Raw genomic sequence first — 55351 nt, forward strand, 5'->3', positions numbered from 1 at the left:
GCCCGCGCGGTGCCGATGGCGCCGGCGCCGTGCAGGGTTATCGGCGCCTGAGCGGGCATGACGGACCTCGGTTGGTCACGTGCGGTGCCGCGCGGGGGCGCGGCACCGCAGCCGGGAACGGCTTACTGGACCGTCGGCACCGCCGGCGCGGCCGCGCCGCCCTGCGCCTGCTGGGCGAGGTGCTGGGCGTACAGCGCGTCGAAGTTGATCGGCTGCAGCATCACCGGCGGGTAGCCGGTCCGGCCGATCAGGTTGGCGATCGCTTCGCGGGCGAACGGCAGGATCACGCTCGGGCAGTAGGCGGCAAGCACGTGCTGCAGCTCGTTCTGGTCAGCGAAGTTGGCCATCTGGAAGATGCCGGCCTGGTGCACTTCGCAGAGGAAGGCGACTTCCTCGTTGATCTTGGCGGTGACGGTCACCTGCAGGGTCACCTGGAACACGCCGCTGGCCAGCATGTCGATGCCGGTGCCGACCTGCACGTCGATCGCCGGCGGCGTCTCGACGGTCAGGATGCGCGGCGCGTTCGGCATTTCCAGCGATGCGTCCTTGAGGAACAGGCGCTGCAGGAAGACCTGGCGGGCGGGGGCGCCTTCGACGGTCGGGGCGGACGGCGGAACGGGGTTCGGAGTGCTCATTTTCGATTCGGGCTGCGGGGAGAAAAGCGGGATACGGCGTGGCGCCGGGCTTCAGGCGTCGTGCAGCAGCGGGTCGAGCTGGCCGGCGCGTTCCAGCGCGGCGAGATCGTCGAAGCCGCCGACATGGTGATCGCCCACGTAGATCTGCGGCACGGTGCGGCGGCCGGTGCGGGTCATCAGGTCGATGCGCAGCTGCTCGTTGCCGTCGATCAGAATCTCTTCGTACGGCACGCCCTTCTGGGTCAGCAGGCGCTTGGCCATCATGCAGTACGGGCAGATGCGGGTCGAATAGACGGTGACCGGCTTCATCGGAACAACCTCGCGCCTCGGGCGGCGGCTACGGTGGGAAAGGGCCTTACTTGGCGGTGACCGGCAGGCTGGCGGACATCCAGCCGTTCAGACCGCCCTTCAGCTGGTAGACCTCGGCATGGCCGAGCGCGCGCAGCTTGGCGGCGGCTTCGACCTGGCTGGCGCCGAGCGCGCAGTAGACGATCACTGGCCGCGACTTGTCCTTGCCGATCTCGGCAGCGCGCTCGCCGAACTTGGCCAGCGGAATGTTCAGGGCATTCAGCAGATGGCCCTTCTTGTAGTCGGTGGCTGGACGAACGTCGACGACCAGCGCGTCGCGATCGTTGATCAGGCGGACCGCTTCGAGCGCGCCCAGGCGTTTGCCGCCGGTCACCGAGCCGTGCACCTCGTTGGCGATCAGGGCCGCGCTGGCCAGGGCCAGTGCGATGAACAGGAACGGATGCGCCTGTACGAAAGGCAGAAGTTGGTTGATCAAGGGGAGCCGGGCGTTGAACAAGGGGGCGTCGCAATGGGATTATCGCATCCGATGACCCCCCCGGAAAGCAAGTCAGGCGTCGCGGTCGTGGCCCGACCTGCGGCGCTGCGGTCGTGGCTGTTGGCCGCCGTGCTGGGGCTGCTTGCGGCTGGCGGTGCGGCGCTGGCCGCCGGCGACACGGCCAGCAAGCTCAAGGCCGGCACCCAGGACCTGGAAGCGGTGCGGGCCCGGATCGGGGCCGCCAACCAGCGCATCGATCGCGCGCGCGCCGACCAGAGCGCGCAGCGCACGGCGGTCGAAGCCGCCGAGCGCAAGATCGCCGACGCCCAGCGCGCGCTGGCCCGGCTCAATGCCGATCTCGCCAGCGCCGAGCAGCGGGTGCGTGAGGCCAGCGCCAATCGGGCGGCGGCCGAAGCGCGGCTCGGTGCCGCGCGCCGCCGGCTGGCCGAGCAGGTGCGCTCGGCTTACATCGCCGGGCAGGGCGGCACGGCGGCGCTGGTGCTGGCCCAGCAGGAGCCGGATCGGGTGCCGCGCCTGCTGACCTATTTCGACGCCCTGAACCGAGCCAGCGCCCGGCAGATCGACGGCATCCACGCCGAAATCGCCGCCGTCGAGGCCGAACAGCAGAAGCTCGATGCCGAGCGGCTCGCGCTCAAGGACGTGCAGGCTGCGCGCCAGCGGGCGCTGGCGGGGCTGGAGACGGATCGCCAGCAGCGGCGCACGGCGGTGGCGGCGCTCGATGCCCAGATCGCCGATGAAGGCGCCAGGCTCAAGTCGCTGAAGGACAGCGAGCAGGCGCTCCAGGCGCTGCTCCAGCAGCTCCGCGAGGCGCTGGCGGCGATCCCGCCTCCGGTCCGCAAACCCGGCAAGGATGCCCCGAGCAAGCCGCAGAAGCCGTTTCCGAAGATGCGCGGCGTGCTCGCCTGGCCGCTGCGCGGCAGCCTGCTGGCCCGTTACGGCGATGCCAAGCTCGACACCCGCCTGCAATGGAAAGGGCTGTGGATCGCCGCAGCCGAAGGCGCGCCGGTGCGGGCCAGCGCCGGTGGCCGGGTGGCCTATGTCGGCTGGCTGTCCAGCTACGGGCTGATCGTGGTGCTGGAGCACGAGAAAGGCTTCTTCACGCTGTACGGCCACAACGCGGCGGTCAGCGCGACGGCGGGCGATCAGGTGAAGTCCGGCGAGGTCATCGCCAGCGCCGGCAGCACCGGCGGCTACGAACGCAGCGGCCTGTACTTCGAAGTGCGGCGCGGCACCGAACCGGTCGATCCCGAGGACTGGCTCGGCCCCTGAGGGCAGGTCGCAGTTCGCGCGGCAGCCGGCAAAAACGCCTTGCAGGACGAACGATCGCGGGCGGCGGGGGTCTGTTTCCGGTGCTGTGATACATTCGGAAAAGACCGTCATGGCGCCTGAACTCACGGCCCGATCACGCCTCCATTTCCCATCCAGACCCCGTTCACCATGTCCTCCTCGACCCGCGTTTCCCTGGCCCTGCTGGCCGGCGTCGTTTTCGGTGTCAGTGCCACGCTGACCCATGGCGTGTTCGCCGAAAAGCAGGCCCCGGCCGAGGCGCTGCCGCTGAAGGATCTGCAGACCTTCGTCGAGATCCTGAACCGGGTGAAGAGCGACTACGTCGAGCCGGTCAAGGATGAAACCCTGCTCGAGAACGCGGTGCGCGGCATGCTGGCCGGGCTGGACCCGCACTCCTCGTATCTCGACAAGGCCGAGTACAAGGATCTCAACGCTTCGACCACCGGCAAGTTCGGCGGCCTGGGCATCGAGGTGCAGCTGTCGAACGGGCTGGTGAAAGTCGTGTCGCCGATCGACGACACGCCGGCTGCCAAGGCCGGCGTCAAGGCCGGCGACCTGATCGTCAAGATCGACGACACGCCGGTGAAAGGCCTGACCCTGCAGGATGCCGTCACCAAGATGCGCGGCGACCCCGGCACCAAGATCGTGCTGACCCTGGTCCGTGAAAGCCAGCCGGCGCCGCTGGTGCTGGAACTCAAGCGCGACTACATCAAGGTGGCGTCGGTGCGCGGCCGCTCGATCGAGCCGGGCTTCGGTTACGTGCGCATTTCCCAGTTCACTGCGACCACCGGCAAGAACCTGTCCGAGGAACTGGCCAAGCTGAAGAAGGAAGGCGAACTGAAGGGACTGGTGCTGGACCTGCGCAACAACCCGGGCGGCCTGCTGACGGCGGCGGTCGACGTGTCGGATGAATTCCTGAACAAGGGCGCGATCGTCAGCATCAAGGGTCGCGACGCCGATTCGACCCGCGCCTTCGATGCCTCGGTCGGCGATGCGCTGGACGGCAAGCCGCTGGTGGTGCTGGTCAACGGCGGCTCGGCCTCGGCGGCGGAAATCGTCGCCGGTGCGCTGCAGGACCAGAAGCGCGGCGTGCTGATCGGCTCCAAGACCTTCGGCAAGGGCTCGGTGCAGACCATCCTGCCGCTCAACAACGATTCGGCGATCAAGATCACCACGGCGCGCTACTACACGCCGAGCGGCCGCTCGATCCAGGCTGAAGGCATCGTGCCGGACGTCACCATCCAGCCGCTGAAGATCTCCAAGCTCGATCCTTCCGAACTGGGCGAAGGCGTGCACGAGGCCGACCTCAAGGGTCGGCTCGACAACCCGAACGCCAAGGCCGAAGACAAGGCCGCCGAGAAGGCCAAGGACGAGAAGAAGGACGACAAGAAGGATGGCAAGCCGGAACCGATCAACGTCGCCGATCTCGCCGTCAACGATTACGAGCTGTACGAGGCGCTGAACCTGCTGAAGGGCATGAGCATCACCCAGGGGCGCTGAAGCAGTTGCTGTTGCGCACGACGCCGGCCTTGTGCCGGCGTTGTCGTTTTCAGTCGCGCACGAACTGCCACAGGCCGTAGCCGATCGCGGCAATGGCGATCGCCCCGGCCAGCCGCAGCCACAACGGCGCCCGGCGGCGCGGCGGCAGCGGTGCCAGCATCGGCGCGTAGGCCTTGCGCAGCAGTTCGAAGTTGCGTCGGTGCGACTTGAACACGGCGTCGAAGACATCGCCGATGCCGGGTAGCAGGCCGCCGGCAAAGTCGATCGCGACGTTCCGCCCCATCTTCAGCAGCAGCCCGCGCGGCACGCCGGCGCGTGCGGCGCGGGTAATGGTCAGCGCTGACACGCCCAGCGCCAGCGCATCGCCGGCCAGCGGAATCAGGCCGACGATCGCATCAAGCCCGAAGCGGAAGCGGGTGCCCGGAAGGGTCAGGCAGTCGTCGAGCCACCAGGCGGTCTTGTCGACGAAGGCCACCAGCGCCCGCACCTCGTCGACCGAGGGGCCGGGCGGCGTCAGGTCGCGGCGATCGCTCATGCGCGGCTCAGCGGAACGCCTTGAGCCAGCCCCAGCAGCCGATCGCGACGAACGCCGACGACAGCACGACCACGGCGGTCGATGGCGACGTGCCGTTCAGCGAAGCCAGCCCGTACAGCAGCGCGGCGACCACCCAGGCAGTGCCGCCGATCGCCGCGTGCAGGCTCTTGCGGGTGGCCGTGCGCAGCTCGCCGCGCAACGATTCGACGCTGGCGGCATCCATCGCATTGCTCGGCAGCGCGCCGCCCTTGGCCAGGAACTTCATCGCGTTCTGCGCCAACTCCGGCAGCGCCTCGGCCAGCTGCGGCCCCTGCTTGCGCAGCCGCGCCAGGGTGGCGCCCGGGTTGATCCGGTTCCACATCCACTGCTCCATGATCGGCTTGGCGGTCTTCCACAGATCCAGATCCGGATACAGCTGGCGGCCGAGGCCTTCGGTGGTCAGCAGCGTCTTCTGCAGCAGTACCAGCTGCGGCTGCACCTGGTAGTTGAAGCGGCGGGCGATCTCGAACAGGCGCAGCAGGAAGACGCCGAAGGAAATGTCCTTGATCGGCTTGCCGAAGATCGGCTCCGACACGGTGCGGATCGCGCTCTCGAAATCCTCGGCGCGGACATCGGCCGGAATCCAGCCGGACTCCAGATGCAGCTCGGCGATGCGCCGGTAGTCGCGGTTGAAGAAGGCCAGGAAGTTCTCGGCGAGGTAACGCAGATCGGCCGGCCCCAACTGGCCGACGATGCCGAAGTCCACCGCCAGATAGCTCGGCTTCCGCACGTCGGAGACATCGACAAAGATGTTCCCCGGGTGCATGTCGGCGTGGAAGAAGTTGTCGCGGAACACCTGCTTGAAAAAGATCTCCACGCCGCGCTCGGCCAGCACCTGGAAATTCACGCCCATCTCGCGCAGGCGGTCGATTTCGCGAAGGCTGACGCCGTGGATGCGCTCCATCACCAGCACATCGGCGCGGGTGTAATCCCAGAACACGATCGGGTGGTAGATCAGCTCCGAGCCCAGCCAGTTGCGGCGCAGCAGCGAGCAGTTCGCGCCCTCGCGCATCAGGTCCAGCTCGTCGAAGATCACCCGCTCGTATTCGGCCACCACCTCGCGCGGCCGCAGCCGCTTGCCGAGCGGATGCCAGCGCTCGGCGAATTCGGCCAGCGCGCGCAGCAGGTCGACATCCTTCTCGACCCGCGCATGCACACCCGGCCGTAGCACCTTGATGACCACCTCGAAGCCGGGATCGCCTTCATCCGAAGGCTTCAGCCGCGCGGTATGCACCTGGGCCACCGACGCTGCCGCCAGCGGCGTCTCGTCGAACTCGATGAACATCTCCTCGATGGGCTTGCCGAGCGAGCGTTCGATCAGCGCCCGCGCTTGCGCGCCCGAGAACGGCTCGACCCGGTCCTGCAGCTGTGCCAGCTCGGCGGCGACGTCGTGCGGCAGGATGTCCGGCCGGGTCGACAGCGCCTGGCCAAACTTGATGAACACCGGCCCCAGTTCCTGCAGCGCCAGCCGCAGGCGCTCGCCACGCGAGCGCGGATCGTTCGAGGGCTTGCCGTTCCAGAACTCGGACAGGTGATAGCGGCGCACCACCTGCCAGATCGCCCACAGGCGTGGCGTGGCGCGGATCATGGCGCGCTCCGCTGTTCGAGCCGCGCCAGCCGCGCTTCCAGCCGGTCCACGCCTTCCCGCAAGCCATCCACTGCGTCCATCCATTCCTCGACATCGGCCGCGCGGGCCAGGTCTTCGCTTTCTTCGGTCAGGTACTCGGCGGTGTCGCGGCTGAGCTTGTCGGCCGCCGAGCGGCCGAAGCCGAACAGGCCCTTCAGCCCGCCGACCAGCCGGTGCGCCGCGCCATCGCCGATCACCCGGGCCACCAGTTCCTCGGGATCGAAACCGACCCGGCTCAGCAGGCCGCCGAAACGGTTCAGCAGCTCGATGTCGCCGACCACCTCGATGCCGGTCGGCAGACCTTCCCGGCGCGTCAGCTGATTCAAGCCCAGCCGCGCAAGCCGCAGCGTGGGTGCGGACACCAGCACGTCCGGCTCGTCCTCGGTGACGTTCGATACCCGCACGCCGGTGGCGATCGGCTCGATCACGAACATCCAGCCCAGATCGGCGGCTTCGAGCGCGATCGACGTGCCGGCCATCGCCGCGCAATCGGCCACGACGCTGCGCTCCAGGCGCAGGTAGTGGTTCAGCGCGACTTCGACCGTCGCGCAGACCAGAGCGGGAGCGGCCATGTCAGTCCAGCCGATAGCCGCGATGCACGGCGACGATGCCGCCGGTCAGGTTGTAGACCTGCACGCGGGCGAGGCCGGCGTTTTCCATCATGCCTTTCAGCGTGTCCTGATCCGGGTGCATGCGGATCGATTCGGCGAGGTAGCGGTAGCTGTCGGCGTCGTTGGCGACCAGCTTGCCCATCAGCGGCAGCAGCTTGAACGAGTACTGGTCGTAGACCTTGCTGAGCAGTTCGGTCTGCGGCTTGGAGAATTCCAGCACCAGTAGCCGGCCGCCGGGTTTCAGCACCCGGCGCATCGAGGCCAGGGCCTTGTCCTTGTCGGTGACGTTGCGCAGGCCGAAGGCGATGGTGATGCAGTCGAACGTGCCGTCCTCGAACGGCAGGCATTCGGCGTTGGCCTGCACCAGCGGTACGTCGACCACGCCCTTGTCGGCCAGCGCGGCGCGACCCTGGTTCAGCATCGCGGCGTTGATGTCGGCCAGGGTGACGAGACCTCGGGTGCCGGCCAGCTTGCGGAACTCGCGGGCCAGATCGCCGGTGCCACCAGCCAGGTCGAGCACCTTTTCGCCGGCACGCACGCCGGCCAGGTCGATCACGAAGCGCTTCCACAGCCGGTGGATGCCGAACGACATCAGGTCGTTCATCACGTCGTACTTCGAGGCGACCGACGAGAACACGTCGCGCACGCGCCTCTGTTTTTCGGCGACCGGCACCTGCTCGAAACCGAAGTGCGTGGTGCCGCGCGGGTTGCGCTCGTCTTGCTGGGCCATGGTCGGCGGGGGAAGTCGGAAGTGGCCGGATTATCGCAGTTCGCTGCGCGGACGCGGCGCGGCCGGCGGCTTCAGTCGTCGGCCAGGTCTTCGCCGAACAGTTCCCGGGTGAAGCCGAACTGGCTCAGGTCGCGGATGCGGCGCGGGTACAGGATGCCGTCGAGATGGTCGCATTCGTGCTGCACGACGCGGGCGTGGAAACCAGCCGCCATGCGGTCGATGGCCTGGCCATGTTGATCGACGCCGACGTAGCGCAGTTGCGCATGGCGCGGCACCAGGCCGCGCATGCCGGGTACCGACAGGCAGCCTTCCCAGCCGTCTTCCATCGCCGGCCCGATCGGCGTCAGCACCGGGTTGCAGAGGATGGTGAACGGCACCGTTTCGGCATCGGGATAGCGCGGATTGGCGCCGACGCCGAAGATCACCACGCGCAGGTTGACGCCGATCTGCGGCGCGGCCAGGCCGGCGCCATTCAGCGCGGCCATGGTGTCCTGCATGTCGGTGATCAGGGCCTTGAGCGCGTCGCTTCCGAACAGCGCCGCCGGCACTGGCTCGGCGACGCGCAGCAGCCGCGCATCGCCCATCCGCAGCACGTCGCGGATCATGCCGACCCGCCGGGATTGCGGCCGGCCGGCGCCGCCGGTTTGAACTTGCCGACGCCGAGCGCGGACAGCTTCACGGTGGCGTTGTCGCGGCTCATGCCGTGCTCGGCCAGGCGCTGCTCGTAGCGCGCCCACCAGCTGGCGTGCTGGTCGGCCAGTTCGCGCAAGGTCGGCCACGAGAACAGGCCGCTGTCGTGGCCATCGTCGAACTTGAGCCTGACCGCATAGCGGCCGACCGGCTCGATGGCGCTGACATTCACCTCGCGCTTGCCGGCCACCAGCATCGGTTCGCCGCCGCCATGGCCGCGCACTTCGGCACTCGGGCTGAACACGCGCAGGTATTCCAGCGGCAGCGAATCGCTGCGATCCGCCCACACCACTTCCAGCAGGCGGGATTTGCGGTGCAGCTTGATGTCGGTGGGAATGGCGGCAGGGGCAGCAACCATCGGCGCAATCTCGGAAGGCCTGAACAGCCGCGATTATCGCCGCTGTGCAGCCTTCCGATCAGCTGTCGGCTTCGGCGACGAAGTCCGGCTTCTCGCGAACCGCGCAGTCCGGACATGGCCAGTCATCCGGCACCCGCTCCCAGCGCGTACCCGGCGCGAAGCCTTCGTGCGGATCGCCACGCTGCTCGTCATAGCAGTAGCCGCAGCCGGGACAGACGTAGCGACGGAAGGCGGCCATGTTCAGGCTCCGGCGCCTGCCTTGCTGCCCTGCCGGCCCCAGCGGGCTTCGAGCCGGGCGCGGTAGCCGGGGCGGATGTTGATGCGGTCGAAGTGACCGTCTGCCCAGGCGACGACTCTCGGATTCATCACCGCGAAGAAGATCGGCGGGAACAGCGCGATCAGGAACATCAGCGGATAGCCGCTCGGATACTCCGGCAGATCGTCGAAGTTGCGCAGGCTCTGATAGCGGCGCGTCGGATTGGCGTGGTGGTCGGAATGACGCTGCAGGTTGAACAGGATCAGGTTCGACATCACGTGGTTGGAGTTCCACGAGTGGTACGGCTGACAGGCCTCATAGCGGCCGTTGTCGCGCTTCTGCCGCAGCAGGCCGTAATGCTCGATGTAGTTGGCGCTGGTCAGCACGCCGAACCAGCCCCAGATCATCTGCAGCGCGAGGAACGGCACCATCACCCAGCCGAACGCGACGGTCAGGCCGACGTACAGCGGCACGGTGATCAGCAGCGGCTGCAGCACTTCGTTTTCCAGCGTCCACGGTCCCTTGCCGCTGCGCGCGAGGCGGGTCTTTTCCGAGGCCCAGGCACGACGTATCGCCCCCGGAATCTCGCGGCAGGCGAAGCCGTAGATGTTCTCGCCCATCCGCGAGGAGGCCGGATCGTCCGGCGTGGCCACGTCCTTGTGGTGGCCCTTGTTGTGCTCGATGAAGAAGTGGCCGTAGCCGACGACCGCCAGCACGGTCTTCGCGCACCAGCGTTCGAGGGCGGTCGTCTTGTGGCCCAGCTCGTGGCCGGTGTTGATGGCGATGCCGTTGACCAGCCCCACCGACAGCGCGAGCCCCAGGATCGAATACCAGGCGAGATCGCCGGTGCCGATGACCCAGGCGCAGTAGAACAGCGTGACGTAGTGAATCGGCACGGTCAGCATCGGCAGCAGCCGGTAGTACCTGTCTGCATCCAGCTGGGGCACGACCTCCGGCGGCGGGTTGCTGGCATCGGGCGGCAACAGGAAATCGATCACCGGCACCACGAGGTACCAGATCATCCACGTCGCCCAGTACCACACCGGCTGACCGGTCCGGGCCACGATCACGCAGGACATGACGGGCAGCAGCGGCCACATCAGCGACAGTGACCACAGCCAGCGGCGTCGGTCGGTGTAGCGGACGATCTGCCCTTCAGCGTTGGTTGCCTGGACGCTCATGAATTCGGTCTCCTCGATTGGCGCTGCCATGACGGCCAGTGGACGTTCGCAGAGCTGCGGCGCAGCATTCCAATTCATTGTTATTGCCGAATTGGTGAATTTTTGTCATGACCGAATCGTTCCGGCAGCTGCGTCACGTGCTGGCGCTGTACGAGCACCGCAACTACCGGCGGGCGGCTGAAGCAGTGCATCTGACCCAGTCGGCGCTGTCGGTCAGCATCCGCCGGATCGAGGACGAATACGGCGTGCCGCTGTTCATCCGCGATCAGGCCGGCGTGCAGCCTACCGAGTACGGCGAGGTGGTGGTGCGGTTGGCGCGGGAAACCGGATCGACCTTGGCCGAAGGCCGGCGCGAGATCGAACTGCTGCGCAATCTCGACTCCGGCAAGGTGATCGTCGGCTCCGACCCGTGGATGGCCGACATCATCGTGGCGCCCGCCTTATCGAAGCTGCTGCGCAAGCACTCGAAGCTGCGTTTCAGGCTGCGCAGCCAGGGCTGGGACGAACTCCAGGGCGAACTGCTGGCGCGGCGCATCGATGTCTACGTCGGCTCGCCGTTCGATGCGCTCGATCCGGGCATCGAGGCAACCACGTACGAACTGTCATCGCCGGTGATCCTGTGCCGGCGCGAGCATCCGCTGACCCGGTTGCCGGAAATCCGCATCCGGGACGTGCTGCCGTACCCGCTGCTGGTGCCGAAGCTGCCGCGCTGGTATCTGCTGTGGCTGGCGGAGCACTACGGCGGTGGCAGCGAATCCGAAGGGCTGCACGACCTGTTCCTGCAGACCGAGGATTTCACCGTCATCCGCCACATCGTCCACGAGACCGACGCGATCACCGCCGGCGTGGTCCGCGCGTTTCCGGCCGAGCTGTCGCCGTCGGAATTCGCGATGCTCGACATCGTCGATCTTGATCACGTCCGCGCGCCGGTGATGGTGGCGACGCTCGCCGAGCGGCCGATTCCGGCGGCCGCAGCCGCCTTCATCAGCGAGGTCACCGACGAAATCCTGCGGCTGCGCGCGGCGCTCGATGGCGTTCGTGCCCGCCGGCTGGCGGGCACGGAGCCGGGCTGAAACTCAGAGGATGAAGCGGCTCAGGTCTTCGTTGCCGGCCAGCTTTTCGAGCTTGGCATCGACATAGGCGGCATCGACGGTCAGCGTGCTGCCCGCCCTGTCCGGCGCATCGAACGCCGCCTCTTCCATCAGCCGTTCCAGCACCGTGTGCAGGCGCCGGGCGCCGATGTTCTCGGTGCGCTCGTTGACCTGCCAGGCGAATTCGGCCAGCCGCTTCAGGCCTTCCGCCGTGAATTCCAGCGTCACGCCCTCGGTGGCCAGCAGCGCCTTGTACTGCTCGGTCAGCGAATGGGTCGGCTCGCTGAGAATCCGCACGAAATCGTCGGTCTTCAGCGCGTCGAGTTCGACCCGGATCGGCAGCCGGCCCTGCAGCTCCGGCAGCATGTCGCTGGGCTTGGCCATGTGAAACGCGCCGCTGGCGATGAACAGGATGTGATCGGTCTTGATCGCACCGTGCTTGGTCGACACCGTGCTGCCTTCGACCAGCGGCAGCAGGTCGCGCTGCACGCCTTCGCGGGAGACATCGGCGCCGCCGTACTCGCCGCGCTTGCAGACCTTGTCGATCTCGTCGATGAAGACGATGCCGTTGTCCTCGGCGTTCTTCAGCGCTTCGATCTTGATCGCGTCCTCGTCGATCAGCTTCGCCGCTTCCTCGTCGACCAGCAGCTTGCGGGCATCGCGGATCTTGAGCCGGCGCGGCTTCTGCTGACCGTTGCCGAGGTTCTTGAACATCGCCTGCAGCTGGCTGGTCATTTCCTCCATGCCGGGCGGGCCCATCACCGACATCGTCGGCGGCGCGACATTCATCTTCAGCTCGATTTCGGTGTCGTCGAGCCGGCCTTCGCGCAGCTTCTTGCGAAACACCTGGCGGGCCGCACCGTTCTCGCTTTCGCGATGCGTGGAGGCTTCGCCGAAGTTCGACGGCGGCGGCAGCAGCGCATCCAGGATGCGCTCCTCGGCTGCGTCCTCGGCCTTGCCGCGCATCTTCGCGATCGCCTGCTCGCGGGTCAGCTTGACCGCGACATCGGCCAGCTCGCGGATGATCGAATCGACATCGCGGCCGACATAGCCGACCTCGGTGAACTTGGTCGCCTCGACCTTCACGAACGGCGCGTTGGCGAGCTTGGCCAGGCGACGGGCGATCTCGGTCTTGCCGACGCCGGTCGGCCCGATCATCAGGATGTTCTTCGGCGTGATCTCGGCGCGGATCGCTTCCGGCGTCTGCTGGCGCCGCCAGCGGTTGCGCAGCGCGATCGCCACCGCCTTCTTGGCGGCCGCCTGGCCGACGATGTGGCGATCGAGCTCGGACACGATTTCGCGCGGCGTCATCGCTGTGGCGCCAGTGGTGGCGGATTGCAGGGCTTCGGGGGGCGGAACGTCGTTCATGGGTCGGGCTCTCAGCGGCCGGCGTCGGCGGTCAGCGCCGGCGGCTGCTTGTCGATCGTCTCGATGGTCAGGTTGTGATTGGTGTAGATGCAGATGTCGGCGGCGATGTGCAGCGAGCGCTCGGCAATCTCGCGGGCCGACAGATCGGTGTTGGCCACCAGCGCACGGGCGGCAGCGGTCGCGAAGCTGCCGCCGGAGCCGATCGCCAGCACGCCATGCGCTTCCGGCTCCATGACGTCGCCATTGCCGGAAATCATCAGCGTGGTGTCGGCGTCGGCCACCAGCAGCAGCGCTTCGAGCCGGCGCAGGTAGCGGTCGGAGCGCCAGTCCTTGGCCATCTCTACCGCCGCGCGGGTCAGGTGGCCGGCGTGCTTTTCGAGCTTGCCCTCGAAGCGTTCGAACAGCGTGAACGCATCGGCGGTGCCGCCGGCGAAGCCGGCGATGACCTTGTCGTTGTACAGGCGGCGCACCTTGCGGGCGTTGCCCTTGACCATCGTGTTGCCCATCGACACCTGGCCGTCGCCGCAGACGCAGACCTGGCTGCCACGGCGCACGGCGAGGATCGTCGTGCCGTCAAACTGTTCCAAGAGGGGCTCTCCATCGGGCCCGCCAGCGGCGGGCGTTGCTTGCGATGGAGCAGTGTTGGGGTCCGGGAGTCGGCGATTCAAGCGCGCCCGGGCCCGGCCCGGCGGGGCGATCGAGAGGCTGTCGCCGCCCGGCCGCTCAGTCGTCGATGCCCAGTTCCTTGATCTTGCGGGTCAGGGTGTTGCGGCCCCAGCCCAGCCGGCGGGCGGCTTCCTGGCGCTGGCCCTTGCAGGCGGCCAGGGCCACTTCGATCAATGTGCGTTCGAACAGCGGCGAGGCATGGCCGAGCAGATCCTCGTCGCCGCTGGCGAAGCGGGCCTCGGCCCAGTGGCGCAGCGCCTCGTGCCAGTCGCCGCTGACCGGGATCGAGGCCGGTACCGGCAGCAGGGCCGCCGGCGGAGCGACCGGTGCCGACGGCTCGGCCGCAGCAGCCGTCGTGGCGGCCACCGGGCTGAGCAGCGCTGCCGGCACCTCGGCCACTGCCTTGGCGCCGCGCAGTTCCGGCGGCAGATCGGCCAGGTGCACGTCCTGGCCCGGGGCCATCACGGTGAGCCAGCGGCAGGTGTTTTCCAGCTGGCGGACGTTGCCGTGCCACTCGTAGCGCTTCAGCACGTCGAGCACTTCCGGCAGCAGCTGCTTCGGCTCGGTCTTCAGCTCGCGGGCGGCAGCATCGAGGAAATGCCGCAGCAGCAGCGGGATGTCCTCGCTGCGCTCGCGCAGCGGCGGAATGCGGATGCGGATGACGTTCAGGCGGTGATACAGATCTTCGCGGAAGCGGCCTTCCTGCACCGCGCGGTCGAGATCCTGGTGGGTGGCGGCGATGATCCGCACGTCGACGCTGATCGGGCTGACGCCGCCGACCCGGTAGAACTGGCCATCCTGCAGCACGCGCAGCAGGCGGGTCTGCAGATCGGCTGGCATGTCGCCGATTTCGTCGAGGAACAGCGAGCCGCCATCGGCCTGCTCGAAGCGGCCCTTGCGCTGCATCGCCGCGCCGGTGAACGAGCCGCGCTCGTGGCCAAAGAATTCGGATTCCAGCAGGTCCTTCGGGATCGCCGCGGTGTTGATGGCCAGGAACGGCTTCGAGGCGCGCGGCGAATTGACGTGCAGCGCCCGGGCGATCAGTTCCTTGCCGGTGCCGGACTCGCCGGTGATCAGCACGGTGATCTGGGACTGACTCAGGCGGCCGATGGCGCGGAAGACATCCTGCATCGCCGGGGCTTCACCGATGATCGCCGCGCGTGGCTCCATCGGCTTCAGGTCCGGCGCGGCGACGCGCTTCTGCGCCGCACGGCGGACCAGGCTGGCCACCGCATCGACATCGAACGGCTTGGGCAGGTATTCGAAGGCGCCGCCCTTGAACGAGGCTACGGCGGCGTCGAGGTCGGAATGCGCAGTGATGATGATCACCGGCAGGTCCGGCTTGGCGCTGTGCACGCGATCCATCAGCTCCAGGCCATCGAGGCCGGGCATGCGGATGTCGGAAATCATCACGTCCGGCAGCGTGTCGGCGGTGGCGTCCTGCAGCGCGTCGAGCAGTTCGGCAGCGCCGGGGAAGCTGTCGACGTGCATGCCTTCGCGGCTCAGCGATTTCTCCAGCACCCAGCGGATCGATTCGTCGTCGTCGACGATCCACACGCGGATCGCAGCGGAGTCGTGCAGCTTCATCGCGTTCATGGTGCCCATGGTTCTGCAGAGGCCCTCGGGTCCGGCGCTGGGGGCGGAACGGTGATCACGGTGGTCACGCGGGCAGCTCCAGCGGCAAGTAGATCGAGAAGATGGTGATGCCCGGTCGGGACTGGCATTCGATCAGGCCCCCGTGACTGTTGATCAGGTACTGAGCAATCGGCAGGCCAAGTCCGGTGCCTTCTGCGCGGGTCGTCACCATTGGATAGAAGATTTTCTCGATCATCGCCGGCGCGACGCCGCCGCCGTTGTCCTCGACGTCGATCTGCACCGCCAGCCGGTGGCGCACGCCGCCGATGGTGAACTGCCGCCGCATCCGCGTGCGCAGCGTGATCAGCGGCCGATCCGGACGCGGGCTGGCGGCGATCAGCGCCTGCAGCGCGTTGCGCGCCAGATTCAGCGTGGCCTGGATCAGCTGCTCGCGGTCGATGCGCAGCTCGGGAATCGACGGGTCGTAATCGCGCTGCACGCTCAGCAGCGCGCGGCCTTCGGCCTCGATCAGCTGGCGCACGTGCTCCAGCACTTCGTGGATGTTGACCATCTCCTTCTGCGGCAGCCGGTTCGGGCCGAGCAGTCGGTTGACCAGGTTCTGCAGGCGATCGGCTTCGCGGATGATGACCCGCGTGTATTCCAGGTGCTCGGAATCCGGGAATTCGCGTTCCAGCAGCTGGGCAGCGCCGCGGATGCCGCCGAGCGGGTTCTTGATTTCGTGCGCAAGGCCGCGGATCAGCTCGCGGCTGGCGCGGTGCTGGGCCAGCAGCTGCTCGTCGCGCGAAATGCGCAGGTGGCGATCCAGCGGCAGGATTTCCAGCACCAGGCTCGGCCCGGAGAACTGCGCCGGCGTGGCCGTGCAATCGACCGTCAGGCAGTCGTGCCCGGCGTCATCGCCAGGGCGGCGCAGTTTTAGCTCGCGCTCGATGAAGCCGGTGCCGGTCTCGATGGCGCGCTTCAGGCGCGGCAGCTGCTCGACCAGGTGCGGCACGGCCACGCTCAGCGCCAGCCCCTGGACATGCCGGCGGCTGACGCTGAACAGCGTCTCGGTCGCCGAATTCAGATAGGTGACGCGCAGAGCCGAATCCAGCGTGATGATCGCCGTGGTCAGGCCATCGAGGATGCCGGCCGGCTGAACGCGGTTCAGCACGGGTAATTTCATCCGCATGTGTCAGCAAAATGTGAGCCAAAGAGGTGCAGCAACAGCATCAGCGCAGCACCATCGGCGGCTTCACGTGCACCGTCACCGGCGTTGCCCTGGCCAGCTCGCGGCCCTTCTCGTCGACGATGGCCGCGCCGAGCTGATGCTCGCCGCGCTCCACGCGCTCGAACAGCCAGGCGGTCGAGGCGGTGGCGGTCCGGTTCTGCTGCACGCCGTCGAGGAAATACAGCAGGCCCTGGCCCGGCTGCAGGTTGGCGTCGACGCTCATGCTGACGCCGCCGCTGGCATCGCGAAGGGTGTCGTCCGCCGCTGGTGACACGATGCGGACCCGACTTTCGGCCGGCGTCGTCGCCTTGCTGTCGCCGCCGCTGGAGAGCGGCGCCGGCAGTCGCGTCTCGGACGGCGTGTAGGTTTGCAGCGGCGGCAGTTCCACCGGCTTCGCGCCGTCCTTCGGCGGCTTGTCGCCGTAGTGGGTGACGCCCTTCGCGTCGACCCAGCGATAGATGTCGGCCCGGGCCGGCAGCAGGTGCAGCAGCAGGGCAAGGGTCAGGAGCAGTCGCATCGCCGGACGATAGCGCCGCGCCGCGCGCTGCGGCAAACCGCAGGTGTCGAGCGGCGGCGACGCGCCGACTGCCTTCGCTTGGTATCGACTGCAGCCGCCGCGCCAGCAACGAAAATGCCCCCGTTTCCGGGGGCATTTCCAGCATCACCTTCGACCGGGGAAACCACGGAATCCCTCGGGATTCCGTGGTAGACCCACCGGGTACTACTCGCGCGGAGATTCGCTCAGAGCGAGTAGTACATGTCGAATTCGATCGGGTGCGTCGTCATGCGGAAGCGGGTCACTTCCTGCATCTTCAGCTCAATGTAGGCATCGATCAGATCGTTGGTGAACACGCCACCCTTGGTCAGGAACTCGCGATCCTGATCGAGCGCTTCCAGCGCCATGTCGAGACTGTGGCAGACGCGCGGGATCAGCTTGTCCTCTTCCGGCGGCAGGTGATAGAGATCCTTGTCCGAGGCTTCGCCCGGGTGGATCTTGTTCTGGATGCCGTCGAGGCCGGCCATCATCATCGCGGTGAACGCGAGATACGGGTTGGCCGAGGAGTCCGGGAAACGGACTTCGATGCGGCGGCCCTTCGGATTCGGCACGTACGGAATGCGGATCGAGGCCGAACGGTTGCGGGCCGAGTAGGCCAGCATCACCGGCGCTTCGAAGCCCGGCACCAGGCGCTTGTAGCTGTTGGTGCCCGGATTGGTGAACGCGTTCAGCGCCTTGGCGTGCTTCAGGATGCCGCCGATGTAGTACAGCGCGGTATCCGACAGGCCGCCGTAGCCGTCGCCGGCGAACAGGTTCTTGCCGTTCAGCGACAGCGACTGGTGCACGTGCATGCCCGAGCCGTTGTCGCCGACGATCGGCTTCGGCATGAAGGTCGCCGTCTTGCCGAACTGGTCGGCGACGTTCTGCACGACGTACTTCAGCTTCAGCACTTCGTCGGCCTTCTTCACCAGCGTGCCGAACTTGACGCCGATTTCGCACTGGCCGGCGGTGGCAACTTCATGGTGATGCACTTCGACTTCCATGCCGACCGCTTCCAGCGTCTCGCACATGGCGGAGCGGATGTCCTGCAGCTGGTCGACTGGCGGCACCGGGAAGTAGCCGCCCTTGATCGCCGGGCGGTGGCCGGTGTTGCCGTCCTCGTAGTCCTTGCCGGAGTTCCAGGCGGCGTTCTTCGCGTCGATGTAGACGTAGCAGCCCCAGGGGCCGGAGTCCGAACGGATCGAGTCGAAGATGAAGAATTCGTTTTCCGGACCGAAGTACGCCGTGTCGGCGATGCCGGTCGACTGCAGGTAAGCCATGCCGCGCTTGGCGACCGAACGCGGGTCGCGCTCGTAGCCCTGCATGGTGGCCGGCTCGATCACGTCGCAGCTCAGCACCAGCGTGGTTTCTTCGAAGAACGGGTCGATGAACGCGGTCGCCGGGTCCGGCATCAGGATCATGTCCGACTCGTTGATGCCCTTCCAGCCGGCGATCGAGGAGCCGTCGAACATCTTGCCGTCGACGAACAGCTGCTCGTCGATGGTGTGGGCCGGCACGCTGACGTGCTGTTCCTTGCCCTTGGTGTCGCAGAAGCGGAAGTCAACATACTTCACGCTCTTCTCGGTGATGATCTTGAGTACGTCTTTACCCGACATGGGGGTCTCCTGGGGTGATGTGGCGCTGTGCAGCGGCCATAAGTTAAGCAGCAAATATGCCAGTGGTGGGCAGCTGGAAGTGTCGCGCCCCGGCCGGGGCGCGATGGTGGCGGCCGATCAGCCGCCCTTGCAACCCTTGAGAAACGCGTCCAGCTGCTCGCCCTTGAAGCCCTCGCTGGCCGCGATCGACGCGCAGACCTTCGCGCGCTGTTCGGGGCTCACGGTGGCCGGCGCCGGCGTCGCCGCGTTGCCGAGACAGGCCTTGATGAAGCCTTCCTGCTGATCGACGGGAACGCGCTTCGCCTGCGCGAAGCACTGCTCCGGCGTTTCGCCCGCCGCCCACGCCGTGCATGACGCCGACAGCGCCAGCGATACCGCGATTGCGAGCTGTTTCATCCGGATCTCCTCCCCGACGATGGTGGTCATGGCGGCGTTCTTCGGCACCGAATCCGCCGGTGCCGGCCGCGCCGTTTTCGACGCGGCGGGAGCCTAGCACGGGCCCCGGAGGCCGCGCCGCCATTGGCTATACTCGCCGCCCGCTGCGCGAAAACCGCTGCAACGGCATCGAAAATCGACGCAAACACCGGATAGACATGAGGTTAAGGCAAGGCATGACGTTCCAGGACCTCATCTTCACGCTGCAGACCTTCTGGGCGGACAAGGGCTGCGTCATCGTCCAGCCGCTGGACATGGAAGTCGGCGCCGGCACCTTCCACCCGGCCACGTTCCTGCGCGCGATCGGCCCGGAAGCCTGGAACGCCGCCTATGTCCAGCCCAGCCGCCGCCCGACCGACGGCCGCTACGGCGAAAACCCCAACCGCCTGCAGCACTACTACCAGTTCCAGGTGCTGATGAAGCCGAGCCCGCCGGATATCCAGGATTTATACCTGGAATCCTTGAAAGCACTCGGATTCGACCTGCTGACCCACGATATCCGCTTCGTCGAGGACAACTGGGAATCGCCGACCTTGGGCGCCTGGGGCCTCGGCTGGGAAGTCTGGCTGAACGGCATGGAAGTCACGCAATTCACGTACTTTCAACAGGTTGGCGGCCTTGAATGCAAGCCGGTGGCTGGTGAGATCACCTACGGCCTCGAACGTCTGGCGATGTACATCCAGAAGGTCGAATCGGTCTATGACCTGGTCTGGTCGGACAAGGGCGGCAAGATCGTCACCTACGGCGACGTCTTCCACCAGAACGAGGTCGAGCAGAGCGCCTACAACTTCGAGCACGCCGACACGGCGGCGCTGTTCCGCCGCTTCGATGTCGCCGAAGAAGAATGCAAGCGGCTGATTTCCTTGCCGGAACCGCTGCCGCTGCCGGCCTATGAGCGGGTCTTGCAGGCCTCGCACAGCTTCAACCTGCTCGACGCCCGCTCGGCGATCAGCGTCACCGAACGGCAGGGCTACATCCTGCGGGTCCGCACCCTCGCGCGCCTGTGCGCCGAGGCGTACTACAACGCACGCGCGAAAATCGTCGGGTTTTCCCCGCTGGTTCGCGAAAAGGCTGCATGAACATGACTATTTCTGCCCCGCTGCTGATCGAGATCGGCTGCGAAGACTTGCCCGCGCGCTACGTGATGCCACTGGCCGATGCGCTCGCCGCCGGCGTCACCGGCGGCCTGAGCCGGCGCGGCGTCGCGCTTGGCGCGGCCCGCACTTTGGCGACGCCGCGCCGGATTGCCGTGCTGGTCGACGGCGTGGCCGTGCAGCAACCGGATCAGGCGATCGAACTGGTCGGCCCGGCCACTAGCGCTGCCCTGAAGGACGGCCAGCCGACACCCGCCGCGCTCGGTTTTGCCAAGAAGTGCGGCGTTGAATTCAGCGCGATCGGCGAGAAGAACGGCAAGCTGCATTACGCCAAGCTCGAAAAAGGCAAACCAACGGCGTCGCTGCTGGCCGATATCTTCGAGGAAACCCTGAAATCGATGGACGAACTGGTGCCCAAGCGCATGCGCTGGGGTTCTGGTGAAGAAACCTTCGTGCGCCCGGTGCAGTGGCTGCTGGCGCTGCTTGGTCCGGACGTGGTGCCGCTGCGCCGTTTCGGCCTGGAATCAGGCCGCCTGAGCTACGGCCACCGCTTCCACGCGCCGGCCGCGATCACCTTGGCCGAACCGTCCGCCTATGTCGAAAGCCTGAGAAACGCCAAGGTCTGGGCCGAAGTCGCGACCCGGAAAGCGGAAATCGAGCGGCAGATCAAGGCCGAAGCCGCGAAACTCGGCGGCACGGCAAGAATCGATGCCGGCCTGCTCGATGAGGTGACCGCGCTGGTCGAATGGCCGGTGGTCATTTCCGGGCGCATCGAGGAGCGCTTCCTCGAACTGCCGCCGGAAGTGATCGTGGCGACGGTGGAAACCAACCAGCGCTATTTCACCGTGTTCGACGCCGCCGGCAAGCTGCTGCCTGCCTTCATCACGATCGCCAACATCGAATCGAAGGACCCGGCGCAGATCGTCCAGGGCAACGAGCGCGTGGTCCGGCCGCGGCTCTCCGATGCACTGTTCTTCTGGCAGCAGGATTTGAAGCTGCCGTTTTCAGACGCTGCCCCGTACACCGAGAAGCTGGCTTCGGCGACCTTCCAGAAGGACCTCGGCACGGTGGCCGACAAGGCCGCCAGGATCCAGACGCTGTCGACCTTCGTGCTGGCTGAAAAGCTGGTCGAGCAAGGGGTGATCGGCGCCGCCGAACTCGATGGCGCAACCCGTGCCGCAGCCCGCGCGAAGCTCGATCTCGTGACCAAGATGGTCTACGAATTCCCTGAACTTCAAGGGCTTATGGGCGGTTACTACGCCGCCAAGGCCGGCGAATCGGCGGCGGTGGCGAAAGCGATTGCCGAGCACTACCTGCCGACACAGGCCGGCACCGCGATTCCGTCGAATGTGGAAGGCCGCATCGTCGCGCTTGCCGACAAGCTCGACACCTTGACCGGCATCTTCGCGATCGGCCAGAAGCCGACCGCCAGCAAGGACCCGTACGCGCTGCGCCGCGCCGCGCTCGGCATCCTGCGCATCCTGATCGAAGGCGCGCTGCCGCTGGATCTGCGCGACATCCTGGAAGCGGCGTTGCAGGCACAGCCGGCCGGCAAGCGCGACGCGGCCACGCTGAAGGAGCTGCTGAGCTTCGTGCAGGACCGCCATCGTGCCTGGCGGGTTGGCAGCGACATCGATGGCCGGCCGGTGACGGTCGAGATGTTCGAGGCCGTCGCCGCCCTCGGCATCACGCAACCGCTGGATTTCGAAGCCCGCTTGCGCGCCATCCATGCGTTCTGGGCGCTGCCGGAGGCCGCCAGCCTTGCCGCCGCCCACAAGCGGGTCCGCAATATCCTCAAGCAGGCAAGCGGTGTCGAGGTTTCTGGTGTCGATCCGGCGCGCTTTGCGCACGAGGCGGAAACGGCTCTGTATCGGGCGCTGCAGGCACTGCCCGGCGACAGCGATTACGCGGGGCAGTTCGCGGCGCTAGCGACGCTTCGCAGCCCGGTAGATGCCTTCTTCGACATGCGGACGGCGAGTGGCGAGCCGGTCATGGTCAACGATCCGGATGCGGCGATCCGTGCCAATCGTCTCGCCTTACTGCAGGCCCTCGATGAACGCTGCCGTTCGGTGGCCGACATCTCTCTGCTACCCGGTTGAATCGCTGAGCCACTGCGATAACGAGAGAGCCTTCCGATGAAACTCGTGATTCTGGATCGCGACGGCGTCATCAACGAGGACTCGCCGGACTACATCAAGTCGGTCGACGAGTGGCATCCGGTGCCCGGCTCGCTGGAGGCGATCACCCTGCTGTGCCAGGCCGGCGTGCGGGTGTTCGTGGCCTCGAACCAGTCCGGCATCGGCCGCGGCCTGTTCGATTTCGATGCGCTGTTCGCGATGAGCGACAAGATGCAGCGCGCGCTGGCCGAGCTGGGCGGCCGCATCGAGGGCGTGTTCTTCGCCCCCGAACATCCGGATCAGGCCAGCGAGATGCGCAAGCCGGCCCCCGGCATGCTGAAGGACCTCGCGAAGCGGCTGAATGTCAGCCTCGACGGCGTGCCCTTCGTCGGCGACTCCGGTTCGGACCTCGATGCGGCACGTGCGGCCGGTGCGCGCCCTGTTTTGGTGCTGACTGGCAATGGAGAACGCACCAAAAAGAAGCAAACGACCGACGATTACGAGGTCTTCCCGGATCTGCTGAGCTTCGCCCGCACCTATATCGAGCGCCTGCAGGCCGGCGCCGGCTGAGCGGCGGCGGCATTTTCCGTCAGCTGGCCGGTGGCGCCGGCCTTTGATCCGGCCGGAACCACCAGGCCAGCAGCAGCAGCGCCAGCAGCCCCGGAATCCAGCGCAGGTCGGTTTCGACGACCGCCGGATGGGCCAGTTCGCGGTCGTGCAGCGCGGCGTCCAGCGACTGCGTGTCGATCAGCCGCGTGTAGCCGAAGCCGACATTCTTCGCCAGCTGCTGCAGATGCGCCTCGCGCAGTTCCGACAGGTGCTCGTGGCGCGTACCGCCGGTGACGTTGGCCGCGCCGCCCCACTGCAGCACTTCGGTGGCGCGCCAGAAGCCGATGCGATGGCCGTCCGGGTCGGACTTCGGGATCGGCTGCGGCTGCAGCCCGCCGACGCCGACCACCCAGCCGCGCACCTCGCCGCGCGCGCCGTCGTAGCTGCGGATGCGTTCCGGTGGCAGTGGCGGTGCCTCGTGGCCGTCGGTCATGAAGATCACCGTCGGCAACGGTTTCAGATCGCGGACGTTGGTCATCGTCCACAGCAGGCCTTCCTGGATTTCGCTGGACCGCTCGAAGGCCATGCGGCTGTCGATGTTGTCGAGCGCGGCCAGCAGCGCGCTGTAGTTGCGGCAGACCTCGACCGGCGCCAGCAGGGTGACGATCTTGCGGCCGGCGAACACCGCCCAGCCGATCCGGGTGTCGCACTTCGGGTTCTTCAGCGCTTCGGCAACCGCATGCTTGGCGAATTGCAGGCGGCTGACGACGGTGTCGCCGATCCGGTAGTCCTCGACATTCATGCTTTGCGAAACGTCGAAGATCACCAGGTGATCGTAGGCGTCGCGGGTCACCGGCAGCTTCGGCATCCAGACTGCGGCGGCGAGCAGGGCGATCGTTGGCAGCAGCAGCCAGCCGCCGCCGCCGAGCGCATTGCCGACATAGGCAAGCACGCCGCCGCCGCGCCGGCCGTCGTCGGTCGGGCGGGTGGCGCTCACGGCAGCTCCGGCTTGTCGCCGTTCGGGCGTTCGACGGCCGGCGGCGGCGTCACCTCGACATTGCCGTCGTCGGCTTCCGGCTCCAGCCACAGCGCCCGTTCGAGGTTGTAGCGCGCTTCCCAGTGCTGCGGGTCCTCGTCGAGCACGCGCCGGTAGGCCTGCTTGCCGAGTTCGACCAGGGTCCGGCCCTTGGCCACCTGCTCGTCGCCGATCAGTCGGGCCTGCCGCAGGTGCAGGTTGCCGAGGTCGTAGCGGGCGATCAGGCGGATGTCGTCGCGCGGCGATTGCGACAGCGTTTCCAGTGCCTTCAGCGCCCGGTCGTAATCGCCGCCGCCTGAATCGTTGTGGGCCAGCGCCAGCGCGAAGGCCAGCGCCGCTTCGGGCGTGTCGAGCGTCGGCGGCGCCAGCGTCGCGGACTGACCGGCGGCCTCGCCGGCCGCTTTCACGCGCGCGGTCTCGGCGGCGAAGGCGGCCGCATCGGCGATCACCGCGTTCGCCCGCTCGGCGGCCTTGAGGCGCAGGCCCAAGGTCAGCGCGGTGCCGGCCAGCGCCAGCGACAGCAGCCCGAAGGCGAGATGGATCGGGGCGCGTGTCATCGCGAAAAGCTCCGCACGGTGGTGGCGCGATGGGCGAGCAGCGCCAGACAGGCGAGGATCGCGGTCAGGTAGAAGTACGGCGTGAAATCGCGGCGCGGAATGCGTTCCTTGTATTCCAGCGGCAGGTTCTGGGCGCGCTCGATGTCGGCCACCGCCTTCGCCACGGCATCCGGGCTCTCAGCCTCGTAGACCTTGTAGGTGGTCGGCAGGGTCTTGAAGAAGCGGTGCATCGCGACATCGGTGATCAGGCCGACCGCCTCCGGTTCCTTTTCCGAATCCAGCCTCGGCCAGTTCACCGAGCGCAGGTAGATCCAGTTCAGCGCGATGCGGTTCTGGCGCATGCCGTTGCGGATGTTCTGGCGGGTGATCTCGTCGATCTCGGCGGCGCCGTCCGACACCAGCAGGATCACCCGGCTGCCGGTGTAGGCGCGCCCCTGGAACTGCTCGATCGCCGCCATCAGGCCGCGGCCGAGATCGGTGCCGGGCAGGCCGTTGGAAATGCCGGCCGCGGTGATGCCGGCCTGGATCACCTCCGGGGACTGCGAGAACGGCGTCACCCGGAATGGCGCAGCACCGAACATCAGCAGCGAGAAGCGATCCGCCGGCCGCCGTTCGACGAACGCCGACAGCGCCTGCCGCGCGATGTTGCGCTTGCGCAGCGGGCTGTCGCGGCGGCGTTTGGGATGCGCGCCGCGCGCCAGCATCTCGTCGTCCATGCTTAGAGACGAGTCGAACAGCACGACGATCTCCGCACCGCGGCCGATCCGCTCGACTTCCCACTCCGGTCGCCCCGGCCGCGCCAGCGCCAGCACCGTGGCCAGGATCGCGATCACCGCCGCCGCCCGGCCCAAGCGCTCGACCCAGATGCCCAGGCGGTCAGTCGGCAGCCAGGCCAGCGACGGGAACGCCAGTTCCTCGCGCCGCCGGCGCAGCAGCGGCAGCGCCGCCAGCGGCAACAGCAGCAGCGCCCAGGGCATGGCGAAATCCAGCGGCAGGTTCTGCCCGTCGATCATCGTTCGTGCGCGCGCTCGATGGCCCGCAGCTCGGCGCACAGCGCGCGCAGCGACAGGCCATCCGCAGCCGGCCGGCCGCCGAAGAAGCGCGCTGCCGATTCGGCGTAGAAGCGCTCTATCGAGGCGCGTGCCGCTTCGAACTCCGGCCGCGCGCGGAACAGCAGGGCCAAGGTGCCCGGCTGGATCGCGCGGCCGGCGCTGGCATCGAAGGCCTGATGCAGCAGCCGCCAGGCTTCGTCGGACTGCACGTCGACACGGCCGAGCTGGCGGCGCGCGCGGCCGAACGGCAGCTGCGCCGACGCCCGCCATTCACGCCAGCGCCACCAGCCGAGCCACAGCGCAAGGCTGGCCGCGAGGCTGCCCAGCGCCAGATGCAGCTGATGGCGGATCGGTGCGAGGGCGACGGTCGGCGCCGGCCGGTCCGGCTGCAGCGGCAGCAGCCCGCCCTGGTTGCGGACCAGGCTCGCGGTGATTGCGCCGACCGTGATCGGCCAGTCGGCGACCTCGATGAAGACATCGGGCGTCGTGGTGCGCAGCTTCAGCTTCGGAAGACTGATGACATCGACGTCCTTCGAGGCATTGATGATCTGGTACTCCATCGCCAGCCAGCGGCTGCCGTCCGGATCGCGCTCGATGCGCGCGCTGCGGCGGCTGATCCAGACGCCGAAGCGATCCTTGCGCGGCAGCTCGGTCAGCTCCACCGGCTTGCCATCCACCGTCAGCTGCACGCGCTGGATCAGCGTGTCGCCGACCAGATAGCCGTACGGGCGCGGGTTATCGACCGGCGAGCGCACCGGCACCACCACGGCCGGCGGCGGCGGCGCGACATAGCCCTGCGTGGCAGCGGCGTCCGGCACATAGCCTTCGGCGACCGGCATCGCGTCGCTGCTGTCCGGTACTGGCGGAGCGGCCGGAGACGGCGCTGCCGCAGCCGCCGGTTCCCGCTGCGACGGTGGCGGGCCGTTCAGCGGGTTGTCGACGGTCAGCGCCTGGATGCGCGCGTCTTCCTCGGCCTTCAGCCGTGCCGCTTCGGCTTCGCGCGCGGCGCGCTTGGCCGGGCGCGGATCGAACACCGCTTCGCCCTTGAACGGTGGCTTGTAGTCGCGGTTCGGCGGCTCCTGCGCCTGTACTGGCATGCGCGGCAACGCCAGCAGCAACAGCGCGATGACGGCTGCGCGCCTCATGCGTTGGCCTCGAAGAAGTATTCGGACATCGCGTCGGCGTCGAACGCGCCCTGCACCCAGAACGGCCGCAGGCCGCGATTGGCGAAGTACGCGGCCAGCGTGGCGCGGCGTTCGGCCACCGCATCGCGCCACTGCGCGCGCAGGCGCGGCCGCAACCAGATCGCGCTGCGGGCGGCCGATTCGGCATCGCGCAGCGACGCCAGCCCGTTCAGCGGCGGCGGTTCGGTTTCGGCCGGGTCCCAGATGATCACCGGCACGATGAAGGTGCGCGACAGCGGGTCCAGCGCCGTATCGAGCTTGGCCAGCGGGAAATGGAAATCGGAAGCCAGGAACACCAGGCACTGGCGGCCGGCCAGCGCCCGCAGCGCAGCGGCGAGACCATCGACCGGATCGCCGTTGTGGCGCTCGCCGACGGCCGCCTGCACGGCCCGCTGCGGATCGTCGAGCGCGGCCGCCATCACGTGGCCGATGCCGCGGCTCATGCTGGCCGGCACCTGCAGGTCTTCGCGCTCGCGGCTGTCGAAAGCGACCATGCCGGCGGCATCGCCGACCCGGGTGGCGCTGGCGCCGATCGCCCGCGCCAGATCGGCGAGCACCGCGAGCTTGGTCCGCGCGGCGCCGAAAACCATCGACGCCGAGACATCGGCGGCCAGCCACACCGGCACGCCGACGCGCTGGCGCATCACTCGCACCAGCCAGTCGCCTCGGACATCGCGCAAGCTGGCGCGGACATCGAGGCGGCGCGGATCGGGGCGGCTGAACAGCGTGGCGTGGGTGACGAATTCCTGGCCGTTGCCGTGGCTGGTGCCGGGGTGTGAACCCGGCCGCTGGGTGCCGGCGCGAGTCGGCAGGCGGTAGTAGAAATCGGTGGCCGGGCTGCTCATCGGCGGCAGGGCGCGATCACGGCGCCGGCACCCGTTCGAGGATCTGTGCGACCAGCGCATCGGCCAGCTCTGCCCGGCGCAGTTCGTAGACCGGCGTGAAGAACACGCGGTGGACCATCGTCGACGGAAACACTGCCTGGATGTCGTCCGGTGTCAGGTAGTCCCGCCCGGCCAGCCAGGCGACGACTCGCGCCGCGCGCACCAGCGCCGACACGCCGCGCGGGCTGGCGCCGGCCAGGATCAGCCGGCGCATGTCGACGTTATCGAGCTGCACGCCGGCCGCCAGCGGGTTGCGGGTGGCTTCCCAGAGCGCGAGCACGTACTGCTCCAGCGCCGCGCTGGCACGCACCGCAGCCTGAATGCCGGCGCCGATCTCGTTGAGCTTTTCCCAGGGCAGCAGGCCGGCCGGCACCGCGTCGATCAGCCGGTCGGTGTCGTGGAAATTCGGGTTGAACGCGAGCTGGCGGCGGATCTCCGGATCCGACGGCGTGGCCATGCGCAGCTCGAACATGAAGCGGTCGCGGGCGGCGGAGGCCAGCTCGAAGGTTTCCTCGCGCTCGATCTTGTTGCGATCGGCGAACACGGTCATGTGCGGGAAGCGGTATTCGCGGTTGAAGGCGCTGACCGTGCGTTCCGCCATCGCCCGCAGCAGCAGCGACTGCACCTGCGGCCGGGCGCGGTTGATCTCGTTGAAGAAGAAGGTCACCAGCCGCTCGCCGTGACGCAGCAGCGGGCCGGGGTCGATGCGCGGCTTGCCGTGCTCGTCGACATACGTGTGGTAGATCAGGTCGCCCGGCATCAGGTCGACCGTGCCTTCGACGCGTTCGAAATCGCCGCCGATGGCGCGTGAGAAGGCTCTGAGTACCGTGGTCTTGCCGACGCCGACATCGCCTTCCAGCAGCACATGGCCACGCGCGAACAGCGCGATGTTGATCAGCCGCACGGTGGCCGGCGCGCCGATCACCGCGCGGTTCACTTCGGTCTCGATCTTCAGCGCCTGGGTGCGCCAGTCCTGCAGGTCGGAATCGGTGGTCATCGTCGCGAAGGGGCTCGTGTCGGGCCGTGCTGCGCTGCGCGCCGCGCGGAGTGGTCGTTCGATCCACGAGCCGAACGCCAGCCGGCACGGTGCGCTGACAGACAGCCGATCGACTTCGGTCGATCGGCCGACGGCACCCTCGGGCTTGCTCCTCCGGCTCGCCTGTCGCAGTCCTCCGGCGATCCGTCTGCCGGGGCCACGATCCTTATTGCTGGCTCGAACTTAGCGCAGTTCGACGGGCCGGCGCGACCGGGTCAGCACCTGTGTCGACAGGCGTTCGCTGTGTCCTTGCTGACCCGGTCGACGCGCACGGCAGCCGCGCTGGCCTCAGCCTTCGCCGCCGCCCTTGATCCGCGCGTAGGCGGCCAGTGCCCGGTCGCGCGATTCGCTTAAAGACACGATCGGCTTCGGATAGTCCCGCCCGGGCGAGAACTTCGCTGCCAGCCAGACCGAGGGCTTCGCTTCCCAGGGCGCGTGCAGGCTGGCGTCGGGCAGCTTGGCGATCTCCGGCACCCAGCGCCGCAGGTAGCGGCCTTCACCATCGAACTTCGCCGACTGCAGCACCGGATTGAAGATCCGGAAATACGGCGCGGCGTCGGCCCCGCAGCCGGCCGCCCACTGCCAGCCCAGCGAGTTCTGCGGCAGCGAGGCATCGACCAGGGTGTCCCAGAACCAGCGCGCGCCTTCCTGCCACGGAATCAGCAGGTTCTTGGTGAGAAAGCTGGCGACGATCATCCGCACCCGGTTGTGCATCCAGCCGGTGTGCCAGAGCTGGCGCATGCCGGCATCGACGATTGGCACGCCGGTGGCGCCGCGCTGCCAGGCACGCAGGTCGTCGGCGTAGTCGGCCGGCTCGCGCCACGGAAAGGCCGCGAACTTGTCGTACATCGGCCGGTCGGTGGTCGCCGGGTAATGGAACAGCAGGTGGTGCGAGAACTCGCGCCAGCCCAGTTCGCGGACGAAGTGCTCGACATTGCCGACCAGCCCCTTGGCATGGTTTTCGGCGATCAGCCGCCGGCTGCGCTGCACCAGCTGCACCGGGCCGATCTCGCCGAAATGCAGGTGCGGCGACAGGCTGGAGGTGCTGGCCGCCGCCGGCAGGTCGCGCTGATCGTGGTAGCGCGCCGCGCCATCGGCGCAGAAGGCTTCGGCCTGCGCCCAGGCGCCGGTTTCGCCCGGCGTCCAGTGTTCGTAGAAGCCGCTGTCCCAGCGGATCGTCGGCAGCAGCTTCAGCGCTTCGACCGGCAGGCTGGCCGGCATCGTCGCCGGGGCCGGAATCCGCGCCGGCGCCGGCAGCGGATCGCGCACCGCGCGGGCGCCGGCATTGCGCCAGAACGGCGTGAACACGCGGTAGGGATCACCGCCGCCGGTCTTCACTTCCCAGGGCTCGGCCAGCAGCGCGGAGTTATGGCTTTCGGCGGCGATGCCGGCTTCGCGCAGCGCCGCCTTGATGGTCTTGTCGCGGGCGACGATCGCCGGCTCGTACAGCCGGTTCCAGTGCACGGCGGTGGCGCCGGTTTCGGCAATCAGCCGGCGCAGTTCGGCCAGCGAGTCCGAACCCTGGCGGATCACCAGCGGCGCGCCGAGTTCGGCCAGCCGCGCCGCGTGGGCGCTCAGGCTGTGATGCAGCCACCAGCGGCTGGCCGCGCCGGGCGGCCAGCCGGCTTCCTCAGCCGGCGCGTGGATGTAGACCGGAATGACCCGGGCATGGGTCTGCAGGGCGTGGTGGAGGGCTGGATGGTCGGCAACGCGGAAATCGCGTCGGAACCAGACGAGGGCAGTGGTCACGGAGGAAGGGCATGGTCAGGGAGAAGTCGTGGCGCCCGGCAGGCGCGCGCCGCACTGGCCGCAGAACGCGGCGGCCGCGGCGGCCGGCGTACCGCACTGGGTGCAGAAGCGGGTGGCGGCCGCGGCCGGCGGCACCGGCGCTGTCGTCGGCGCCCCGGTCAGGGCCTGCTGCACGCCGGCGCCGAGCGCCGGATTCGCGCCCTGCGGCGGGTTGATCTTGTCGAGGATCGCCAGCCGCTGCAGGTCGGTCTGCGAGCCGGGTGCGACGATCGACGACTGGCGGACGCCGAACTCGGCCAGGTGCGCGGACAGCCGCTCGGCCTCGTGCGGCAGGCCGCGGATCGACACCAGCGCGCGGGCCAGATCCGGGCCGAAGCTCACCGAATCGACCTCGGCCACCCACAGCCGCAGGCTCATGTCCTCGACGTTGACGATGTCCTTCTGGGTCTTGACCCGGTCCTGCAGCAGCGTGCCGATCTCGGTGCGGGCGCGCTGGTAGCTGCCGTGGGTTTCCAGCCAGTAGATCCGCGAGGTGAACTCGAAGCGCCGCCACAGGCCGTTGCCGCCGCTGAAGCCGAAGCGGGCGATCAGCAGCAGCGAGCCGCCGATCAGCAGCGCGCCCCATTGCTGGCTGACGCGTGCGGCCTGCAGCAGCAGCCCGGCGCCGACCGCCGAGGCCAGCAGCGAGAAGGCATCGAGCGCCAGCAGCCAGCGGTAGCTGTCGAGCGCCAGGCAGCGGCCGAAGGTCAGCGGCTGCAGATCGTTCGGCATCGGCTGGGTTTCCTGCAGCGCGTGCCCTTCGAACTCGCCGGCCTGGCCGGCGCCCAGCTTCGGCGGCTGGCGGATGTAGACGCGGTTCGGCACCGTTTCGGTCCAGCCGCGCTGCATCTCGCGGTCGAACTCCTGGAACAGCTGGGCCGGCGGCGCGTTCATCGACAGCGTCTGCAGCTTCTGCGCCATCGCGATCTGGTTGGGCCGCACCACCTGCGCCACCGCCGCCTTCAGCAACAGGCCGGCGGCGATCAGCGCGGCGATCAGGATGGTCACCGTCACCGGCACGAACTGCACCGCGCCGCCGAGCGGCTGGGCCGACGTGGCGGCCGAGCGGCTGAGCAGGATCGGGCCGATCATCGCCGCGATCACCAGCGCGACGATCGTGCGGATCGACAGGCTGCGGCCCTTCAGCTGGCCCTGGCGCAGCGGCAGCAGCACCAGCGCATTGGCCAGCACGAAGTACAGCGCGCCGACCCAGCCGCGCACCGCCCCGGACGACACGCCGATCATCGACACCGCAAAGCACAGCAGCAGGAAGGCAAGCCCGGCGGCATTGTGGAATTCCGCGCGCGCCAGCTGCTGGGTGCGCGGCGGCGAGAACACCAGGTCGCGGACCAGCGAATACAGCACGTTGTCGAGCGCGCCGGTCGGGATCTCGTAGCGGATCGCGTTCTGGCGGATCGTTTCGCGCAGGGTCGCGGCCTGTTCGCTGCCGCCTTCGATGTCGCCCATCAGGTCGGGTGCCAGCCCGGCCGGCTGACCGCGGCCGAAGAAGAAGCGCAGCTGGCGCAGCGCGGTGATGCCGAACGACAGGCCGAAGCCGAGCAGGATCGCCGCCACGGCGATCGACATCGCTGCCGGTGCCGCATGCGCGGACGACAGCGTCTCCCGGGCGATCAGCAGCGCCACCAGCGCCAGGCCGATGCAGATCGACGCCGCGCCGAACAGGAACAGGTTTTCGATCCGGTGCGGGTTCGGAACTTCGAAGCGTGACGACGCGGGGTTGTACTCGTAGCTCACGGCGGCCTCCGGCGGGGTGCACGGCAGTGTAGCGGCAGCCGACGCCCGCGCTGCCGGTGCCGGACCGGGGCGGCGATATAATCGGCGCACCCATGAATACTTCCTCTCCGGCCGCCCTGTCGATCGACGGCGTCCGCAAAGCCTACGGCGCCGTGCAGGCGCTGAACGGGCTCCGTTTCGACATCCGCCAGGGCGAGTTCTTCGGCCTGCTCGGTCCGAACGGCGCGGGCAAGTCGACCCTGATCTCGATCATTTCCGGCCTGATCCGCGCCGATGAAGGCACGGTGCGCGTGCTCGGCCACGACACCGTGAGCGACTGGCGCGCCGCCCGCCGCCAGCTCGGCGTGGTGCCGCAGGAACTGGTCTTCGACCCGTTCTTCAAGGTCGTCGACCTGCTGCGCATCCAGGCCGGCTACTACGGCTGCGGCCGCGAAGTCTGGCCGTGGATCGACGAGATGCTGGAGCGGCTGGAACTGGGCAACAAGCGCACGGCCATGATGCGCAGCCTGTCCGGCGGCATGAAGCGCCGCGTGCTGATCGCCCAGGCGCTGGTGCACCGGCCGCCGGTGGTGATCCTCGACGAGCCGACTGCCGGTGTCGATGTCGAACTGCGGCGCACCTTGTGGCGCTTCATGCGCGACCTGCACAGCCGCGGCACGACCGTGGTGCTGACCACGCACTATCTGGAAGAAGCGCAGGAGATGTGCGAGCGCATCGCCATCGTCGACAAGGGCCAGCTGCGGGTGGTGGAAACCACCGAAGGCCTGCTCAACCGACATCCGTTCCGCTTCCTGACCTTGAAACTCGCCGATGACGCGCGTCTGCCGTCGCAGCTGGCCGAGCTGGTGACCAGCGAGAAGGCCGGCAGCATCGAACTGAAGCTGGACCGCGAGCGTCACCCGATCGCCAGCGTGTTCGCCGGCCTCAAGGCCGCCGGCGTCGAGATCGCCGATGTCTCCACCCGCGAGCCGGATCTGGAAGACATCTTCGTCGAGCTGACCACCCAGTCCGCGTCGGGAGTCGCGTCATGAGTCCCAACCAGCTCGGTTTCTACACGCTGCTGAAGAAAGAAGTGATGCGCTTCTGGTCGGTCCTGGGCCAGACCGTCACCGCGCCGGTGCTGACCGCGCTGCTGTATCTGCTGGTGTTCGCGCAGGCCCTGCAGGGCCGGGTCGTGACCGGTTACGAGGGCGTCAGCTACACCCAGTTCCTGCTGCCAGGCCTGGTGATGATGACGGTGCTGCAGAACGCCTTCGCCAACACCTCGTCATCGCTGGCGCAATCGAAGGTCAACGGCAACATCGTGTTCCTGCTGATGGCGCCGATCGGGCCGGTCGAGATGTTCCTCGCCTATGTCAGCGCGGCCCTGGTGCGCGCGCTACTGGTGGCGCTGGCGATGCTGCTGGTCGCCGGGCCGCTGGTCGGCCTGCCGGTGGCCCATCCGCTGGCGCTGCTGGCGATGTTCCTGCTCGCCGGCTCGGCGCTGGCGGTGCTCGGCATGATCGCCGGCATCGTGTCGACCAAGTTCGACCATCTGGCGGCGTTCTCCAACTTCATCATCACGCCGCTCTCGTTTCTGTCCGGCGTGTTCTATTCGGTGCACTCGCTGCCGGAGCCGTGGTTCAGCGCCTCCCACCTGAACCCGTTCTTCTACATGATCGACGGCTTCCGCTACGGCTTCTTCGGCCATGGCGACGTGTCGATCTGGTTGAGCCTCGGCTGGACCGCCGGCTTCTTCATATTGATGGCGACGATCTGCCTGTGGATGCTGGTCACCGGCTACAAGCTCAGAAAATAAGGATTCGCAGAACATGATGACCAAGGAACAGATCAAGGCCCTGCTCGATGCCGGCCTGCCGGGCGCGACCATCGAGGTGCGCGGCGACGATGGCCAGCACTTCGAGGCCGATGTGACCTGGAGCGGCTTCGCCGGCCTGAGCATGGTCAAGCAGCACCAGGCGGTCTACGCCGCACTGGGCGGCAAGATGGGCCGCGAAATTCATGCGCTGGCGCTGAAGACGCGCGCCGGTTGACATCCTGGAGCGCTGCCCGTCGCAGCCTCCATTTCCGAGTGTTGAATGGACAAGTTCCTGATTGAAGGCAATGGCCCGCTGGAAGGCGTGGTCGAAGCCAGTGGTGCGAAGAACGCGGCGCTGCCGATCCTGTGCGCGGCGCTCCTGATCGACGACGAGCTGCGGCTGTCGAACGTGCCGGCGCTGCACGACGTCATCACCACCAAGAAGTTGCTGGCGCAGATGGGTGTTGCCGTGTCGTCGCCGGGGCCGGGGCTGTTCACGGCCAATGCCAGCGGCATCACCACCTGCGTGGCGCCGTACGAGCTGGTCAAGACCATGCGCGCGTCGATCCTGGTGCTCGGCCCGCTGCTGGCGCGGCGCGGCCATGCCGAAGTCAGCTTGCCCGGCGGTTGCGCAATCGGTGCACGGCCGGTGGACCTGCACCTGATGGGCCTGAAGGCGATGGGGGCGGAGATCGAGCTGGAAGGCGGCTTCATCAAGGCTCGCGCCTCGCGGCTGAAGGGCGCGCGCATCTACTTCGACACGGTCACCGTCACCGGCACCGAAAACCTGCTGATGGCGGCGACGCTCGCCGACGGCGAAACGGTGCTGGAGAACGCGGCGCGCGAGCCGGAGGTCGTCGATCTCGCCAACTGCCTGACGGCGATGGGCGCCAAGATCCGCGGCGCCGGCACCGGCACGATCGTCGTGCAGGGTGTCGAGCGGCTGCACGGCGCGGACCATCGGGTCATTCCGGACCGCATCGAAGGCGGCACCTTCCTGGTCGCGGCGGCGATCACGCGCGGCAAGGTCAAGCTGATCCGCACCGACCCGAACGCGCTCGATCCGGTGCTGGTCAAGCTGCAGCAGGCCGGTTGCCGGGTGGCGACCGGCGAGGACTGGATCGAGGTCGACTCGCTGGGCCGCCGGCCGACCGCCGTCAACCTGCACACGATGGCGCATCCCGGTTTTCCGACCGACATGCAGGCGCAGTTCATGGCGCTGGACTGCTACGCCGACGGCGTCGGCACGATCCGGGAAACCATTTTCGAGAACCGCTTCATGCACGCGCAGGAGCTGTTGCGGCTCGGTGCCGACATCCGCATCGAAGGCAACACGGCGATCGTCACCGGCCGCGAAAAGCTGAAAGGCGCGCCGGTGATGGCGACCGACCTGCGCGCCTCCGCCGCGCTGGTGCTGGCCGCGATCGCCGCCGAAGGCACCACCAAGATCGACCGCGTCTACCACATCGACCGCGGCTACGAGCACATCGAAACCAAGCTCGGCGCGCTCGGCGCCCGCATCCAGCGAGTGACGCAGTAATGCGCGGCTCGCCGGTGCGTTTCCTCGCCGGCGTGCTGCTGGGACTGCTCGCGCTCGGCGGCAGCGGCCTTGCAACGGCTGCCGCGAAGCAGGCCACGAAACAGGCTGCCGGGCCGGCCGCCGCAGATACGGCCGGCGGCTTCAGGATCGACACGGTCAGCGCGCCCCGGCGCGGCGGCGAGAACCGCTTCCCGATCGTGGCCGGCGGCAGCGAGGTCGCTCGGGCGATCAACCTGTTCCTGCATTCGATCGAGCTGCAGACGCAGCCCGGCGGCGACAGCAGCGCCGCTTTCGCTGCGCTGCCGCGCACCACGCTCGGCATCGATTACCAGGTGGTCGGCAACAGCGCGCGCCTGCTGTCGCTGCGGATCGAGCGGCTCGAAGCCGGCCGCCTCCGCCATCCGCGCGGTGCTGGCTGGACCTTCGACACCGGCAGCGGCCGGCCGTTGGCGATCGGCGCGCTGTTCAGCCCGGAAGGCTATGGCCGGCTGCGTCAGCGGGTGGCGACCCAGCGCGTGCAGCGCGTCCGCAACCTGCAGCAGACCCTGGGCCAGGACGCCGATGACGAGAACACCACGGCCGAAACGCTGGCCATCTACGACGACTGCCTCGACAGCATTCGCGGCGACACGCTGACCGACGATCAGTTGTTCATCGGCGCCGATCGCATCGTGCTCGAGCACGGCGACTGCGCGGCACCGGACTATCTCGACTACGACGTGCTGCGGCCGCTGCGGGTGGAGATTCCGTTCACCGAACTGGCGGCCGATCTCAACGACTATGGCCGCTGCCTGCTGCTCGGCAGCGGCCGCACGCCGTGCCCGGCAATGGTCGACGAAGGCCCGCAGCCGGGCAGCTATGCCGGCACGATCGGCAAGCGGCCGGTTACCGTGGTGTTCGAGCGCAAGTACGACGGCGACCGCATCAGCGGCAGCTTCGTGCTCGACCGGCGCTACCACCGGCTCGAAGGCCGCAGCCAGCGCGACGGCAAGGCCAAGCTCTACGAAACCGGCGCCAGCAGCGATGAACTGCTGTGCGAGTTCACGCTGTTCGGCAAGCCCGATGGCCGCATCGAAGGCACCTGGCGCTCGCTGGCCGACAACCAGCTGCAGCCGCTGGTGCTCAAGCCGCTGCGCTGAGCCGCGCCCCGTCGGCTGCCGCCCCGCGCCGGGCGGGCTGCCGCACCACCCCGCCCCGGCGATCGCCGTAAGCTTCGCCACCGCAATGCCGCCATCCGGCGGCCCTGGAGCAAGATTCGATGGAAACCACCCCGCAGGCCCAGCTGGCCGTGCTGATCGATGCCGACAACGCCAATGCCAAGCGCATCGACGGCCTGCTCGCCGAAGTCGCCAAGTACGGCCGCGCCACCACCAAGCGCGCCTATGGCGACTGGACCAACACGCACCTTGGTAGCTGGAAGCAGACGCTGGCCCGCCACGCGATCCAGCCGATGCAGCAGTTCAGCAACACGCGCGGCAAGAACTCCACCGACAGCGCGCTGATCATCGACGCGATGGATCTGCTCTACACCGAGCGCTTCGACGGCTTCTGCATCGTGTCCTCGGATTCCGACTTCACGCGGCTGGCCTCGCGCATCCGTGAAGCCGGCCTGACCGTCTACGGCTTCGGCGAGCGCAAGACACCGCAGCCGTTCGTGCGCGCCTGCGATCGCTTCATCTATGTCGAAGTGCTCGGCCAGACCGAAGGCGAGGACGACACGGCAGCCGAGCCGGTGGCCGCGCCGCCGACCGGCGAACGGCGGACGATCCAGAACGGTCGCCGCCCGCAGCCGGCGCCGGTGGCGCAGCAGGCAGCGGCTGCCCGCCCGGCCGCGCCGGTCGCCGACAAGCCGGCCGATGCCGGCAACAGTGGCCAGGGCGCGGGTGATCGTCGCCACGCGGTGCCGCGCGGCGCACCGCTTGATGATCCGGCGCTGCTGAATCCGCTGCGCGCGGCGGTGGCCGACGCCTGCGACGACGATGGCTGGGCCGAGCTGGGCGCTGTCGGCAGCCTGCTGAGCAAGCGGATGCCGGAGTTCGATCCGCGCAACTACGGTCGCAAGAAGCTCAGTGACCTGTTCGCGGCGATCGCCATCTTCGAAGTCAACGAACGCGCCGAAACCGGCCGCTCGCGCACGCTGTTCGTCCGCGAAAAGCGCGATCGCAATGGCGGCGAGCCCGCCGTCGGCGCCCGCGCCGAGGCTGCTGCCGCTGGTGATGGGGCAACGCCGTCGGCAGCGGTGACGGCGGTCGAGCCGAAGGCGGAGGGCGCCGGCCCGTCGCCGCGGCCGTCAGCGCCGCCGGCCGCACCACGCCCGCCGCAGCCGCCGCGTCCGCCACAGGGCGGCAAGCCGCAGCAGCAGGCGCCGCGCCCGGCGCTGCAGGGCCTGCCGGCCGAGCCGACCGACGAGGAACTGAAGGCGCTGGCCGGTGCCGGCTGGGCGCCGCGCCGCGATGATCGCCGTCCGACCTGGGCAGTGACGCCGGTGCCGATCCTGCCGGCGGCAGCGACCGAGCCGCCGCCAGCCGCCGCGCCGGTTGCCGCATTGCCGGCCGAGCCGGTGACCGCCGCACCGGCGGTGCCGGTGGCCGCGCCGGTCGTTCAGCCGATCGTCGAGGTGGCCGCCGAAGCGCCGGCCGACGCCACGCCTGCGGCGGCTCCGGCTGCTGGCGCGACCGAGGCCGCACCGCGCAAGCCGGCGGCGAAGAAGGCGACGGCGACCAAGCCGGTCAGCAAGGCCATCACCGAGGCCGCGACCAAGGGCGTCACCAAGGCGGTGACCAAGGCTGCGACCAAGGCGGCCAGCAAGGCGGCGCCGGCGCCGGATGCGGCCGAAGCGCCGAAGCGCCGCAGCCGCAAGCCGGCTTCGGCCGACTGAGCCGCGATCAGCCGGCCGCCGCCAGCGCGGTGGCGGCGGCCAGGCCGATGCCGCTGATGCCGGCGGCTCGCGCGCGGCGGATCAGCGCCGCCAGCTCGGCCGCTGCTGCGGCATAGCCGAGGCCTTCCGGGCGGATGTTGGACAGGCAGTTGCGCTCGGCATCGGTGGTGCCGGGCTGCGGCGCGTGGGTCAGGTAGGCGCCGAGGCTGTCCGGCGCGCTGAGCCCCGGCCTTTCGCCGATCAGGCTGACCACCAGCCGCGCGCCGAGCGCCATCGCCACCGCGTCGGCCAGCGCGACGCGGGCCTGGCTGGCGATCACCAGCGGGCCGATCACCAGGTCATCCAGCATCGGCAGGCCGATCGCCAGCAGCGGTGCGGCATGGCGTTGCGCGGCGACGGCCGACAGGCCATCGGCGATCACGAACACGACATCCGGCGCCGCTGCCGGGCGCGCCAAGGCCGCTGCCGAGGCCGGATCGAGCCGCCGGCCCCAGTCCGGCCGGGCCAGATAGGCGGCGCGGTTCGGCGCGGCGCTGCGCACCTCGATCACCGGCAGGCCAAAGCCGGCGAGATCGGCGCGCAGCGCCGCCACGTCAAGCGCGGCGTGCACCGCATCGCGGGCCTGGGCGTGGGCGATGCCGAAGGCCAGCAGTTCGCGGGTCGGCAGGCTGGCGCCGCTGCGGCCGAGGGCGATGCGGGCCGGCGTGTGGACGCGCAACGCCGCCCAGGGATCGGCGGCCGTCGGCGGCGCGGGGTGGTGTTCGTGCTTCGGGGTCGTCATCGGCCCAGCGCCGCGATGCTGTCGGCCAGTGGCAGCGCCGGCAGGCTGCCGGGCGCGCGCAGCCGGCCGTGTCCGTCGATCAGCTGCTGGTCGCGCAGCCAGGCCTCGAACTCCGGTGCGTGGCGCAGGCCCAGGGTTTCGCGCAGCGCCAGCGCGTCGTGGAAGCTGGTGCTCTGGTAGCCGAGCATCACGTCGTCGGCGCCGGGCACACCCATCACGAAATTGACGCCGGCCGCGCCGAGCAGCACCAGCAGGTTGTCCATGTCGTCCTGGTCAGCCTCGGCGTGGTTCGTGTAGCAGACGTCCACGCCCATCGGCAGGCCCAGCAGCTTGCCGCAGAAGTGGTCCTCCAGCCCCGCGCGGATGATCTGCTTGCCGTCGTACAGGTACTCCGGGCCGATAAAGCCGACCACGCTGTTGACCAGCAGCGGCGAGAACGCCCGGCAGACGGCATAGGCGCGCGCCTCGCAGGTCTGCTGATCGAGCCCGTGGTGGGCGTTGGCCGATAGTGCAGCGCCCTGGCCGGTCTCGAAGTACATGACGTGCTGGCCCGCTGTGCCGCGCCGCAGGCTCAGGCCGGCGTCGCGAGCCTCGCGCAGCAGCGCCAGCGACACACCGAAGCTGCGGTTCAGCGCCTCGCTGCCGCCGACCGACTGGAACAGCAGATCGACCGGCGCGCCGTGCTCGATCGCCTCGATCTGGCGCGTGACATGGGCCAGCACGCAGGACTGGGTGGGAATGCCGTGGCGGGCGATCAGCTGATCGAGCAGCTCCCACAGCGCGCGCAGCTTCGCCGGGTCGTCGCTGGCCGGGTTGATGCCGATGCAGGCATCGCCCGCGCCGTACAGCAGGCCGTCGAGCGTCGACGCGAGGATGCCGCGCGGATCGTCGGCCGGATGGTTCGGCTGCAGCCGGATCGCCAGCCGGCCAGGCAGGCCGATGGTCGAGCGGAAAGCCGTGACCACGCGGATCTTGCGGGCGGCGAGGATCAGGTCCTGGTTACGCATCAGCTTCGATACCGCTGCCGCCATTTCCGGCGTCAGCCCCGGTGCCAGCGCGTCCAGCGCGGCGGTGTCGGCCTGCGGCGACAAGAGCCAGTCGCGGAAGGCGCCGACGGTCAGGCTGGCGACCGGCGCGAACGCCGCCGCGTCGTGGCTGTCGACGATCAGCCGGGTGACTTCGTCCTGCTCGTAGGGAATCAGCGCCTCGTCGAGAAATGCGCGCAGCGGCAGGTCGGCCAGCAGCACGCGGGCGGCCATCCGTTCTTCGGCGGATACCGCCGCGACGCCGGCCAGCGCGTCGCCGGAGCGGAACGGCGAGGCCTTGGCGAGCAGCTCGGCCAGGCTGTCGAAAACATGGCTGCGGACGCCGATCGAGGTGCGGTAGCTCATGCGTTTTCCGGGATGCGCAAGCCATGCCAGCCTGCGGGCCGTGATCGACGGACGCAAGGCCGGGCAGCGGCGGGTAAAATCGTGATCCTCCCCGCTGCGCGCGACATCACCATGACTGCCTTGACGCTGGCCCTGTCCAAGGGCCGCATCCTCGACGACTGCCTGCCGCTGCTGAAGGCCGCCGGCATCGCGCCTGCGGTCGACGCCGGCCGCCTGCTGCGGATTCCGACCGAGGACCCCGGCGTCGAACTGCTGGAAGTGCGGCCGACCGACGTGCCGACCTATGTCGAATACGGCGCCGCCGATCTCGGCATTGTCGGCAAGGACATCCTGCTGGAGCACGGCGGCGGCGCGCTGTACGAGCCGCTGGATCTGGGCTTCGCCACCTGCCGGCTCAGCGTCGCGACCAAGAACGATTCGCCGCTGGTGAAGAACCCGCGCCACAGCTTCGGCCGCCGCCTGCGCGTCTGCACCAAGTATCCGGAAACCACGCGCCGCTTCTACGCCGCGCGCGGCGAGCAGGTGGAAGTGATCAAGCTCTACGGCTCGATGGAACTCGGGCCGCTGGTGGGCCTGTCGGACGTGATCGTCGATCTGGTGGCCACCGGCGGCACCCTGCGCGCCAATGGCCTGGTCGAGATCGAAACCATCTACACCTCCACCGCACGACTGGTGGTCAACAAGGCGGCGATGAAGATGAAGCACGCGGCGATCCGCGCGCTGCTCGATCGCCTGGCCGGAGCCGTTGCCGATGCTTGAAATTGCCCGTCTGGATTCCCGCGCCGCTGACTTCGACGCCAAGCTCGGCGCGCTGCTCGACCGCGCGCCGGAAGCCGATCCGAAAGTCACCGCCGTGGTCGCCGACATCATCGCGGCGATCCGCACCCGTGGCGACGAGGCGCTGGTCGAATACACCAACCGTTTCGATCGTCGCAGCGTCGCCTCGGCTACCGAGCTGGAAATCCCGAAGGCGGCGCGCGAAGCCGCGTGGCATTCGCTGGACCCGACGCTGAAAGCAGCGCTGGAAGCCGCCGCCGAGCGCATTCGCGCCTATGCGCAGCACCAGAAGCTGGAAGGCTGGGAATTCACCGATGCCGACGGCAACCGCCTCGGCCAGAAAGTGACGCCAATGGATCGCGCCGGCCTGTACGTGCCGGGCGGCAAGGCCGCGTATCCGTCCAGCGTGCTGATGAACGCGATCCCGGCCAAGGTGGCCGGGGTGGCCGAACTGGTGATGGTGGTGCCGGCCGGCGACGGTGTGGTCAACCCGGTGGTGCTCGGCGCTGCCTACCTGGCCGGCGTCGACCGCGTGTTCACCATCGGCGGCGCCCAGGCGGTGGCGGCGCTGGCCTACGGCACGCGGACGATTCCGGCGGTCGACAAGATCGTCGGCCCCGGCAATGCCTATGTCGCGGCGGCCAAGCGGCTGGTGTTCGGCAAGGTCGGCATCGATTCGATCGCCGGCCCGAGCGAGATCGTGGTGATCGGCGACGGCCACACCGATCCGCGCTGGATCGCGATGGACCTGTTCAGCCAGGCCGAGCATGACGAGGTGGCGCAGAGCATCCTGATCTGCCCGGACGCGGCCTATCTGGACGCCGTGCTCGAAGCGATGAACGCGCGGCTGGCCGAGCTGCCGCGCGCCGACATCGTCCGCCAGTCGATCGCCGGCCGCGGCGCGCTGATCCGGGTTCGCGATCTGGACGAGGCGGCGGCGGTGTCGAATCGCATCGCGCCGGAGCACCTGGAACTGTCGGTGGCCGAGCCGCGAAAGCTTCTGGAATCGATCCAACATGCCGGCGCCGTGTTCCTGGGCCGCCACACGCCGGAAGCCTTCGGCGACTACTGCGCCGGCCCGAACCACGTGCTGCCGACCTCGCGCGCCGCGCGCTTCAGCAATCCGCTCGGTGTCTACGAGTTCCAGAAGCGTTCGAGCCTGATCGAGATCACGCCGCAGGGCGCGAAACGGCTGGCCGGCATCGCCGGCACCATCGCCGATGCCGAAGGCCTGCAGGCCCACGCCGCCAGCGCCCGCGATCGCGGCTGATCTGCGCAGCACCGCACGAACCGGCAGCGGCGGCACGCGCGCTGCCGGCATCGCTGTGAACAGCATCACGACAACCCCCTGTTGAAGCGAGCAGCATCGGCTGGCGTCGCATGGATGCGATCGGGACTCAAGCCTTCATCGGCGCTTTCCACGTTCTCGATTACACAGGAGGTATGCGCCATGAAACTGCTTCCATCGTTGCTCGCGGGATTGCTGCTGGCCTTCGCATCGCTGGCCTGGGCGGCATCGGTCGACATCAACAGCGCCGACGCCAAGACCCTTGAAACGCTCGATGGCATCGGCCCTTCGAAGGCGGCGGCAATCGTCGAGTACCGCAGCAAGAACGGGCCGTTCAAGAGCGTCGACGAGCTCGAGAAGGTACCCGGCATCGGGCAGGCCACGCTGACCAAGAACCGCAGCAACATCACGCTGGGCGGCAAGGCGGCGGCCAAGCCGGCCGACAAGAAGGACGGCAAGTAGCCGGTACCGCCACGCAGCGTCCGGTGCCGCGATCGGCCCCGGACCGCTGCCGGCCTGCGGCTCGCCACGTTTGCCGGAGGAGCGATTGCCATGAGCCAGATTCGCCAGCCGCTGGACGATCTCGCAGTGCTGCGCCGTTTCGTGCCGATGGATGCGCTGACCGAGGATTCGCTGCGCCGGCTGCTGCCGGCGGCCTCGATCCGCACGCTGGCGGCCGGCCAGACCGTGGCGCGCGGCGGCCAGCCGCTGGCGCTGTCGAGCTGGCTGCTCGACGGCGCCGTACAGATCGACGACAGCAGCGGCCGGGTGCCGAGCGTCATCCACCCGGCCGATCCGCGTGCCGCTCACCGGCTGGCCGGGCCGCCATCGGCCGCAGCGACGGTTTTCGCGCAGACCGCCGCCCGCGTGCTGGAACTCGACGCCGCGCTGCTCGATCTGGTGCTGACCTGGGAGCAGTCCGGCGGTTATCAGGTGGCCGGCATCGACGAGGCCGCGCCGGATGACTGGATGACCCGGATGCTGCAGGCGCCAGCGTTCCAGCGCCTGCCGGCGGCCAATCTGCATGCGCTGTTCCAGCGTCTGCAGCCGGTCGACGTGCGCCGGGGCGAGCCGGTGATCCGCGAAGGCGAATCCGGCGACTGGTTCTACGTGGTGGTCGAAGGGCGTTGCCGGATCGAGCTGCAGGGCCAGCAGCCGAAGTCGCTGACGCTGGCCGAATTCGGCCCCGGCGAATGCTTCGGCGAGGAAGCGCTGATCGCCGGCCTGCCGCGCAACGCCAGCGCGGTGATGCTCAGCGACGGCCGGCTGATGCGGCTGGCGCGCAGCGATTTTCTGGAACTGCTCGAAGAACCGCTGCTGCTGCGGCTGGCCCCGGACGCCGCCGCCCGGCGCGTGGCGGACGGCAGCGCCTGCTGGCTCGATGTGCGCCTGCCCGGCGAATGTCGCGACGATGCGCCGCCCGGCAGCCTGAACCTGCCGCTGCAGCTGCTGCGCGCCAAGACCCGCCAGCTGCCGCGCGAACGGCTGTACATCTGCATCTGCGACAGCGGGCGGCGCAGCGCCGTGGCGGCCTACCTGCTGAGCCAGCGCGGCTACCAGGCGGCCGTGCTCGACCGGCCCTGAGCGGCACGGGCGCCGCACGGCTGCGGCGCGACAGGTGCGGAATGCGACAATGACCGCCGCTGACCGCTCCGGCTTCCGACCCGCCCATGAATCCCGAAACCATTGCCCGCCTGCTGATCCGCTGCGATGACCGCCCCGGCATCGTCGCGGCCGCCACCACGTTCCTGTATCACCACGGCGCCAACATCACCGAGCTCGACCAGCACTCGACGAGCCCGTCCGACGGCCAGCTGTTCATGCGACTGGAATTCCAGACGCCGGCCATCGACCTGCCGCGTGCCGCGCTCGAACGCGCCTTCGCCGACACCGTCGCCGCCCAGCACCGGATGAACTGGCGGATGAGCTATGCCGCCGACAAGCCGCGCATGGCGATCCTGGTGTCGGCCCACGACCACGCGGCAATGGAACTGCTGTGGCGCTGGCAGCGCGGCGAGCTCAGAGTCGACATTCCCTGCGTGATCTCCAACCACGAGGCGCTGCGCAAGGCGGTGGAAGGTTTCGGCGTGCCGTTCCACCACGTGCCGTTCGAGACCGCGACCCGGCCGGAAGCCGAAGCGGCGATGCAGAAGATCCTCGTCGAGGCGCGGGCCGAATTCATCGTGCTGGCGCGCTACATGCGCATCCTGAGCGGCGACTTCGCGGCCCTGTGGCCGTCGAAGATCATCAACATCCACCACTCGTTTCTGCCGGCGTTCGTCGGTGCCGATCCGTACCGGCAGGCCCACGAGCGCGGCGTCAAGATCATCGGCGCCACCGCCCACTACGTGACCGCCGAGCTGGACCAGGGACCGATCATCGAGCAGGACGTGGCGCGCGTTTCGCACTCCGAAGGCATCGACGAACTGCGCCGTCTCGGCCGTGATCTGGAGCGCCAGGTACTGGCGCGCGCGGTGCGCTGGCATGTCGAGGACCGGATCATCGTCGACGGCAACAAGACCGTGGTGTTCAACTGATGGCGACCACCCCGCCGGGCGGCCTGCGCGCCAAGGCTGCGGACCTGCTGTCCAGCCTGCTGTACCGGAACGCCGCCGTGTTCCGGCTGCGCATGAACCTGTATCCGCCCTACCTCGGTGCCGGTATCCGGGTGACGCGGGTCAGCCGCGATTTCCGGGAGATCGACGTCGAGCTGCGTCGCCAGCCGGGCAACGCCAATGCCTTCGGCACCCATTTCGGCGGCAGCCTGTACGCGATGGTCGACCCGTTCTACTGCCTGCAGTTCTTTGCCGGCCTGGGGCCGGGCTACCTGGTCTGGGACAAGGCCGCGAAGATCGAATTCCTGCGCCCCGGCAAGGGCACGGTGCGCGCGAAGTTCCGGATCAGCGAGGCTGATATCGAGGCCGCGCGGCAGGCCACGGCCAGCGGCGCCAAGTACCTGCCGGTGTTCCATGTCGAGGTGCTCGACAGCAAGGGCGAGGTGGTGGCCCGGGTCGAGAAGGAGCTGTACGTGCGACGCAAGCCGGTGCGCAGCCCGCGGCCCGCTGCCGAGGCCTGAGCGCCGCCGATCGACTTGACGGGCGCCTCGCCGGGCGATTCATGAAAAAGCCCCCCGCAGCCTGCGCTGCGGGGGGCTTTTCGTTGGGCCGGATCAGCCGATCAGCCGATCAGGCGATCAGCCAGCCGGCTTGCGCACCCGTTCAGCGGCGCCGGGACCGGCGCCGCAGGCCGGCCATCACGCCGAGGCCGAGCACCAGCACCAGGCCGGCCGCGCCGCCGCTGCGCCGCTGCAGCACCCGGAAGCCGAACTGGGCGGAGACGCCACTGACGGTCACCGTGACGTCGCGCAGGCCAACCGCTGCGTTGCGATCGAGATCGATCACGGCGGTGATGCGGGTGGCGCTGTCGACGGTCACGCTGCGTACGGTGATACCGGTGCCGGAGAACGCCACCGCCGCCGGGCTGCCGAAGCCGCTGCCGGAGATGGTCAGCGTCACGCCTCGGCTGCCGGCCTGCGCGCTGTCCGGCGCCAGGCCGGTGATGGCGGCATTGCTGACCGTGAAGCCGTTGCTCTCGACCAGCGTCAGGCCATCGGTGGTCACCGAGACATTGCGGGGGCCGACCGCCGCATCGGCGGCGATGCTGAGCGTGGCGACCAGTGTCGTCGGGTTGAGCCGCGAGGTGCCGGTGACGGTGATGCCATCGCCGAAGCTGACGACGCTGTCGGCGCTGAAGGCGACGTTCTCGCCGACGATGGTGACCGCCAGACCGCTGGCGCCCCGGCTGCCGCTGCCCGGCGTCACCGACACGATGTCGGCCGGTGGCACGGTGACCTGGAAGCCGGACAGGATCGCTGCGGTGACGCCAGCGGTGTTGACCGTGACATCGCGGAAGCCCGGCGCGGCATCGGCCGCGACCGAGATCGTCGCCGTCAGCGTGGTGGCGTCGACCAGAGTGGTGCCGGTGACGGTGATGCCGTCGCCGAAGCTGACCACGCTGGCATCGGTGAAGCTGACGTTCTGGCCGACCAGGGTCACCGGCAGGCCGGTCACGCCCCGGGCGCTGGCGTTCGGCGTCAGCGACACGATGGTCGGCACCACCGGCGCCACTTCGGTCACCGTGAAGCCGCGCGCCTCGGTGATGCTGTCGACGGCAACGTCGTAGAACGAGGTCACGGCCGCGTCGGCGATGGTGACGTTGACGCGCAGTTCGGTCGGCGAGACCAGCGTGCGGGAATTCACCGTGATGTTCGGCGTCACCGAGCCGTTGCGGAGGAACTGCACGACCGAATCGGCGGTGAAGGCAGTGCCGGCGCCGAAGATCGTCACGTCGCGGCTGCTGCCGCGTGCTGCCGAGGACGGCGACAGCGTGGCGATTTCACCGCCGCTCACCGGCGCGGTCACCTGCAGGGCGCCGATGCCGTTGGCGACTTCGGTGGCGGTGCCGAGCGGCGTGGCGACGCTGACATCGAAGAAGCCCGGCACGGTGTCGGCCGCCACGGTGATCCGGGTGCGGATCAGGCGCGGCGACAGCACTTCGCGCGACACCACGGTGAGCGACGGGTTGGCGAAGCTCACCGTCGACGACGAGGTGAAGTTGGTCGATGCGCCGAGCACGTCGAGCACCGCCGTCGCGCCGGCCGGCACGGCCGACGGTGCCAGCGTGGCCACCGTCGAGGTGACGCTGCCGAGGCCGATGCTGGTGCCGGCGTTGATGTAGCGGGTGCGGTCATCGGCGGAGATCGGGCGCGGCGTGGCGACAAACACGCCGCCGGTGAACTGCGAGATGCCCGAGTTGGTGGTAAACGCGCTCTCGCGCCCCAGCATTTCCGGTTCCGGGTACTCCTCGGCGAAGTGGACCCCGGCCGGGCGACGCGGCGTCAGTGCGCGGGCCACGATGGTCTCTGGCGCCCACGGCCGGAGGCTCACCGAGCCTTCATGCTGGCCAGCGCGTTCGGCCTTGCGCGTGCCGGTGCCGCTGGTCACGGCGGCGCGGGCCGACGGGAATTCCTCGCTGCAGGTCGCCGACAGCAGGGTCGACATGGTCAGGCTGCGGCTGCGGTAGTAGCTGACCACGCTGCCGCGGCTCGGGCCGTCCGGGCGGGAGTCGGCATCGGTGAACAGGATCGCGCGGCCGCCATTGGCAAGGATGCGGCCGGCGGTCATCAGCGCGGCGTTCGACGATTCCGGGCAATCGCTTCCGCCGCCGGCGGACAGCGTGTTGACCACGGCCTGGATCTTCGACGGCACGTCGCTGACCACGCGGCGGGTGACGTTGTCCTTGAAGGTGACGACGGCGGTGCGCGGGAACGGCCCGCCGGCGGCGATGCGGTTGTCGATGATGTTGGTCAGGATCTGCCGCACAGCGCTGATCTCGTTCGACATGCTGCCGGTGTCGTCGACGACGAACGCCAGGCGGACGCCGTCATTGAGGCGGATCTGCACGTCGGAGGTGCTGCCGGCGCTGACCGGCACGGCCAACGGCGCTTCGCTGTCGTCTTCCGAGCAGGCCAGCTCGGCTTCGGCGGTCGGGCCGTAGTACTCGAACGGGAAGCCCTGGTCGGTGGCGGTCTTGATCGCCATGCGGTCGGCCACGAAGCCGTTGTGGCCCATTTCCTCGACCACCACGTGATAGCTGCCCGGCGGCACGCTGATCTCGAAGCGGCCGGTGGTGTTGGAATCGAAGGCGGTGTAGCGGCTGACCTGGGCGCCGGTGGCGGTGTTGATGGCGCGCACGTTGACGCCGGCGACCGGCGCATCGTTGGAGCAGCGGCGGACATTGCCGACGATGGTACCGAGCGTGGTCGAGAAGGCGGCGTTCGGATAGCGGCGCGAGATCGCGGCGCGATCGTCGTCCTCGATCGTCGCGCGGGCCGTGCCGGCGATGCTGAACGGGTGCATGGTCGGCACGTTGTTGATGTTGATCGGCGTCAGGGCATCGCTCGGGCTGCCGAAGCCGCCGTTGAAGGCGGTGGAGTTCAGGCTGTTGAACTGGCCAACCGAGGAATGCGCGAAGCCGATCGTGTGGCCCAGCTCGTGCACGGCGGTGGACGGCCGGTGGTAGTTGGTGCGCGTGCCGTTGAGCAGCAGGAAGGCATCGGTGATCGTGCAGCTGCCGCCGCTGACCACTTCGCGCGACGGGCCGAAGCCGTTGACGTCGGACGGATCGAGGCCGATGACCGCCATCGCGCTGCCGTCCTCGTCGAACACCACTTCGTTCTGACCGTCGCTGGCGCCGCTCAGGGTGCCGATGCCCCAGGCGGTGCCGAAGTTGTCGCCGGTGTAGTCGATCGCGACGGTCGTGAAGTTGCCGAACACGTCCTCGGCCGACGCCACGTCGTTCCACTGGCTCTTGGCCGCGAGGGCTTCGGCCAGCACGGTGGCGGCGATGTCCGGCGTCGACGAGCCGTCGACCCGGTAGTCGACGTTGCCCGGTCCGACTGCCGCCCAGCGGCAGCCACCGCCGGCATCTGCCTCGAAGAAGTGATAGGCCTTCGCCGGCCCGGATGTGGTCAGCGCAGCGAGCGCCGTGACCAGGCTGGCGATGCCGGTGCGGATGATCCGCGCCCCATGCGTTCTCATGTCGTGTCCCCCAAGGATTGCTACGGTGCAGGAAGCTGCCGGGTGGCAGCCGTCGTCGAGCCGCGCGGCGCAGTGCTCGCGTCGCGGGACGGATGTGAAGGCGTGAGGCCGGCCGGCGCGGCGGAAATCCGGCCCGGTCCGGCAGTGGCCGGCAGCGCGGCGCGGCGTTCCCGGACCCGGCTGCGGAGCTGTGCCAGCGTCTGCTCCGGATGGCCCTGCCCAGCGGTGGCGCGCAGGCGTTCGGCGGGCGGTTCGCCCTGCGCGGCCAGGATCTCGAATACGCCCTGCGGCTTCAGCAGCGGATAGCCTTCGGCGTTGCTCGGGCCTAGGAACAGCAGGTAGCGGGTGCCCGGCGTGAAGTTCGGCAGGCCGTCTTCCCAGATCCGGGTATTGCCGATGCGGCCGCCGAACAGGCGCAGCTCGAAGCGGCCGCCGAGATCGCCGGCCAGCGTTTCGACCTTGTCGAAGCGGCTGAAGGTGAAGGGATTGTTGCCGTGGGCGGCGACTGCCCGGGTTTCGCTGGCCGTGCAGGTGGCGATGACGATCCGCGGGCTGCGGTCGATCAGCTGGTCGATGGTCTGCGGCACCAGGTCCAGTGCCTGCGACGGCAGCGCCGTCGTCAGCAGCAGGGCCAGCCACCACGTCGCGCTTGCGACGATCCCTTTCATTCCCGTCTCCCCGGTTCGTGACGATGCCTGCAGCGAGGCATCGGTCAGAAGGCTAGGGATCGGGGGACAGGATAGGAATCAAGAAAAAGTGAAAATTACGTCAATATCGATCCGTGACGGGCGGCGTCTCACGATCGCCGGCGGTGCGGACACCGCCGGCTGCCGGATCAGTCTTCCCAGTACACCTGGGTCTTGCGATCGGCTTCGAGCCCGGCCAGCAGTTCGCCGTAGCGCTTTTCGATCTCGTTGCGGCGCACCTTCATGGTCGGCGTCATCAGGCCGTTGTCGATGCTCCAGGTGTCGCGGGTGACGACGATCTTGCAGATCTGCTCGTGCGGTTCGAGCGACTGATTGACTGCCTTCATGGTTGCCACCAGGCCGGCCTCGACCTGCGCGCGCGGCAGCTTGCGGGCATCGGCGTTCAGCGACAGCACCAGCATCGGCTGGTACAGCCCGGCCCCGACCAGACACATCTGCTCGACCGTGGTGTTGGTGCCGAACTTGCCCTCGATCGGCGCCGGGCTGACGTACTTGCCCTTCAGGGTCTTGAAGATTTCCTTTACCCGGCCGGTGATGAACAGATAGCCGTCGGCGTCGATATGGCCCTTGTCGCCGGTGCGCAGCCAGCCATCGGCGGTGAACAGCTCGGCGGTCTTTTCGGGGTCCTTGTAGTAGCCCGGCGTGTTGCCCGGATGCTTGCACTGGATCTCGCCGTCCTCGGCGATGCGGACGCCGGCATCGACGAACGGCTTGCCGATCGACCCGACCTTGTTCTGGCCCGGCAGGTTGAGGCTGGCGTAGATCGAGTTCTCGGTCATGCCGTAGCCCTGCATCACGTCGATGCCGAGCTTGGCGAACCATTCGATGATCGGCCGTGGCAGCGGCGCGGCGCCGGACACCACCAGCCAGGCGCGGTCCAGGCCCAGGCCCTTGCGGATCTTTCGGCGGATCAGGCCGGAGATGATCGGCAGCTTCAGCAGGCGGTCGATCTTGGCCTGCGGCAGCTTTTTCAGGATGCCGCCCTGAACGCGGCTGTAAACCAGCGGCACGCCGTAGAAGCGGGTCGGCCGCACCAGTCCCAGCGTTTCCGGCAGCTTTTCGAGTTCCTCGAGGAAGTGCACCTGGGCCGGCAGGTAGAGGCTGGCGATTTCCACCGCGCCGCGCTCGAAGGCATGCGCCAGCGGCAGGTAGGACAGGAAATGCTCGCCGCCGGCGCGCGCCGGCTGGTCGCGCAGCATGCCGGCCACCGTGAACGCGAGGTTCTCGGCCGTCATGATCACGCCCTTCGGGTTGCCGGTGGTGCCAGAGGTGTAGATCAGGCTCCAGATCGCATCGGCCGCCCGTTCGACCGGCTGCGCGATCGGCGCATGGGCGGCGGTCAGCGTGTTCCAGTCCTGCGCGCAGGGCGCAACGCCCGGATACGGCAGCGCGATGCGGACAACCTCGGCCGGCAGTGCTGCCAGGAAGCCGGCGGCGTCCGGCATCGGCCCGATGAACGCCACCTTGATGCCGGCGTGGCCGGCGATATAACGCACCGCGTCCTCGCTCTGCTTCGGATACAGGCCGACGCCAGTCAACCCGGCCAGGCCGCAGGCGAAATCCGCCATGAACCAGTGCGCGTTGTTCATGCCGGTCATCGCCACCGCGTCGCCGGGCTTCAGGCCCATCGCCACCAGTGCCGACGCCATCCGCCGCGCCTGGTCGGCGACTTCACCCCAGGTCCAGGTCCGCCAGACGCCTTTGACCGGCTGGTGCAGGTATGGCTCGTTCGGGGTTTCGGCAGCCCGCTTGAGCAGTTGTTGCACCGGGTTCGGCAGCTTGGACATGAAGTTTCTCGGGTCGTCTGAGTACAGATGTGCGCGAATGCTAGCAAAGCGACCGCTGCAACGTGCGCTGGCGTATGGTGGCGACCGTCTGGCCGAAAGTCGAGGTACTGGCGGCCGACGCCGCGCGAAACGCGGGCTGCCGAACTTTTTTCAAACGTCCCGATTGCCATGAGAAAGCTGTTGAGAACGCTGCTTGCGATGCTGCTGACCGGCCTTGGCGCCGTTGTGGCCTACCTGCTGTTGGCCCCTACCGATGTCGATCCTGTTGCCTGGCAGCCGCCCCGGGCGCCGGCTGCGGAAGGGCCGCTTGCCGTCAACGACAGGCTGAAGGACCTGCAGCGGCTGGCCGCCGGCATCGGTATCGGGCCGGAAGGCATCGGTATCGATGCCGAAGGCCGCGTGATCACCGGCTTCGACGATGGCCGGGTGATCCGCCTGTCTGCGGACGGCCGCCACTACGAACTGCTGGCCGATACCGGCGGCCGGCCGCTGGGCATCGCCTTCACCGCCGATGACACGCCGATCGTCGCCGACGCCGTCAAGGGACTGCTGCGTATCGAGGCCGGGCAGGCACGCGTGCTGGCGAGCGAGGCCGGCGGCGTGCCGCTTCGCTTCACCGACGATGTCGACAGCAGCGGCACGCAGATCGTGTTTTCCGATGCCTCGACCAAGTTCGGCATCCGCGCCTACCTGCACGATCTGCTGGAGCATCGGCCGCACGGCCGCCTGCTGGTCCACGACAGCGCCACCGGCACCACCACCGAGCTGGCACGCGATCTCTACTTCGCCAACGGGGTCGCACTCGGACCGGGTGGCGAATACGTGCTGGTGGCGGAGACCTCGGCGTACCGGATCAGCCGCATCTGGCTGCGCGGCGACAAGGCCGGCCGCCGCGAACTGTTCGCCGACAACCTGCCGGGCTTCCCGGACAACCTGAGCTTCAATGGCCGCGACCGGGTCTGGGTGGCGCTGGCCAATCCCCGCGATCCGGGCCTCGACGCGCTTGGCGAATGGCCGCAGCTGCGGCGGCTGCTGGCGCGGCTGCCGGCGGCGATCCAGCAGCGGCTGGCGTTCTCGCCGATCAAGCACAGCCTGGTGCTCGGCTTTGATCTCGAGGGCCGGGTGATCGCCAACCTGCAGTACCACGGCACCGACGCCTATGCGCCGATCACCAGCGTCGAGGAGCACGGGCACTGGCTGTATCTAGGGTCGCTGAGCGAACCGACGATCGCCAGGCTGCCGCTTGCACGCGCGATCGTCGGGGCCGAGCCACCGCCTGACGGTTGGCAGCAGGCGCCGGCGCGACCGCAGCAGACCTCGCCCTGATCGGACAAATCCCTTTGCTTTCGCTGCATTGCGACATCTGCGGCCGGCGCGGCCCGGGTTCCCGGCGGCGCCGGCCGCGTGCTTGCAAATACACGGCATGACTCGTATACCTTCGGCCATATCCCGCCCATACGGGTAGGGATGGAGTGGTAACTCGATGCGCACCGCCTGCGGGCAGGGGCGCACGATCACTAAAACGACGGCAGACAGCCCAACGGCGACCGGCCTGCAAACGGTCGCCGGTGCGATAGGAGACGACTATGCAGAGCTACGATCCCGTGCAGGGAACTGCGACGGCGCGCCCGTCGATCGCGCGCCGCGCACCGCGGGTGGCACTGGCGGCCGGCATCGCGATGATGGCGGCCGGCCCGGCCACCGCCTTCCAGTTCGACCTCGGTCCCGTAAAGGGCAACCTCGACAACACCCTGTCCTACGGCATGCTGTGGCGTGCCCAGGGACGCTCCGACAGCCTGATCGGCATCGCCAACGGCGGCACCGCCCGCAGCGTCAATGGCGACGACGGCAACCTCAACTACTCGGCCGGCGATCTCGTCAACCAGATCGCCCGTGGCACCCACGAGCTGGAGCTGAAGTACGGCGACAACATCGGCCTGTTCGTGCGCGGCACCGAGTTCATGGATTTCCAGGTCGCCCACGAACTGGAAAAGTTCGGCCCGCGCGGCCGTGACCGTCTGCAGATGCACTGGGAACTGCTCGACGCCTTCCTGAGCGTGTCCGGCAAGCCGTTCGGCAACCGCACGACCAACGTCCGCATCGGCAACCAGGTGATCAACTGGGGCGAGTCGACGTTCATCCCCAACGGCATCAACGCCACCAATCCGCTCGACATCCTGCGGCTGCGCGCGCCGGGTGCGGAGCTGCGCGAGGCCTTCCGGCCGACGCCGATGCTGTCCTTCAGCCAGGAACTGACCGACAGCCTGACCGCCGAAGGCTATGTGCAGGCGCGCTTCGACAACTTCTTCCTCGACCCGCGTGGCTCGTACTTCTCCACCACCGACATCGCCAGCGACGACGGCAACCGCGCGGTAGTGACCTTCGGTCGTCGCGATGACGATTTCATGGGCAACCCGTTCCCGCCGACCGGCACCACCGCCGGCCTGTCCGCCGCTGCGCAGGCGGCGGGCCTCGGCCCGTTCCGCGGCGATGCCAGCGTCTGGGTGGGCCGTACCGGCGTGCGTGACCGGCCGAACGGCTTCGGCCAGTTCGGTGTCGCCACCCGCTACCTCGCCGACTGGCTGGGCTCGACCGAGTTCGGCGCCTACTACCAGTACTACCACTCGCGGGTGCCGCTGGTGTCGGCGCTGAAGTCGACCGATGCGCGGCGCGGCAGCGGCACGACCTCGGCAGCCACCAATGTGCCGCTGCCACCGCAGCTCGGCGGCAGCGTCGGCGTGGCCTCGGGCCAGAACGGCAGCGCGGCCTACTTCCTCGAATATCCGAAGAACATCCACCTGCTCGGCCTGTCGTTCAACACCCAGCTCCCGAACGGCATGGCGCTGCAGGGCGAGTACAGCTACCGGCCCAACCTGCCGCTGCAGCGGGCGGCCACCGAACTGCTGCTGGCGGCACTGAACATCGAGTCGAACTTCGCGCCGAATCCGGCCGACATCGCTGCCGGTGCCGAAATCCGCGGCTGGCAGCGGGTAAAAGCGCACCAGATCCAGACCACGGCGACGCAGGTGATCCCGACCATCCTCGGCGCCCAGCAGCTCGCGCTGGTCGGTGAAGTCGGCTACACCTTCCTCGACCTGCCGACCAGCGTGCTGTTCGACGGACCGGGCACGGCGTTGCCGGCGCTGGCGGCCGCGTCCAACGCAGCCGGCGGGTCGGTGCAGAACGGCGGCTACGCCACGCAGCACTCCTGGGGCTATCGCGCCGTTGCCCGTCTCGACTACCTGAGCCTGCTCGGCGCTTGGAACATGTCGCCGCGCGCCGTGTTCAGCCACGACGTCAAGGGCGTCAGCCCGACGTTCAACGAAGGCGCGCAGGCGGTCACCGCCGGCGTCAACTTCAACTACCAGGCCACCTACACGATCGATCTGTCCTACACCTCGTTCTTCGGGGGCCGCGTGTACTGCGGCTCGGACGATCCCAACCCGGCGCTGGCCGGCAGCAACGGCCTCGCCGCAGGCCAGTCGCAGTCTTACTGCACCGCCGCCAATCCATTGAAGGACCGCGACTTCATCGCCCTGACGATGACCTACGCGTTCTGAACCGCAGAGGAATGCTCTTGATGAAACTGAACCGAATTTCCAGCTCGCTGGTCGCCGCCGCCTTCGGTGCCATGACGGCGCTGTCCGCGCACGCCGAATCGCTGAACACCATGGGTGGCGATGCCGCCGCCAACGCCGCCGGCACCATCCCGGCATGGACCGGCGAGGTCGTGAAGGCCCCGGCCGGCTTCAAGCCCGGCATCCTCTATCCGGACCCGTTCGCGGACGAGAAGCCGATCCTGGTGATCACTGCCGCCAACGCCGAGGAGCACAAGGCCCAGCTGAGCGCCGGCCAGCTCGCCGCCTTCAAGAAGTACCCGGCCTACAGGATCAACGTCTATCCGAGCCACCGGACCGGCGTGTATCCGAAGGGCTACTACGACGAGACCAAGGCCAACGCCGGCAAGGCCAAGCTGTCGGAGTCC

At 68.6% G+C, this 55351-nt stretch carries 52 protein-coding genes (1 of these 52 cut by a window edge); 21 read left to right on the forward strand and 31 right to left on the reverse strand.

The window, feature by feature from the left end; genetic code table 11:
- Window positions 1–122: 122 nt before the first annotated feature.
- The 3 genes from secB to ACTIGJ_RS06285 are packed head-to-tail and all read right to left on the reverse strand — an operon-like array spanning window position 123 to window position 1419.
- Entirely contained in the window at window positions 123–635 is a 513-nt protein-coding gene (gene secB / locus ACTIGJ_RS06275; RefSeq protein ID WP_439639432.1) for a protein-export chaperone SecB, read from the reverse strand.
- Window positions 636–686: 51 nt separating this feature from the next.
- A complete protein-coding gene (gene grxC / locus ACTIGJ_RS06280; protein WP_439639433.1) occupies window positions 687–944 on the reverse strand; it encodes a glutaredoxin 3 in 258 nt (85 codons plus the stop codon).
- A gap of 46 nt (window positions 945–990) precedes the next feature.
- Window positions 991–1419: a rhodanese-like domain-containing protein gene (locus ACTIGJ_RS06285; protein ID WP_439639434.1), complete on the reverse strand. Its 429-nt coding sequence runs from the start codon at window positions 1417–1419 to the stop codon at window positions 991–993.
- An 87-nt stretch (window positions 1420–1506) separates the two neighbouring features.
- Here ACTIGJ_RS06285 and ACTIGJ_RS06290 point away from each other — a divergent pair, with 87 nt between their 5' ends.
- The gene (locus ACTIGJ_RS06290) at window positions 1507–2709 is read left to right on the forward strand and encodes a murein hydrolase activator EnvC family protein (protein ID WP_439639435.1); all 1203 of its coding nucleotides are present in this window, start codon (window positions 1507–1509) and stop codon (window positions 2707–2709) included.
- A 168-nt stretch (window positions 2710–2877) separates the two neighbouring features.
- A complete protein-coding gene (locus ACTIGJ_RS06295) occupies window positions 2878–4227 on the forward strand; it encodes a S41 family peptidase (RefSeq protein WP_439639436.1) in 1350 nt (449 codons plus the stop codon).
- Window positions 4228–4276: 49 nt separating this feature from the next.
- On the opposite strand, the gene ACTIGJ_RS06300 is transcribed toward ACTIGJ_RS06295, so the two are convergent.
- From ACTIGJ_RS06300 to ACTIGJ_RS06335, 8 genes are all read right to left on the reverse strand, one after another.
- Window positions 4277–4762 (reverse strand): DUF4112 domain-containing protein, encoded by a 486-nt coding sequence (locus ACTIGJ_RS06300; protein ID WP_439639437.1) that lies wholly within the window; start codon window positions 4760–4762, stop codon window positions 4277–4279.
- A gap of 7 nt (window positions 4763–4769) precedes the next feature.
- On the reverse strand, window positions 4770–6389 hold the full coding sequence (ubiB, locus tag ACTIGJ_RS06305; RefSeq protein ID WP_439639438.1) for a ubiquinone biosynthesis regulatory protein kinase UbiB: 1620 nt from the start codon (window positions 6387–6389) through the stop codon (window positions 4770–4772).
- Window positions 6386–7000: a ubiquinone biosynthesis accessory factor UbiJ gene (locus ACTIGJ_RS06310; protein ID WP_439639439.1), complete on the reverse strand. Its 615-nt coding sequence runs from the start codon at window positions 6998–7000 to the stop codon at window positions 6386–6388. Before ACTIGJ_RS06310 ends, ubiB begins: the two co-directional genes overlap by 4 nt.
- 1 nt (window position 7001) lies before the next feature.
- The gene (gene ubiE / locus ACTIGJ_RS06315) at window positions 7002–7769 is read right to left on the reverse strand and encodes a bifunctional demethylmenaquinone methyltransferase/2-methoxy-6-polyprenyl-1,4-benzoquinol methylase UbiE (protein ID WP_439639440.1); all 768 of its coding nucleotides are present in this window, start codon (window positions 7767–7769) and stop codon (window positions 7002–7004) included.
- Window positions 7770–7840: 71 nt separating this feature from the next.
- Window positions 7841–8374: a peptide deformylase gene (locus tag ACTIGJ_RS06320; protein WP_439639441.1), complete on the reverse strand. Its 534-nt coding sequence runs from the start codon at window positions 8372–8374 to the stop codon at window positions 7841–7843.
- Window positions 8371–8817 (reverse strand): gamma-butyrobetaine hydroxylase-like domain-containing protein, encoded by a 447-nt coding sequence (locus tag ACTIGJ_RS06325; RefSeq protein ID WP_439639442.1) that lies wholly within the window; start codon window positions 8815–8817, stop codon window positions 8371–8373. The genes ACTIGJ_RS06320 and ACTIGJ_RS06325 overlap by 4 nt, the downstream gene beginning before the upstream one ends.
- Before the next feature lie 58 nt (window positions 8818–8875).
- Window positions 8876–9055: a rubredoxin gene (locus ACTIGJ_RS06330; RefSeq protein WP_439639443.1), complete on the reverse strand. Its 180-nt coding sequence runs from the start codon at window positions 9053–9055 to the stop codon at window positions 8876–8878.
- A gap of 2 nt (window positions 9056–9057) precedes the next feature.
- Window positions 9058–10254 carry an alkane 1-monooxygenase gene (locus ACTIGJ_RS06335; protein WP_439639444.1) on the reverse strand — a complete coding sequence of 399 codons (1197 nt, stop codon included), beginning with the start codon at window positions 10252–10254 and terminating at the stop codon, window positions 9058–9060.
- 107 nt (window positions 10255–10361) lie between these two features.
- On the opposite strand from ACTIGJ_RS06335, the gene ACTIGJ_RS06340 reads away from it, so the two are divergent.
- Complete coding sequence (locus ACTIGJ_RS06340; RefSeq protein WP_439639445.1) at window positions 10362–11327, forward strand: LysR family transcriptional regulator; 966 nt, start codon at window positions 10362–10364, stop codon at window positions 11325–11327.
- A gap of 3 nt (window positions 11328–11330) precedes the next feature.
- Here ACTIGJ_RS06340 and hslU read toward each other — a convergent pair whose 3' ends face one another.
- The 7 genes from hslU to ACTIGJ_RS06375 all read right to left on the reverse strand — a co-directional run bounded on the left by hslU (window position 11331) and on the right by ACTIGJ_RS06375 (window position 18759).
- On the reverse strand, window positions 11331–12656 hold the full coding sequence (hslU, locus tag ACTIGJ_RS06345; protein WP_439639669.1) for an ATP-dependent protease ATPase subunit HslU: 1326 nt from the start codon (window positions 12654–12656) through the stop codon (window positions 11331–11333).
- Window positions 12657–12724: 68 nt separating this feature from the next.
- On the reverse strand, window positions 12725–13300 hold the full coding sequence (gene hslV / locus ACTIGJ_RS06350) for an ATP-dependent protease subunit HslV (RefSeq protein WP_439639446.1): 576 nt from the start codon (window positions 13298–13300) through the stop codon (window positions 12725–12727).
- Window positions 13301–13436: 136 nt separating this feature from the next.
- Window positions 13437–14984, reverse strand: coding sequence for a nitrogen regulation protein NR(I) (gene ntrC, locus ACTIGJ_RS06355; RefSeq protein WP_439639447.1), 1548 nt, complete (start codon window positions 14982–14984; stop codon window positions 13437–13439).
- A 55-nt stretch (window positions 14985–15039) separates the two neighbouring features.
- The gene (glnL, locus tag ACTIGJ_RS06360) at window positions 15040–16137 is read right to left on the reverse strand and encodes a nitrogen regulation protein NR(II) (protein WP_439639448.1); all 1098 of its coding nucleotides are present in this window, start codon (window positions 16135–16137) and stop codon (window positions 15040–15042) included.
- Window positions 16138–16183: 46 nt separating this feature from the next.
- A complete protein-coding gene (locus ACTIGJ_RS06365; protein WP_439639449.1) occupies window positions 16184–16699 on the reverse strand; it encodes a DUF4124 domain-containing protein in 516 nt (171 codons plus the stop codon).
- A gap of 224 nt (window positions 16700–16923) precedes the next feature.
- Window positions 16924–18333: a glutamate--ammonia ligase gene (glnA, locus tag ACTIGJ_RS06370; protein WP_439639450.1), complete on the reverse strand. Its 1410-nt coding sequence runs from the start codon at window positions 18331–18333 to the stop codon at window positions 16924–16926.
- 117 nt (window positions 18334–18450) lie between these two features.
- Window positions 18451–18759: a hypothetical protein gene (locus ACTIGJ_RS06375; protein WP_439639451.1), complete on the reverse strand. Its 309-nt coding sequence runs from the start codon at window positions 18757–18759 to the stop codon at window positions 18451–18453.
- A 185-nt stretch (window positions 18760–18944) separates the two neighbouring features.
- On the opposite strand from ACTIGJ_RS06375, the gene glyQ reads away from it, so the two are divergent.
- From glyQ to gmhB, 3 genes are read left to right on the forward strand one after another with little or no spacing between them, the layout of a single operon-like run.
- Window positions 18945–19847, forward strand: a complete 903-nt coding sequence (glyQ, locus tag ACTIGJ_RS06380) for a glycine--tRNA ligase subunit alpha (RefSeq protein WP_439639452.1) — start codon at window positions 18945–18947, stop codon at window positions 19845–19847.
- 2 nt (window positions 19848–19849) lie between these two features.
- Window positions 19850–21961 (forward strand): glycine--tRNA ligase subunit beta, encoded by a 2112-nt coding sequence (glyS, locus tag ACTIGJ_RS06385; protein WP_439639453.1) that lies wholly within the window; start codon window positions 19850–19852, stop codon window positions 21959–21961.
- A 36-nt stretch (window positions 21962–21997) separates the two neighbouring features.
- Window positions 21998–22549 carry a D-glycero-beta-D-manno-heptose 1,7-bisphosphate 7-phosphatase gene (gmhB, locus tag ACTIGJ_RS06390; RefSeq protein WP_439639454.1) on the forward strand — a complete coding sequence of 184 codons (552 nt, stop codon included), beginning with the start codon at window positions 21998–22000 and terminating at the stop codon, window positions 22547–22549.
- A gap of 19 nt (window positions 22550–22568) precedes the next feature.
- Here gmhB and ACTIGJ_RS06395 read toward each other — a convergent pair whose 3' ends face one another.
- The 8 genes from ACTIGJ_RS06395 to ACTIGJ_RS06430 all read right to left on the reverse strand — a co-directional run bounded on the left by ACTIGJ_RS06395 (window position 22569) and on the right by ACTIGJ_RS06430 (window position 31820).
- Window positions 22569–23525 carry a VWA domain-containing protein gene (locus tag ACTIGJ_RS06395; protein WP_439639455.1) on the reverse strand — a complete coding sequence of 319 codons (957 nt, stop codon included), beginning with the start codon at window positions 23523–23525 and terminating at the stop codon, window positions 22569–22571.
- Window positions 23522–24121: a hypothetical protein gene (locus ACTIGJ_RS06400; RefSeq protein WP_439639456.1), complete on the reverse strand. Its 600-nt coding sequence runs from the start codon at window positions 24119–24121 to the stop codon at window positions 23522–23524. Before ACTIGJ_RS06400 ends, ACTIGJ_RS06395 begins: the two co-directional genes overlap by 4 nt.
- Window positions 24118–25134 (reverse strand): vWA domain-containing protein, encoded by a 1017-nt coding sequence (locus ACTIGJ_RS06405; protein ID WP_439639457.1) that lies wholly within the window; start codon window positions 25132–25134, stop codon window positions 24118–24120. Before ACTIGJ_RS06405 ends, ACTIGJ_RS06400 begins: the two co-directional genes overlap by 4 nt.
- A complete protein-coding gene (locus ACTIGJ_RS06410; protein WP_439639458.1) occupies window positions 25131–26318 on the reverse strand; it encodes a hypothetical protein in 1188 nt (395 codons plus the stop codon). The genes ACTIGJ_RS06405 and ACTIGJ_RS06410 overlap by 4 nt, the downstream gene beginning before the upstream one ends.
- Complete coding sequence (locus ACTIGJ_RS06415; protein WP_439639459.1) at window positions 26315–27202, reverse strand: DUF58 domain-containing protein; 888 nt, start codon at window positions 27200–27202, stop codon at window positions 26315–26317. The genes ACTIGJ_RS06410 and ACTIGJ_RS06415 overlap by 4 nt, the downstream gene beginning before the upstream one ends.
- Before the next feature lie 16 nt (window positions 27203–27218).
- Window positions 27219–28238 (reverse strand): AAA family ATPase, encoded by a 1020-nt coding sequence (locus tag ACTIGJ_RS06420; protein ID WP_439639460.1) that lies wholly within the window; start codon window positions 28236–28238, stop codon window positions 27219–27221.
- A 327-nt stretch (window positions 28239–28565) separates the two neighbouring features.
- Window positions 28566–30026: a cryptochrome/photolyase family protein gene (locus tag ACTIGJ_RS06425; protein ID WP_439639461.1), complete on the reverse strand. Its 1461-nt coding sequence runs from the start codon at window positions 30024–30026 to the stop codon at window positions 28566–28568.
- 15 nt (window positions 30027–30041) lie between these two features.
- Window positions 30042–31820, reverse strand: a complete 1779-nt coding sequence (locus ACTIGJ_RS06430) for a hypothetical protein (RefSeq protein ID WP_439639462.1) — start codon at window positions 31818–31820, stop codon at window positions 30042–30044.
- A 92-nt stretch (window positions 31821–31912) separates the two neighbouring features.
- Here ACTIGJ_RS06430 and ACTIGJ_RS06435 point away from each other — a divergent pair, with 92 nt between their 5' ends.
- From ACTIGJ_RS06435 to ACTIGJ_RS06460, 6 genes are all read left to right on the forward strand, one after another.
- On the forward strand, window positions 31913–32851 hold the full coding sequence (locus tag ACTIGJ_RS06435) for an ATP-binding cassette domain-containing protein (protein ID WP_439639463.1): 939 nt from the start codon (window positions 31913–31915) through the stop codon (window positions 32849–32851).
- Window positions 32848–33618: an ABC transporter permease gene (locus ACTIGJ_RS06440; RefSeq protein ID WP_439639464.1), complete on the forward strand. Its 771-nt coding sequence runs from the start codon at window positions 32848–32850 to the stop codon at window positions 33616–33618. Before ACTIGJ_RS06435 ends, ACTIGJ_RS06440 begins: the two co-directional genes overlap by 4 nt.
- 13 nt (window positions 33619–33631) lie before the next feature.
- On the forward strand, window positions 33632–33853 hold the full coding sequence (locus tag ACTIGJ_RS06445) for a BolA family protein (protein WP_439639465.1): 222 nt from the start codon (window positions 33632–33634) through the stop codon (window positions 33851–33853).
- Window positions 33854–33898: 45 nt separating this feature from the next.
- The gene (gene murA, locus ACTIGJ_RS06450) at window positions 33899–35158 is read left to right on the forward strand and encodes a UDP-N-acetylglucosamine 1-carboxyvinyltransferase (protein WP_439639466.1); all 1260 of its coding nucleotides are present in this window, start codon (window positions 33899–33901) and stop codon (window positions 35156–35158) included.
- Window positions 35158–36297: a hypothetical protein gene (locus ACTIGJ_RS06455; protein ID WP_439639467.1), complete on the forward strand. Its 1140-nt coding sequence runs from the start codon at window positions 35158–35160 to the stop codon at window positions 36295–36297. Before murA ends, ACTIGJ_RS06455 begins: the two co-directional genes overlap by 1 nt.
- Window positions 36298–36416: 119 nt before the next feature.
- A complete protein-coding gene (locus ACTIGJ_RS06460; RefSeq protein WP_439639468.1) occupies window positions 36417–38036 on the forward strand; it encodes an NYN domain-containing protein in 1620 nt (539 codons plus the stop codon).
- Between the two features lie 7 nt (window positions 38037–38043).
- Here the strand turns inward: ACTIGJ_RS06460 and eutC are convergent, their stop codons facing one another.
- Window positions 38044–38817 carry an ethanolamine ammonia-lyase subunit EutC gene (gene eutC / locus ACTIGJ_RS06465; protein ID WP_439639469.1) on the reverse strand — a complete coding sequence of 258 codons (774 nt, stop codon included), beginning with the start codon at window positions 38815–38817 and terminating at the stop codon, window positions 38044–38046.
- Entirely contained in the window at window positions 38814–40208 is a 1395-nt protein-coding gene (locus ACTIGJ_RS06470) for an ethanolamine ammonia-lyase subunit EutB (RefSeq protein ID WP_439639470.1), read from the reverse strand. Before ACTIGJ_RS06470 ends, eutC begins: the two co-directional genes overlap by 4 nt.
- 111 nt (window positions 40209–40319) lie before the next feature.
- Between ACTIGJ_RS06470 and hisG the strand changes: the two genes are divergently transcribed.
- The 6 genes from hisG to ACTIGJ_RS06500 all read left to right on the forward strand — a co-directional run bounded on the left by hisG (window position 40320) and on the right by ACTIGJ_RS06500 (window position 45349).
- Window positions 40320–40967, forward strand: a complete 648-nt coding sequence (hisG, locus tag ACTIGJ_RS06475; RefSeq protein WP_439639471.1) for an ATP phosphoribosyltransferase — start codon at window positions 40320–40322, stop codon at window positions 40965–40967.
- The gene (hisD, locus tag ACTIGJ_RS06480) at window positions 40960–42255 is read left to right on the forward strand and encodes a histidinol dehydrogenase (RefSeq protein ID WP_439639472.1); all 1296 of its coding nucleotides are present in this window, start codon (window positions 40960–40962) and stop codon (window positions 42253–42255) included. The genes hisG and hisD overlap by 8 nt, the downstream gene beginning before the upstream one ends.
- Window positions 42256–42435: 180 nt before the next feature.
- Window positions 42436–42735: a ComEA family DNA-binding protein gene (locus tag ACTIGJ_RS06485; protein WP_439639473.1), complete on the forward strand. Its 300-nt coding sequence runs from the start codon at window positions 42436–42438 to the stop codon at window positions 42733–42735.
- 90 nt (window positions 42736–42825) lie between these two features.
- Window positions 42826–43857, forward strand: coding sequence for a cyclic nucleotide-binding domain-containing protein (locus tag ACTIGJ_RS06490; protein ID WP_439639474.1), 1032 nt, complete (start codon window positions 42826–42828; stop codon window positions 43855–43857).
- An 86-nt stretch (window positions 43858–43943) separates the two neighbouring features.
- A complete protein-coding gene (gene purU, locus ACTIGJ_RS06495; RefSeq protein ID WP_439639475.1) occupies window positions 43944–44810 on the forward strand; it encodes a formyltetrahydrofolate deformylase in 867 nt (288 codons plus the stop codon).
- A complete protein-coding gene (locus tag ACTIGJ_RS06500; RefSeq protein WP_439639476.1) occupies window positions 44810–45349 on the forward strand; it encodes a DUF4442 domain-containing protein in 540 nt (179 codons plus the stop codon). Before purU ends, ACTIGJ_RS06500 begins: the two co-directional genes overlap by 1 nt.
- A 142-nt stretch (window positions 45350–45491) precedes the next feature.
- Here the strand turns inward: ACTIGJ_RS06500 and ACTIGJ_RS06505 are convergent, their stop codons facing one another.
- The 3 genes from ACTIGJ_RS06505 to ACTIGJ_RS06515 form a co-directional block, all read right to left on the reverse strand.
- Complete coding sequence (locus ACTIGJ_RS06505; RefSeq protein ID WP_439639477.1) at window positions 45492–48872, reverse strand: hypothetical protein; 3381 nt, start codon at window positions 48870–48872, stop codon at window positions 45492–45494.
- Between the two features lie 20 nt (window positions 48873–48892).
- On the reverse strand, window positions 48893–49540 hold the full coding sequence (locus tag ACTIGJ_RS06510; protein ID WP_439639478.1) for a hypothetical protein: 648 nt from the start codon (window positions 49538–49540) through the stop codon (window positions 48893–48895).
- A 167-nt stretch (window positions 49541–49707) separates the two neighbouring features.
- Complete coding sequence (locus tag ACTIGJ_RS06515; RefSeq protein WP_439639479.1) at window positions 49708–51366, reverse strand: AMP-binding protein; 1659 nt, start codon at window positions 51364–51366, stop codon at window positions 49708–49710.
- 180 nt (window positions 51367–51546) lie between these two features.
- On the opposite strand from ACTIGJ_RS06515, the gene ACTIGJ_RS06520 reads away from it, so the two are divergent.
- The 3 genes from ACTIGJ_RS06520 to ACTIGJ_RS06530 all read left to right on the forward strand — a co-directional run.
- Entirely contained in the window at window positions 51547–52692 is a 1146-nt protein-coding gene (locus ACTIGJ_RS06520; protein WP_439639480.1) for an SMP-30/gluconolactonase/LRE family protein, read from the forward strand.
- Window positions 52693–52952: 260 nt separating this feature from the next.
- Window positions 52953–54926 carry a DUF1302 domain-containing protein gene (locus ACTIGJ_RS06525; protein ID WP_439639481.1) on the forward strand — a complete coding sequence of 658 codons (1974 nt, stop codon included), beginning with the start codon at window positions 52953–52955 and terminating at the stop codon, window positions 54924–54926.
- Between the two features lie 20 nt (window positions 54927–54946).
- On the forward strand, window positions 54947–55351 hold the 5' portion of the coding sequence (locus tag ACTIGJ_RS06530) for a DUF1329 domain-containing protein (RefSeq protein ID WP_439639482.1). It continues 927 nt past the right edge of the window; the window shows 405 of its 1332 coding nt (coding positions 1–405); its start codon is at window positions 54947–54949; its stop codon lies beyond the right edge, outside the window.

This window comes from Nevskia sp. (genome assembly GCF_051860985.1).
Classification (GTDB): domain Bacteria; phylum Pseudomonadota; class Gammaproteobacteria; order Nevskiales; family Nevskiaceae; genus Nevskia.

What these genes read in the sequence shown, in the direction of transcription:
- secB (WP_439639432.1), bottom strand. Translation starts at nt 635, where the DNA reads ATGAGCACTCCGAACCCCGTTCCGCCGTCCGCCCCGACCGTCGAAGGC.
- grxC (WP_439639433.1), bottom strand. Translation starts at nt 944, where the DNA reads ATGAAGCCGGTCACCGTCTATTCGACCCGCATCTGCCCGTACTGCATG.
- ACTIGJ_RS06295 (WP_439639436.1), top strand. Translation starts at nt 2,878, where the DNA reads ATGTCCTCCTCGACCCGCGTTTCCCTGGCCCTGCTGGCCGGCGTCGTT.
- ACTIGJ_RS06300 (WP_439639437.1), bottom strand. Translation starts at nt 4,762, where the DNA reads ATGAGCGATCGCCGCGACCTGACGCCGCCCGGCCCCTCGGTCGACGAG.
- ubiB (WP_439639438.1), bottom strand. Translation starts at nt 6,389, where the DNA reads ATGATCCGCGCCACGCCACGCCTGTGGGCGATCTGGCAGGTGGTGCGC.
- ACTIGJ_RS06310 (WP_439639439.1), bottom strand. Translation starts at nt 7,000, where the DNA reads ATGGCCGCTCCCGCTCTGGTCTGCGCGACGGTCGAAGTCGCGCTGAAC.
- ubiE (WP_439639440.1), bottom strand. Translation starts at nt 7,769, where the DNA reads ATGGCCCAGCAAGACGAGCGCAACCCGCGCGGCACCACGCACTTCGGT.
- ACTIGJ_RS06320 (WP_439639441.1), bottom strand. Translation starts at nt 8,374, where the DNA reads ATGATCCGCGACGTGCTGCGGATGGGCGATGCGCGGCTGCTGCGCGTC.
- ACTIGJ_RS06325 (WP_439639442.1), bottom strand. Translation starts at nt 8,817, where the DNA reads ATGGTTGCTGCCCCTGCCGCCATTCCCACCGACATCAAGCTGCACCGC.
- ACTIGJ_RS06330 (WP_439639443.1), bottom strand. Translation starts at nt 9,055, where the DNA reads ATGGCCGCCTTCCGTCGCTACGTCTGTCCCGGCTGCGGCTACTGCTAT.
- ACTIGJ_RS06335 (WP_439639444.1), bottom strand. Translation starts at nt 10,254, where the DNA reads ATGAGCGTCCAGGCAACCAACGCTGAAGGGCAGATCGTCCGCTACACC.
- ACTIGJ_RS06340 (WP_439639445.1), top strand. Translation starts at nt 10,362, where the DNA reads ATGACCGAATCGTTCCGGCAGCTGCGTCACGTGCTGGCGCTGTACGAG.
- hslU (WP_439639669.1), bottom strand. Translation starts at nt 12,656, where the DNA reads ATGACGCCGCGCGAAATCGTGTCCGAGCTCGATCGCCACATCGTCGGC.
- ntrC (WP_439639447.1), bottom strand. Translation starts at nt 14,984, where the DNA reads ATGGGCACCATGAACGCGATGAAGCTGCACGACTCCGCTGCGATCCGC.
- glnL (WP_439639448.1), bottom strand. Translation starts at nt 16,137, where the DNA reads ATGAAATTACCCGTGCTGAACCGCGTTCAGCCGGCCGGCATCCTCGAT.
- ACTIGJ_RS06365 (WP_439639449.1), bottom strand. Translation starts at nt 16,699, where the DNA reads ATGCGACTGCTCCTGACCCTTGCCCTGCTGCTGCACCTGCTGCCGGCC.
- glnA (WP_439639450.1), bottom strand. Translation starts at nt 18,333, where the DNA reads ATGTCGGGTAAAGACGTACTCAAGATCATCACCGAGAAGAGCGTGAAG.
- ACTIGJ_RS06375 (WP_439639451.1), bottom strand. Translation starts at nt 18,759, where the DNA reads ATGACCACCATCGTCGGGGAGGAGATCCGGATGAAACAGCTCGCAATC.
- glyQ (WP_439639452.1), top strand. Translation starts at nt 18,945, where the DNA reads ATGACGTTCCAGGACCTCATCTTCACGCTGCAGACCTTCTGGGCGGAC.
- glyS (WP_439639453.1), top strand. Translation starts at nt 19,850, where the DNA reads ATGACTATTTCTGCCCCGCTGCTGATCGAGATCGGCTGCGAAGACTTG.
- gmhB (WP_439639454.1), top strand. Translation starts at nt 21,998, where the DNA reads ATGAAACTCGTGATTCTGGATCGCGACGGCGTCATCAACGAGGACTCG.
- ACTIGJ_RS06400 (WP_439639456.1), bottom strand. Translation starts at nt 24,121, where the DNA reads ATGACACGCGCCCCGATCCATCTCGCCTTCGGGCTGCTGTCGCTGGCG.
- ACTIGJ_RS06405 (WP_439639457.1), bottom strand. Translation starts at nt 25,134, where the DNA reads ATGATCGACGGGCAGAACCTGCCGCTGGATTTCGCCATGCCCTGGGCG.
- ACTIGJ_RS06410 (WP_439639458.1), bottom strand. Translation starts at nt 26,318, where the DNA reads ATGAGGCGCGCAGCCGTCATCGCGCTGTTGCTGCTGGCGTTGCCGCGC.
- ACTIGJ_RS06415 (WP_439639459.1), bottom strand. Translation starts at nt 27,202, where the DNA reads ATGAGCAGCCCGGCCACCGATTTCTACTACCGCCTGCCGACTCGCGCC.
- ACTIGJ_RS06420 (WP_439639460.1), bottom strand. Translation starts at nt 28,238, where the DNA reads ATGACCACCGATTCCGACCTGCAGGACTGGCGCACCCAGGCGCTGAAG.
- ACTIGJ_RS06435 (WP_439639463.1), top strand. Translation starts at nt 31,913, where the DNA reads ATGAATACTTCCTCTCCGGCCGCCCTGTCGATCGACGGCGTCCGCAAA.
- ACTIGJ_RS06440 (WP_439639464.1), top strand. Translation starts at nt 32,848, where the DNA reads ATGAGTCCCAACCAGCTCGGTTTCTACACGCTGCTGAAGAAAGAAGTG.
- ACTIGJ_RS06445 (WP_439639465.1), top strand. Translation starts at nt 33,632, where the DNA reads ATGATGACCAAGGAACAGATCAAGGCCCTGCTCGATGCCGGCCTGCCG.
- murA (WP_439639466.1), top strand. Translation starts at nt 33,899, where the DNA reads ATGGACAAGTTCCTGATTGAAGGCAATGGCCCGCTGGAAGGCGTGGTC.
- ACTIGJ_RS06455 (WP_439639467.1), top strand. Translation starts at nt 35,158, where the DNA reads ATGCGCGGCTCGCCGGTGCGTTTCCTCGCCGGCGTGCTGCTGGGACTG.
- ACTIGJ_RS06460 (WP_439639468.1), top strand. Translation starts at nt 36,417, where the DNA reads ATGGAAACCACCCCGCAGGCCCAGCTGGCCGTGCTGATCGATGCCGAC.
- eutC (WP_439639469.1), bottom strand. Translation starts at nt 38,817, where the DNA reads ATGACGACCCCGAAGCACGAACACCACCCCGCGCCGCCGACGGCCGCC.
- ACTIGJ_RS06470 (WP_439639470.1), bottom strand. Translation starts at nt 40,208, where the DNA reads ATGAGCTACCGCACCTCGATCGGCGTCCGCAGCCATGTTTTCGACAGC.
- hisG (WP_439639471.1), top strand. Translation starts at nt 40,320, where the DNA reads ATGACTGCCTTGACGCTGGCCCTGTCCAAGGGCCGCATCCTCGACGAC.
- hisD (WP_439639472.1), top strand. Translation starts at nt 40,960, where the DNA reads ATGCTTGAAATTGCCCGTCTGGATTCCCGCGCCGCTGACTTCGACGCC.
- ACTIGJ_RS06485 (WP_439639473.1), top strand. Translation starts at nt 42,436, where the DNA reads ATGAAACTGCTTCCATCGTTGCTCGCGGGATTGCTGCTGGCCTTCGCA.
- ACTIGJ_RS06490 (WP_439639474.1), top strand. Translation starts at nt 42,826, where the DNA reads ATGAGCCAGATTCGCCAGCCGCTGGACGATCTCGCAGTGCTGCGCCGT.
- purU (WP_439639475.1), top strand. Translation starts at nt 43,944, where the DNA reads ATGAATCCCGAAACCATTGCCCGCCTGCTGATCCGCTGCGATGACCGC.
- ACTIGJ_RS06500 (WP_439639476.1), top strand. Translation starts at nt 44,810, where the DNA reads ATGGCGACCACCCCGCCGGGCGGCCTGCGCGCCAAGGCTGCGGACCTG.
- ACTIGJ_RS06505 (WP_439639477.1), bottom strand. Translation starts at nt 48,872, where the DNA reads ATGAGAACGCATGGGGCGCGGATCATCCGCACCGGCATCGCCAGCCTG.
- ACTIGJ_RS06510 (WP_439639478.1), bottom strand. Translation starts at nt 49,540, where the DNA reads ATGAAAGGGATCGTCGCAAGCGCGACGTGGTGGCTGGCCCTGCTGCTG.
- ACTIGJ_RS06515 (WP_439639479.1), bottom strand. Translation starts at nt 51,366, where the DNA reads ATGTCCAAGCTGCCGAACCCGGTGCAACAACTGCTCAAGCGGGCTGCC.
- ACTIGJ_RS06525 (WP_439639481.1), top strand. Translation starts at nt 52,953, where the DNA reads ATGCAGAGCTACGATCCCGTGCAGGGAACTGCGACGGCGCGCCCGTCG.